The following is a 56758-nucleotide window of genomic DNA, read 5'->3' as shown; positions in this document are numbered from 1 at the left end:
GGTGTAAGTGATGGGGGCTTACTTGTCCTTGAACGCCGGCGCACGCTTGGCCACGAACGCCGCCATGCCTTCCTTCTGATCCAGGGTCGCGAACGCGGCATGGAACACCCGGCGCTCAAAGCGCACGCCTTCGGACAGGCTCACTTCAAACGCGCGGTTCACGCTTTCCTTGACCATCATGCTGATCGGAACCGATTTTCCGGCGATCAATGTGGCGACCTTCAAGGCCTCTTCCAACAATTCATCCGCTGGCACTATGCGCGCGACAATCCCGCAGCGCTCGGCTTCCACTGCATCGATAAAGCGCCCGGTCAGGCACATTTCCATGGCCTTGGCCTTGCCCACCGCGCGGGTCAGGCGCTGGGTGCCGCCCATGCCCGGCAACACGCCGAGGTTGATTTCCGGCTGGCCGAACTTGGCGCCGTCACCGGCGAGGATGAAGTCGCACATCAACGCCAATTCACAGCCCCCGCCGAGGGCGAAGCCGTTGACCGCGGCAATGATCGGCTTGCGGCGGTTGGCCACGCGGTCGCTGTCGCTGAACAGGTCGTCCAGGTAGATCTGCGGGTAGGTCAGCTCGGCCATTTCCTTAATGTCGGCGCCGGCGGCAAAGGCTTTCTTCGAGCCGGTCAGCACGATGCAGCCGATCTGTGGATCGGCTTCCAGGCCGTCCAGCGCCTGGTTCAGCTCGCTGACCAACTGCGCATTCAAGGCGTTCAGGGCTTGCGGGCGATTGAGGGTAATCAGCCCGACGCGGCCCTGGACTTCGAGCAAAATGGTTTCGTAACTCATGTATCGGCTCCTTAGAGATTGCGTGAGATGACCATGCGTTGAATATCGCTGGTGCCTTCGTAGATCTGGCAGACCCGCACATCGCGGTAGATCCGCTCCAGGGGGAAGTCGCTCAGGTAACCGTAACCGCCCAGGGTTTGCAAGGCGGCCGAACAGACTTTTTCAGCCATTTCCGAGGCGAACAGCTTGGCCATGGACGCTTCCACCAGCGCCGGCTTGCCGCTATCACGCAGTGCCGCCGCGTACTGCACCATCTGCCGGGCGACGGCGATTTGCGTGGCCATGTCGGCCAGGCGAAACGCCACGGCCTGGTGCTCGATGAGTGGCTTGCCGAAGCTTTCGCGTTCTCTGGCATAGTCGCGGGCGGCTTCAAAGGCGGCGCGCGCCATGCCCACCGACTGCGAGGCGATACCCACGCGACCGCCTTCGAGGTTAGCCAGGGCGATTCGATAGCCTTCGCCCTCCGCGCCCAGGCGATTGGCCACCGGCACTTTCACGTCCTCGAACAGGATCTGGCAGGTGTCCGAGGCGTGCTGGCCGAGCTTGTCTTCGACCCGCGCCACACTGTAGCCCGGCGAATCGGTGGGCACGATGAACGCGCTGATGCCGCGCTTGCCGGCGGCCGGGTCGGTCACCGCAAACACAATCACCACCCCGGCATTTTGCCCGGAGGTGATGAACTGCTTGCAGCCATTGAGCACGTAGTGATCACCGTCCAGGCGCGCCCGGGTCTTCAGGCTGCTGGCATCCGAACCGGCCTGGGGCTCGGTCAACGCAAACGCGCCGAGCATGGCGCCACTGGCGAGCGGCTTGAGGAATTGCTCTTTCTGCTGATCGTTGCCGAACGTGAGGATGGGCACGCAGCCTACCGAGTTGTGCACGCTCATGATGGTCGAGCAGGCCCCGTCGCCGGCGGCGATTTCTTCCAGGGCCATGGCGTAGGCCAGGTAGCCGGTGTCGCAGCCGCCCCACTGTTCCGGCACGAGCATGCCGAAAAAGCCCAGTTCGGCCATTTCGCCGATCGCTTCCTTGGGAAAACGGTGCTCGCGGTCCCAGTCGGCTGCGAACGGTTTCAGCCGCTCCTGGGCAAATTGCCGGGCCGCGTCGCTGATCTGCAGTTGTTCGTCATTGGGCAGCATAGGGTTTCCTTAATACAGGCATTCAACGGCCATGGCCGTGGCTTCACCGCCGCCGATACAGATCGCGGCCACGCCACGCTTGAGGCCTTTCTGGCGCAGGGCCGCGAGCAGGGTCACCAGGATTCGCGCGCCGGAGGCACCGATCGGGTGGCCCAGGGCACAGGCGCCGCCGTGAACGTTGACCTTGGCGTGCGGGATTTCCAGCTTGCTCATCGTCACCAGGGTGACCACCGCGAAGGCTTCGTTGATCTCGAACAGGTCAACCTCATCGAGGTTCCAGCCGGTCTTGCTCATCAGCTTGCGGATTGCGCCCACCGGCGCCACCGGAAACAGCCCGGGCTCATCGGCAAAGGCCGCGTGACCATGGATCACCGCCAGCGGCTTGAGCCCGCGCTTGAGCGCCTCGGACTGGCGCATCAGCAACAAGGCCGCCGCACCGTCGGAGATCGAGCTGGAGTTGGCCGCCGTCACGGTACCGCCTTCGCGGAACGCCGGTTTCAGGCTGGCGATCTTGTCCAGCTTGGCCTTGGGCGGCTGTTCGTCATGCTGGACGGTCTTCTGCTCCTTGCCGACCGTGACCTGCACCGGGACGATCTCGGCGGCGAAGCTGCCATGGGTGATCGCTTCTTGCGCACGGGTCAGCGAGGCGATGGCAAAGGCGTCCTGGGCTTCACGGGTAAAGCCGTTGTGCGCGGCGCAGTCTTCGGCAAAGGTGCCCATCAGGCGGCCCTTGTCGTAGGCGTCTTCGAGGCCGTCGAGGAACATATGGTCGAGCACGCGGCCGTGGCCCATGCGGTAGCCGCTGCGGGCGCGGTCGAGCAGATAAGGGGCGTTGGACATGCTTTCCATGCCGCCGGCAATCACCACGTCGACGCTGCCGGCCAGCAGCGAATCATGTGCCAGGATCGCCGCCTCCATGCCCGAACCGCACATCTTGTTGAGGGTGGTGCAGCGCGTCGACTTGTCCAGTCCGGCGCCGAGGGCCGCCTGGCGCGCCGGGGCCTGGCCGAGGCCGGCAGGCAGCACACAGCCGAACAGCACTTCATCGACAGCATCGGTGGCGATACCGGCACGCTCGACCGCGGCACGGATCGCGGCAGAGCCCAGCTGCGGCGCGGTCAGACCCTTGAGGTCGCCCTGGAAGCCGCCCATGGGGGTGCGCACGGCACTGACAATTACGATGGGATCAGTCATGGAAGTTCTCCTTACTTGGCGGCCATGCGCAAGGCGCCGTCGAGACGGATCACCTCACCATTGAGCATGCTGTTTTCGATGATGTGGCGGACCAGGGCCGCGTATTCCGCAGGTTTGCCCAGGCGCGGCGGGAATGGCACGCCTGCGGCCAGCGAGTCGCGCACTTCGGCGGTCATGCCGGCCATCATCGGCGTTTCGAAAATGCCCGGGGCGATGGTCATCACGCGGATACCAAAGCGCGCCAGCTCGCGAGCGGCCGGCAACGTGAGGCTGGCGATCGCGCCTTTGGAGGCGGAATAGGCAGCCTGGCCGATCTGCCCATCAAACGCGGCAACCGAGGCGGTGTTGATGATCACGCCGCGCTCGCCATCGGCATTCGCTTCGGTTTCAGCGATGGCCGCTGCCGCCAGGCGCAGCAGGTTGAAGCTGCCGATCAGGTTGACGTTGATCACCTGGGCAAAGCTGGCCAGCCCGTGGGGGCCGTTCTTGCCGAGGATTTTCTCGCCACGCACCACACCGGCGCAGTTGACCAGCCCATGCAGGCCGCCAAAGGCGGCAACGGTCGCTTGCACGGCGGCTTCGGCCGCCGCTTCCTGGCTGATATCGGCCACGGCGCTGCGTGCGTTCTCGCCCAACTGCTTGGCCTTGGCGGTCACCGCGTCGGCGTTCAAATCCACCAGCATCACCTTGGCACCGGCGGCAATCAGCATTTCTGCGGTGGCCGCGCCCAGGCCTGACGCGCCGCCGCTGACCAGGAAGATCTTGTTTTCAATCTGCATTATTGTTTCCTTGAACCAGAAGGACCGAATCGTGGAAATAGTCGCTCCCGCGCGCTGGCGCAGCAATGGTCAAAGCTTTCAACCTGCTTGACTGGTTTGGCCAGTCATCAATCCTGCTTATCGGCCAGTCAGTCCAAGCGATTGGACGCCTGTCGCGCTTGCTTCTAATCTGAGGGGCTACACCCACCTGAAGCCGCGTCCCCGAAGAAGCCCTGTCCCGTCGATGATTGTGCGTCCCAAACCCAACCTCCTGGGTATCCTGTTCTCCCTCAAAGGCTCGATAGCCAAGCGCATAGCCCTGCGCAGCCTGCTGGTCACGTTGCTGGCCTCGGTGATCGTGCTGGTGGAAACTCTGCACCCGGCGTATTTCTCCAAGGTCAACGCCACGCCTTTCACGCTGCTGGGGCTGTCGCTGTCGATCTTCATGAGCTTTCGCAATAACGCCTGCTATGACCGCTGGTGGGAAGGCCGCAAGCAACTGGGACAGATGATCATCGATGTGCGCTCGCTGATCCGCGAGACCCAGGTGCTCAGTGACCCGGCCGAGCGCGCCGGCCTGCTGCGCGCGCTGGGTGGTTTTGCGCACGGCCTGGTCGCCCGCCTGCGGCATGAAGATGAAGCGCTGGCAATCAAGCCGTGGAGCGACGTCGACACCCGCCACCCCAACCTCCCCGACAAGCTGCTGCAGCAGGTCGGCGCGCGGTTTTCCGTGTTGACCGAACAGGGCGTGCTCAGCGAATGGCGCTACACCCAACTGGAGACCCGGCTGGTCAGCCTCAGCCAGGTGCAGGCCTCGTGCGAGCGGATCAAGGCCACGCCGCTGCCCTTCCCCTACACCTTGCTGCTGCACCGCACCATCTACCTGTTCTGCATTCTGTTGCCGTTCGCCATGGCCGAGCCCCTGGGCTGGCTCACGCCGGTATTCACCGCCATTGTCAGCTACACCTTCTTTGGCCTGGACGAGATCGGCGATGATCTCGAAGACCCTTTCGGCTTCGACGAAAACGACCTGCCCTGCAACGCGATTCTGCGCACCCTGGAGCGCGAGATTCTCGCGGCCCTCGGCGAAACCGACTTGCCGCCGCCGCTCGAGCCGGTGGAATACGTGCTGACCTGATGCGGGTTTGACACCTGCCCTGGTCTGGCCGAAGCTGATGGCTTTGCTCTAGCTGCCCAAGCTTTCGGACGCCTGCATGTCAAAGTCACGCCGTTACTCCATCGTCGGCCTGTGCGCCCTGTTGTTGATTGTACTGATCACCTGGTATTTCTCCCGCGCCACACCGGTGGCCGTGCCACCCGCCATTGCCCATGGTTACGCCAAAGCGCTGAAACAGGCGCATAACGGCGAGCCGGGCGCGGCGCGCGTGCTTTATCAGCAATTGGGCCGGCCGGACCTGTCGCCCGAGCGCCGCGCCGCATTGCATGCCGAACTGCCCAACTACCCCAGCCCCCAGGCCTTGAAGCTGGCGGATAAAGACCTCGCCAGCGACTCGCCGCTGGTACGCGAAGCCGCTATCCATAGCATTGTCGGCCTGGTGCCCACGGGCCAGCGCACGCTGTTGCTCGGCCCTGCCCTGGATGACCCCGAACAAGGCGTGCGCTTTGCCGCCGCCAATGCCTTGCTCGGCCTCTCGCCCGACACCTTGGGCTTGTATTTCGGGCCCTTGCAGCAGGTGCTGGATGAATTCGTGAAGAAGCTCAAGGCCCAGCCGGAAACGGCTGAGGGCTGGATTCAACTGGCGCGCCTGTACATCCACAGCGCCCTGCTGCCCGATGCACAAAATGCGCTGGAACAGGCCATGCGCCTGCAGCCGGACAACTTGCAGGCGGTGGTCGCGCAGATCGAGCTGCTGGACAAGCAAGGCAAGACCGACGAGTCCCGTCAACTGCTCGCGCGGCAACTGGCGGCGCACCCTGAATCGGCTTACCTGCAACATGCGCTGGGCATGTGGCTGCTGCACCACGGCGAGCGCCCCTATGCGCTGCTGGGGCTGTCCAAGGCCGTGGAGCTGGAGCCGGACAATCAGGATTACCGCTACGACCTGGCCACCACCCTGCACGCCCAGCAGGAACAGGAAGCGGCCCAGCGCCAGTTGGAAGAAATCATCCAGCGCCACCCGGCCAATCGCAAGGCGCGGGTGCTGCTCGTCACCTACTGGAAAGAAAGCGGCCAATTGCAGAACGTGCAGGTGCTGCTGGCCCAGCTCGAACAGCAAAACCCCGACGATCCGGCCCTGCAACAGGGTCTGTAGACACCACAGGCCGTATTTTCCTGGAACAGGTTGAACCGCCGCAAAGCGCTACGGTCAAGAGAACATGGCGCGTCCACCAGGGCGCGCATCCTCTACTCGTATGTGACCTGAGGGCACTTCTTGTCTACATCCAAAGCGTTGTTATCCGAAAAAGCAGCCACCGGCATCGAAGGTCTTGATGACATTCTTTCCGGCGGGCTATCGCGCAGCCATCTGTTTCTCCTGGAAGGCGAACCTGGCACCGGTAAAACCACGGTCGCCCTGCACTTTCTGCAGGCCGGCGCGAAAGAAGGTGAGCGAACGCTGTACATCACGCTGTCCGAAACCGAGCGCGAATTGCGCCAAGGCGCCAAGTCCCACGGGTGGGACCTGGACGAGAATATCCATATCTTCGAACTGACCCCGCCGGAGAGCCTGCTGGATGCCGAGCACCAGCAGAGCCTGTTGTACTCCTCCGACCTGGAACTGGGCGAAGCCACCCGGCAGATCTTCGAAGTGGTGGAACGGGTCAAGCCGACCCGCGTGGTGATCGACAGCCTTTCGGAAATCCGCCTGCTCGCACAAAGCTCGCTGCGCTATCGCCGGCAGATCCTGGCGATCAAGCACTACTTCGTGCGCTATGACGCCACCGTACTGCTGCTGGATGACCTGACCACCGAATCCCTCGACAAAACCGTGCACAGCGTGGCGCACGGCGTCATCCGCCTGGAAGAACTGACACCCAATTACGGCGCCGAACGCCGACGCGTGCGCGTGGTGAAGTACCGCGGCCAGAAATACCGTGGCGGCTTTCACGACTTCACCATCATGCAGGATGGCATTCACGTGTTCCCGCGCCTGGTGGCCGCCGAGCATCGCGGTGGCTACGTGCGCCAGACCTTGAGCAGCGGCATCCAAGAACTCGACGCGTTGATGGGCGGCGGCGTGGAGACCGGCTCCAGCAGCCTGATCCTCGGCCCGGCCGGTACCGGCAAATCGCTGATCTCGATGATCTTTGCCGCCTCTGCCGTGGCCCGTGGCGAAAAAGCCGCGCTGTTCATTTTCGATGAAGAACTGGGCCTGCTGTTCGAGCGCATGAAAAACATGGGCATCGACCTCGACGCCCTGCAAGCCACCGGCAACCTGCTGATTGAGCAAGTAGACGCCGCCGAGCTGTCCCCCGGCGAGTTCTCGCACCGGGTACGCCGCTGTGTCGACGAGCGCGGGATCAAGACCGTGGTCATCGACAGCATCAACGGTTACCAGGCGGCCATGCCGGAAGAGAACGCGCTGATCCTGCATATGCACGAGTTGCTGCTGTACCTCAACCGCCGGGGCGCGGCGACGTTCATGACCGTTGCGCAGCACGGGCTGGTCGGCGACATGCAGGCACCGGTCGACATCACTTACCTGGCGGACACCGTGATTCTGCTGCGTTACTTCGAGGCGCTGGGCAAGGTGCGCCGTGCCATCTCGATCATCAAGAAACGCACCGGCTCCCACGAGTCGACCATCCGCGAGTACCGTATCAGCAGCCGTGGCATGACCGTCGGCGAACCGCTGGATAATTTCCAGGGCGTGTTGCGTGGCATTCCAACCTACATGGGCGCGGGCTCGCCTCTGCTCAAGGATGAGGGCGTGTGACGGCTATTTCACCCGTATCCGAGCGCGCCATCGTCCTGGCGCCTATGGGCCGTGACGGTACTTTGGCGCTGATGATGCTCAACGAGGCCGGCTACAGCGGCATCGTTGCCAGCAGCCTGCCGATGCTGTGCGAGGCCCTGGAGCAAGGTGCCGGCCTGCTGATCATTGCGGCCGAAGCGCTGCGGGGCGCGGACCTGGAGCCGTTGCTGGAGCATTTGCATCAGCAGCCAGCCTGGTCGGACCTGCCCATCGTGCTGATGACCCACCACGGCGGCAGCGAACAGAATGGTTCTTCGCACCTGAGTGGCCTGCTCGGCAATGTCACGTTCCTTGAGCGGCCGTTCCACCCCATCACCCTGATCAGCCTGGTGAGCGCGGCCCTGCGCGGTCGCCGCCGGCAATACGACGCGCGTGACCGCTTGATTGACCTCAGCGAGAGCGAACTGCACCTGCAGCGCACCCTGGAAACCCTCGAGCAGCAAGTCGAGGAGCGCACGGCGCAGTTGCGCAGCAACGAAGAAGCGTTGCGCCAATCGCAGAAAATGGAAGCGGTCGGGCAGTTGACGGGCGGTATCGCCCACGACTTCAACAATATGCTCACCGGCATTATCGGCAGCCTGGAGCTGTTGCGGCGGCGTGTGTCGCGCGGCAAGTTGGACGACCTCGACAGCCTGATTGACCTGGGCGTGACCTCGGCCAACCGCGCTGCCGGCCTGACTCACCGCCTGCTGGCATTTTCACGGCGCCAGTCGCTGGATTCCAAGCCGGTGCAGATCAATGAGCTGGTCACTTCGATGGGCGAACTGCTGCAACGCAGCATCAACGAGAGCATTGCCCTGGACATGCGCCTGGAGGACCGGCTGTGGACCGCCGAAGCCGACCCCAATCAGCTGGAAAGCGCCCTGCTCAACCTGGTCTTGAATGCCCGCGACGCCATGCCCGACGGCGGCCGCCTGATCGTCGAAACCAGCAACCGCCACCTCGACAGCGTGTTCACCGCCGCGTATGGCACCTTGAACCCCGGCGACTACGTGGAACTGAGCGTCAGCGACACCGGCTGCGGGATTCCGGAAAGCCTCATGGGGCGGGTATTCGACCCGTTCTTCACGACCAAACCCATCGGCCAGGGCACCGGCCTGGGCTTGTCGATGATCTACGGTTTTGCACGCCAATCTCATGGCCATGTGACCATCCACAGTGAGGTCGGCAAAGGCACCACCGTGAGCCTGTTTCTCCCGCGTTTTGTCGGTGAAGTCACGGCTGATACGCCGTTGGACTCTGCTCTATTGCCGTTCGCGAATGCCGGCGAGTGCGTGCTGATCGTCGAGGACGACCCCGCTGTGCGCGTGCTGGTGAGCCAGGTGCTGAGCGAGTTGGGCTACGCCTTCGTCGAAGCCGGCGATGCCGACAATGCGCTGCCGATCATCGAATCCAGCCAGCGCATCGACCTGATGATCAGCGATGTGGGGCTGCCAGGCATGAATGGCCGCCAGCTGGCCGAAATCGGCCGGCAAATTCGCCCGGAATTGAAGGTTTTGTTTATTACCGGATATGCCGAGCATGCGGCGGTACGGGGAGGCTTCCTGGACCCGGGCATGCAGTTGATCACCAAGCCATTTACCTTTGATTTGTTGACGGCGAAGGTGCGGGAGATGATTCACATAAAGGCCAGTGAATGAGGCGCAGGTCAGGCGAAACGCTGGAGCTCGACCGGGTGCGCCGACAGGCTATTTACGTTGAAGGCGACGAATTTGGCTGATTGACCTGCAATGTCTGAAGTTTTCCTTGTAGTAATAAAGTGCCGTCGGGTGAATCACCTTTGTATCGGCGCCCAGCGCATTTAGAAACTTTCGGCAAAGGGTAGAGTTGGAACGCTAGAGGCTGATGGCAATACCAAGTGTTATACCGCGGGCGCAGTGACGACACCCGGGGTATGTTCATTTGCCTCTCAGAGAATGCCCTCCATGATTTCACCCGATAGCGTTACTCTTCCCCGCCAGCATCTTCAGAACGCCGCGCAAACATCAACGCCCCCCTCGCCCCATGCACCTCTTGCAGAGGCTTCTGCGGAGCGGGACATCGATCCGAAACGTAATCAAAGAGCTATTCGGAGCATCGGGCAAAGATCGCTTCTCGCCCAACAAAGTGTCCAGAATCAGCTGCCACCACCGCCGCCAAAAACGTCGATGACGGCGGCCGATGCCATTGCCCAGCAAGCCCTTATCGAGGGTCTGACTAAAACAGGTGAATTGCAGAAACATCAATACTACGGCACTGAACGGCGGCTTAGATCGCTGCAGATAACCCTGCCACCAGACTCTTATATTGCGCGCAAGAACAACCTTGTCGAAGGGCAAAGCATGAGCGCCGAACGGTACATCCAGGTGCTGGGCCTGCCGTTACCCACCAATTGGCAAGAGACCCTGCGCTTGGCCCATAAAATTGCCATGCCATTGCCCGCTCCGCCTGCCCAGGGTGATTTCGGGGGGCTGCTGGGTCGAGCGGTACCCTTGACTCAACCCCAGCAAGACCGCGTGCGCGCTATCGTCAACGACTCCGCTAATACCCACATTCAGTCCTTGATCACACACGCCGTCGCCAACACGCAAGCCCCTGCAACCCCTCGCAAGGTACTCGAACAGTTGATCGCAAACCCACAGGCGCAGGCACTGGGTCAGAAACTGGAAGCCGAACTGCAGGGCATTTCAACCCCAACCAGTGTCAATGAATGGTTGATGACAGCGGTGGCACTGCAACTGGGCATCACGCCCGAAACACAACGCAACCGTATCGCAGGCTATGACCTGAACCATCCCGACAATTGGGGCAAACCCGCCTCGGCGATCATTGCGGCGGTCAACGACCATCTGGAACGTGAAAACGCCAATGTCCCTGACGTGAGGGGGTATTTGCTGCTCTTGCGGGTCGCGCCGCAGTTTCTGGTCAAACAGTTGCCGGAGAACCTGGTGTACGGTTCCAACGAGTGGGCTGTGTTCAGTGCTGCCGTTTCGCGCATTGAGCAACAGGCGCCCGGTACTGCGGCGACCATGACATTTGACCAGGTGATCGAGTTCGGCAACACCTCTGCGGCCAGCGAGCCCCAAGCGGTGCACGCCGCCCTCGCGCAGCGCAACGCCATGGTTGATTGGGGTATCGTCAATGGTTTTCTAGTCAAGAATGACGATGACATCTACGACCCCGCAGCAATTGAACACACGCAGGGAAAATTCAACCAACAGATAAAGGAACTGAGTACACGCCTCGCGGTGTTCTCCTCACCGCTGCCGACCCGAAAAGCCTTGGCAGAAGTCGAACTCAAAAAAGTACTCGGCGCTGACGTTCCCCTGGAGAAAGAATTCATCAAGCTGGGCCGCCAAAACAGAGGTGGCAAAGCGTATTCGATTATTGATCTGTACATGTCGGGTCGGCTCAAGACCAACACGCTCAGGTCTGATTCGGACAAGGCGCTTCTAAAAAAAATCGAGCCTAAATTCGATGCGCTTCCTGATATCAAGGAAGTATTCAAAGAAACGTTCACCCCTTATTTCGACGGGGTAAAAAATGCCTTTACCTCGCGTATAAAAAGTCAGATTTCCCGACTTCCTCTAGAAGACCGAAAAAACTTTCAATTCGGTGGAATAACGGCTTACTCCGTGCGTCGGCCACTGCATGAGGATAGCGACGATGATATCAGTCAAAAACAATACAAAAATATTGGCCGCGGTGGCCTATTGTTTAAAACGGTGCGTGACGAGAAAGTCACCTACTATGAGTTCTCTGTAAGTGACCAGACTATTCGCAAAAAAACCGACCTGCCTGATGAACTGCCTATCGGTGCACCCAGTATCGCCCGTGGTGTAGATGGGGATAAATATATCGAAGGATTTACACGGCTGCCGTTCGATCTGGATAAATATGGGATCGGGCACGGTGGATTACCACCGTCAAAAGTCCCTGTCATTATTGATCCTGTCAGGATCCAGCTCACGTCAGGTTCCTCCGGTGCCGACGAACCGAACTCGACAACTGCCCCCCTCAAGACATTCTTCACCACTAAGACCGACGTCATCGCCAAGACCGTCAGCGAGCATTTCTTTAGCGACAAGGTCAGTTTCCAGGCGGATGCTTTCGGTGAAACAAATTTTGAGAAGCTATACCGGGAAAACAATCAACTCAACAACAGCATTCTGAATGTCATTATTCCGTTCAAGTCCGCTATCGAAAACGCGATTGAGGGTAAATGGGACGACGCCATCGGCGATGCAATGCTGGATCTGATAGCGCTTTATAATCCTGGCGCCAAAGGCAGCGGCATTGCTAACAGAACCAGTAGAAAAACGGCTATGGGGCTACTGACAGGCGTCAAGAAATTCGGTGGCGCCGTGCTTAAAGACGCCAATCTTTTCGCGGATGTGGCGGACCTGACGCGCTTGTTGACGAAAGGTGCGAAATCCGCAGCATCGTCACTCTCTGACGGTATTCATTCCCTACAGATTTCTGGCCGCGGTTTGCTCACTGCGCCCAACGGCCTGGACAGCGTGTCGATGGGTACCTTCAAGTATCAAGGCGACGTTATGGAGGGTGCGGCAGCGTTCAAAGATAACAAGTGGCACGCACTTGATCCCTTGTCACTAAAACCTTATGGCCCACCGCTGGAGGACTTTTTGCCCTCGCTGCAGGCCCAAACGGCAGAACTCGGGAAATGGGCGACTGCGGACCGCCCCCGAAAGACACTCGATGAGGCCGTTGTCAAAAGCTGGAAAAAGACCGTTAACGACCATCGCACCGGACCGCAAAAAGCTCAGTTTGAAAGCGGATACCAATCAGGCAACCCCCACACTATCAAAGGGTTCTCCAATTCCATGGAGCCCGCAGATATCATCACCTTGGCTGGCAATAAAAACCTTACCGCCAAAGAGGTCGGGATGCTGCTCAAGCGGTTCGACGATCTCTCTTACCAAATGGGTCGAGTTGGCTCAGCGCGTTTTATCGACGCCATAGAACCAGGGCTTGGCAGCGTAATACCCATGCCTCAAGTCATCTACCTTTCCAAGACCGGACAATTGTCCGATGGCCAATGTGCCGCGCTATCACGCGTCATGGCGGACGCCATGGCAGAAGGCAAAGAACAGTTATTGATCAAAAACATGCTCAGTGCAGCGGCCTACCCGGCCGATCCGGCCTCCAGAGAATTTGCTGCCAAACTCAGCAAGATCCAAACCCAAGTCGGCGCACGAAGTGCTTTTCATGCTCAACAGACGGTGCGTCAGGAGACGGTTCAAGGCATCGTGAATGAGCTGGCCGACGCCAGCGTATCCAAGTCAATCATGATCGACTCTCCTGGTCACGCCATGGCGGCTGGCGTCAGGGTTGATGACACCGCAAAGAGCTTCTACTTCTATGACCCTAATCATGGGCTTGCGAAATTTTCCAATGCACAGGACATGGAAAAGGCCCTGGAGAAACTGACTCACGACAAGAAACTGAAGCCAGGCTACGTGACTCATAGCACTGACCCCACGAAGTTGGAGTTCAAGGTCTTCGACCATACTGACGCGTGGCAGCGAATAAACAGTGTGCCGAGTACGGATGTTAAAAAGCTGTATGACGCACCACTCGCCATCCGCCCCGACAGCGAAATAAGTGCTGAAAAGTTCATGGTTCGTTTACTCAATGAACGCCTTGCCACGCCCGGGACCAAGGCGAGTGTCCGAACCCTTGAGGCATTGAAGAAATTTGACTTTGCCGTCCCAACCCAAATATATCGGGGGCATACAGCGACCGGGGATACTCTCGCGACCGGCCTCAGGCGTGCAGCGGGAACGGACTCTTCAGGCGACGACTATCTGGCTGCGATTATCCAACATACGGCGAGAACATCAGGCAGTGGCGGTGAAGTCATGTCATTCAGCGCGAGCAAGGCCAAAGCCAATAGTTTCGCTACTCAATACTCAACACCCACTAAGAAGGTGCCCGTCTTTACGGTCGACACCACCCAAGACCCGGACGCATTCAGGACGGTGGTCGATATCGTTCTTAAAGATGGGGAAAGATTGGTCAGGGATAAAAAAATCACTAAAGCAACCCTTCTGCAAGCCGTTGAAAAATTGAACGGGCAGGAGTTAGAGGTATTTTATGTCAAAGGGGATATACCGCCGGCATTTATGGTGAGCTAAGGCACCTCACATCCAGCGCACGCTCAATGCCAATGTGAAACAACTGATACCTTGAACCTATGAAAAGCAGCGGCGTCGGACGTTCGACGCCGCCCCGCCATCAGGCCAGCAAGCGCTGGATATGCTCCTGCAACGTATCCAGATCGAACGGCTTGGCCAGGATCGGTGCATTGCGCGTGATCGGGCTGTTGCAGTCGAGGATTTCCTGCGGGTAGCCGCTGATAAAGATGACTTTCAATTCTGGGCGCAGCTTGACCGCTGGTTCAGCGATCTGCACGCCGGAAATCCCGCCCGGCAGGCGGTAGTCGGTGACCATCAGGTCCAGGTGCGGCTTGGTCGCCAGGATCTGGAACGCCTGCTCCCCATCAATTGCCTTCAACACCCGATAGCCCAGGCCTGCCAGGTACTCACCCAGCACAAACATAATGGATTCGTCGTCCTCGACGATCAGTACGACATCTTGTGCATCTTCACTCATGGGAAGCCTTTGTCCGGTCAATTGCTGCAATTACGACCATGGGGTCACGCAGAGGTTGCGTCGGGGTGACGATTGATTTCATACCGACGTTTCAAGGGGCAGGCACACCCGAAACAAGGCGCCCTCGCCTATCTGGCTCTCGACCTCGATGGTGCCACCATGGGCTGCAACGATCTGCTCTGAAATAAACAACCCGAGGCCCAGGCCCGCCGCCACCTGGCTGGCAGAAACCCGCTCGAACTGCTGGAAAATGCGCTTCTGGTTCTCTTGGCTGATACCGATGCCACGGTCGCGCACCTCTACCCGCGCTTCGCCGTGCTCGCGGTATACGCGCACATCCACCGGGCTCTTGGCCCCGTAGCGCAAGGCGTTGGTCAGCAGGTTGGTGACCACCTGCTCGATCCGGAACTCGTCCCAGTTGCCTTCCACCGGTTCTTCTGCCACCAGGTGCATGGACGAATCCGCTGCCGCCACTTGCGGCGCGAAGTTCTCGACCAGGTTGCGCACCAGTTGCGCGAGGTCAAAACGCCCCGGGCGAATCGACAATTTACCGGTGCGGATGCGCGACACGTCGAGCATGTCTTCAATCAGGCGGATCAGGCTCTGGATCTGCCGTTCGTCGCGGTCAACCATGGCGTGCATCTTGTCCAGGGTAAACGCGGCCGCATTGTCCCGCGCCAGGTGCATCTTGCGCAGTTGGGTTTCAAGGATCAGGCCGTTGAGCGGCGTACGCACTTCATGGGCGACGATCGACATGAAGTCATCGCGCATGCGCACCGCCTGCTCCAGTTCGGCCTGGGTGGCCTGCAGGCGCGTGAGCAACAGTTCCTGCTCACGACGGGCGCGCTCCAGGGCTTCGAGTTGCTGCTTGACTGCCTTGGTCTGGCGATACAGGTCGACGAACACATTGACCTTGCTCTTCACCGCATGGATATCCAGCGGCTTGTGCAGGAAGTCCACGGCGCCGCTTTCGTAGCCTTTGAAGGCGTAATTGAGTTCGCGGCCGGCGGCACTGACGAACACAATCGGGATGTTCTTGGTTTTTTCGGTACCGCGCATCAGCTCGGCCAGCTCGAAACCATTCATGCCGGGCATCTGCACGTCGAGAATCGCCATGGCGAATTCGTGCTCCAGCAACAGGGACAAGGCTTCATCGGCGCTCAATGCCTTGAAGACCTGGCGATCCTCGCGCTTGATCAGCGCTTCGAGGGCCAGCAGGTTCTCCGGCAGATCGTCAACGATCAGCAGTTTGGCCTGGACAGTACTTAACATGGGGAATATTCCAGGGAAGCCAACAGTGAGCCAATGTGGCTCAACGTAAGAATGTGGTCAGGTGTATGCAGCGCCAGGGCTGCACGGGGCATGATGGCAACACGTGCCTCAGTGGGTTCTTGCACCACGGTAGTTCCACGCTGTTGCTTGACGTGGGCCAGGCCACGGGCGCCGTCCTGGTTGGCGCCGGTCAACAGAATGGCGAGCAGGCCCGGGCCGTAGGTATCGGCGGCGGACTCGAACAGGAAATCGATCGCGGGCCGCGAATGGTGTACGCGCTCTTCCTGGCTCAACGACAGGCTGCGATCGTGCTCCACCGACAGGTGATAACCAGGGCCGGCAAAATACAGGGTGCCAGGCTGAATCACTTCCTTGTCGCGCGCTTCCACCACCGGCATGGCCAGGCGGCGGGCAAACACTTCGGCCAGCTGGCTGCGGCGCTCATCGGGCAGGTGCAACACCGTGATGATCGGCAACCCGAACCCTCTGGGCAGTTCGGCAAAAACCTTCAGCAACGCCTCGACACCACCGGCGGATGCACCGATGACGATAGCCTCTATACCCGCGACCAATGGCGGGTTGGCAGTCGCTTGAGTCATAGTTTTCGGTAGATCCGTTCCTGTTTGACCAAGGGTTCGAATTGTTTGCCGAAGGCGGAGAAATCCAGGGTCTCCTTGCTGCCCAGCACCAGGAAGCCGCGATGGCACAGCGACTCATGAAACAATCCGAATGCTCGATCCTGCAATTTTTTATTGAAGTAAATCAATACGTTACGACATGAAATTAATTGTGTTTCTGAAAACACGCTGTCGGTCGCCAGGCTGTGATCGGCGAATGTCACGTTCTCACGCAGCGACTTGTCGAAGATCGCGTAATCGTAAGCCGCGGTGTAGTAGTCGGCAAATGAACGTTGCCCACCAGCCTGCTGATAGTTGGCGGTGTAGGCCCGCACATTCTCCAGGGAAAAGATGCCCTGCTTGGCCTTGTCCAGGGACGCCGGGTTGATGTCCGTCGCGTAGATGATCGTGCGTTCCAGCAAGCCCTCCTCGCGCAACAGGATGGCCATGGAGTACACCTCCTCTCCCGTGCTGCAGCCGGCGATCCAGATCTTGATCGACGGGTAGGTCTTGAGCAGCGGCACCACTTCCTGGCGGATTGCCAGGAAGTGCGAGGGATCGCGAAACATCTCGCTCACCGGAATCGTCAGGAACTGCAGCAGTTGCATGAACGCCGCCGGGTCGTGCAGCACCCGCTCCTGCAGCGCCGAAATCGTCGCACAATCAAACTGGCGCAAGGCGTGCGCCACGCGGCGTTTGACTGACGCACCGGAGTAGTCGCGAAAGTCGTAGCTGTACTTGAGGTAGATCGCCTCGATCAACAGGCGCAGCTCAATATCGCTGCTCTTCTCCAAAAAACTTCGCTCCACTTAAATGCGTTCCATCTTCGGTAGCCATACGCGAATCAGCGAGAACAGGCGGTCCAGATCAATCGGCTTGGCCAGGTAATCGTTGGAACCCGCCGCCAGGCAGCGTTCCTGATCGTCCTTCATGGCCTTGGCCGTCACGGCAATGATCGGCAGCTTCTTCCAGCGCGGGTCCTGGCGGATCAGGGCAGTGGCCTCGTAACCGTCCATTTCCGGCATCATCACGTCCATCAGCACCAGGTCGATGTCCTCGACTTCGTTGAGTTTGTCGATGGCCTCACGGCCGTTACGCCCGATCACCACCACGGCGCCTTTGTGCTCCAGGGCGCTGGTCAGGGCGAAGATGTTGCGCACATCGTCGTCCACCAGCAGGATCTTGCGCCCCTCGAAGACCTTGTCGCGGCTGCGGGCGGTCTTGAGCATCTTCTGGCGATCATGGGACAGCTGGGATTCGACTTTGTGCAGAAAGAGTGTGACTTCATCCAGCAGGCGCTCTGGCGAGCGCGCGCCTTTGATGATGATCGAGCGCGAATACTTGCGCAGTTCGGCTTCTTCATCGCGGGTCAGGTTGCGCCCGGTGTAGACAATCACCGGCGGGAACGAGCAGATATCCTCGGTGGCCATGCGCTTGAGCAATTCGTTGCCGAGCATGTCCGGCAGCTTCAGGTCGATGATCATGCAGTCATAGATATTGGTGCGCAGCAGGTCGAGGGCGGCCTGGGCATAGCCAACATCGGTGATTTCGATGTCATCGTCGCCGATCAGGCGGGCAATGCTGTCGCGTTGCAGGTCATCATCTTCCACCAGCAGCACGCGCTTGACCTTCTGGGTCAGCTTGGCTTCCAGGCGCGCGAACACGTCCTTGAGCTCCTCGCGGGTGGTGGGCTTCACCGCATAACCGATTGCGCCCATGTGCATGGCGGCTTCGACGCGGTCTTCCACGGAAATCACATGCACCGGGATGTGGCGGGTACTGGCGTGCTCCTTGAGGCGTTGCAACACGGTCAGCCCGGAGTGATCCGGCAGGCGCATGTCCAACAGGATCGCGTCCGGAGTGTATTCCTCGGCCAGGCTGTAGCCCTCGTCCGCGCCGTGGGCCACCAGACAGTGGTAACCCAGTTCATGGGCCAGGTCGAAGAGAATACGGGCGAAATTCGGCTCGTCCTCCACCACCAGGATGCAGCGCGTGGTGAACGGTGCCTTGTCGCGGTCATCGGCAAACCGCGGGATCAGGTGCGCATCGGCCACCGGCAGCGGCGACACCGCGATGGGCTTGGGCGCAGGGGCGGCCACCACCTGGCGCGGCTGCTCGATAGGCGGGGTGTCTTCCTGGCGTTCGACGTACTGCTCAGGCAAGACCAGGGTAAACACGCTGCCTTTGCCAGGCTCGCTGGTCACGCTGATGTAGCCGCCGAGCAAGCTGGCCAGGTCGCGCGAGATCGACAGGCCCAGGCCGGTGCCGCCATAACGGCGGTTGGTGGTGCCGTCGGCCTGGCGGAAGGCCTCGAAGATGCTTTCCTGCTGGTCCGGGGCAATGCCGATGCCGGAGTCGCGCACGCTGAACGCAATGCCTTCGTCCGCCGCACGGTACACCGACAGGCTCACTTGGCCCTGCTCGGTAAACTTGACCGCGTTGGACAGCAGGTTCTTGAGGATCTGCTCCAGACGCTGGCGGTCGGTGAACAGCATCGCCGGTGTGCCTTCCTGGACCTCCACCTGGAAACCCAGCTTGCGGTCGGCAGCCAGCGGTTCGAACATGCCGCGCAGGCCGTCGACCAGGCGCGCCACGCTGGAGTTTTCCGGGCGCATTTCGAGCTTGCCGGCTTCGACCTTGGAAATATCGAGGATGTCGTTGATCAGGTTGAGCAGGTCATTGCCGGCCGAATAGATCGACTCGGCGAACTTGACCTGTTCGGCGCTGAGGTTTTCCTGCGGGTTCTCCGCCAGCAACTTGGCCAGGATCAGCGAGCTGTTCAGCGGCGTGCGCAGCTCGTGGGACATATTGGCGAGGAATTCGGACTTGTACTTGCTCGAGCGCTGCAGTTCTTCGGCGCGGTCTTCCAGCTCGAGCTGGGCCTGGTTGAGCTCGACGTTCTTGCGGTCCATGGCGTCGCGCTGCTCGGCCAGGGTCTGGGTTTGTTCGGCCAACTGCTCGTTGGTCTGCTCCAGCTCCGCCTGCTGGGTTTCAAGGTGGGCCTGGGACTCCTTGAGGATGCGCGACTGTTCTTCCAGTTCCTCGTTGGCGGTCTTGAGCTCTTCCTGCTGCACTTGCAGTTCTTCGTTGAGCTGCTGGGTTTCGGCGAGGACTTCCTGCAGACGCTGGCGATAACGCGCGGCTTCGATGGATGTGCCGATGTTCCCGGCTATCAGCTCCAGCAGCTCTACATCACGCTCTTCCAGCGGGCGCAGGAACCCCAGCTCGATCACCCCATTGACGCGGTCGTCGTCGCTGGTCGGCACCACCAGCACACTGCGGGTCGGGCCATCGCCGAGGCCGGAGCTGACCTTGAAGTAATCCACTGGTACGTCGTCGAGGCGAATCAGGCGGTCCAGCTGGGCAGCCTGGCCGACGATGCCCTCGTCGCTGTAGATCGACTGTTCCAACTGTTCCTGCTCGCGGGAGAAGCCATAAGTGGCCACGCGCTTGAGGCCGCCGTGCTCCTCACGCACATACAGCGCGGCAACGGCCGAGCCCATGTACTGGGCGAAGAATTGCAGGATGTTGCGCCCGAGCATGTTCAGGGTCAGTTGGCCCAGCACCTGCTCGGCCAGTTCGGTCTGGCCGTTACGCAGCCAGGCCTGTTGCTCGAGGCGCCGAGCGATCTTCTGTTGCGACGCGAGGTTTGCGCTGTAACTATCTGAAAGTGCTAGTAAATTCTTACGACCGATATAAGCAAGAAAACCACTCAGGCCCAGCACGAAGGCCAGGTATGCGGTCACGCTGATCACGGTGGTGCGGGTGACATCTTGATTGCGCGTGACACGGAACTGCTGCTCCATCTCCACGGCGTCTGCATATTCCTGGCGAATCGCGTCGGTCAGGCTCTTGCCGCGACCGGACTTCACCGCTCCGCGGTAATCGCCGCTCTGGCGCTGCAGGTCAATCATCGATTGGGCGTACTTGTTCCACTCGGCCTGCATCGCCTCCAGGCGCTTGAGCCGATCCACTTGCTGAGGGTTATCCGCCACCAGCTCCTGCAAATTATGCAAATCACCAATGATGCGCGGCTTGGCCACTTCGTACGGGTCGAGGAAATGCTCGTCACCGGTGATCAGGAAGCCGCGCAAGCCGGTTTCCAGGTCCACCGTCAGCTTGGACGACTCGTTGAGGTTGTTGATGACCCGGTCGGTGTGCTCCACCCACTGGATAACCGAGAGCAAATAGGTGATCAGACAGACGAAAAACACCGCACTGAGCACGCCCACACCCAGGGGCAACGCTACGTTTCGGCTGAGCAGTGTACGAAAGCTCTTTTCATCGACGGACGACGCAGGAGTCATGGGCATGCCTTGGCCAAGTATGGAAAAACCGGGAGTTTGCCCCAAAGTGGCGGTACAGGGCTACGTTTCTAATGTGTATTGAGGATTAAGCGTACAGATTCCTCTGCCACAACCGTGCCGCCCTCCACGTCCGTTACACCCGCCTATGCATAACATTTATGACATTTGTGCAGGCGGTCCCACTGGAACTGCTCGGTTCGACTTGTCACTCATTTGCAGTAGGCCTCACGCGCAAGGAGGCTTTTTCGTAGGCGACCATCCTATTCTGCCAAGGTGATAACGATGATTTCTTCGTCCGTTCCGCAACTACAGCCCAGGTTCACAGGCCACACCCACCCAGTAACGTCAGCTCAATCCACCCGCGCTGCTGCCGACGTGACTGAAAGCCCCCCGGCCAGCACGCCGGATGCACCCCAAACGGATGTCTCCCAGGCCCATGCGCAGGCAAACGCGCAAAACTGGAAGAACCTGGCACAACAGTTGACCCGTGCAGCGAAAACCCTCGCCGAGGATGCCGCGCCTTCTGCCGTGCTGGCCCATTTGAAAAACACTCAAGTCGCCATTGATTCGCGCTCTGACGATCACCGTTTCAACGCCTTGGGCGGCACGCCCTCTGTCAGCCTCGAAACGTTTATCAACCATCATGATTTGCCCGTCCCTCAAACCCGATCCGACCTGGCTCACCTGGCCGAGGCTGCTCACGCTCACGCGCTGCAACAGCCGCAGGGCAACCTCGGCGGGGCACTTTCCTGGCCTTATCCCCTGACGCAAGAGGAGCAGCGCAAGGTCCGGGTCATTGTCGACGCCAGCATCCTGCGCAGTCAAAACCAGGCCCCCTCCTCCGACGCCCAGGCGGAGTTGGCCAAAGGCGCATTAGGTGCGCTGATAAAAGCCAGTGCGTTGTCGGATGCCCAATTGCAGGAACCGGCCCAGGCCCTGCAAACCCTGCTCAAGTCACCCAAGGCTCAGGCCATGGGCCAAGCCTTGCAGGACGGTTTGAATGGCATTGCCACGCCCACCAGCCCCGGCGATTACGTGATGGCCGCCATCAACATTGGCCTGGATCGCGAGTCCGTCGAACAACCCCGCCGGCAGTCAGTCGCCGGCTTTGATCTGGGCCAGGAAGCGTATTGGGGCATGCCCGCGTCCGCGCTCGTCGAGGGGCTGAGTCGCCATCTGGTGACTGCCGGCCGGGTCACGTCAGCTGCAGCCAAACTCGCCACCCACGTGTTGCTCGCACGCGTGGCGCCGCAACTGCTGGTCAAGGATATTCCCGGCAGCGTGGTCAACGGCAGCCAGGCCTGGGTCAATTTCTGTCGGGCAGTGGCCAAGATCGAGGCGATTGCGCCGGGAACGGCGTCACAGATGAGCTACGGCCATGTGATGAGCGCGGCCCAAGCGCTGAATGATCCCCCGGACTCCACCACCCAGGCCTTGCTGCTGGATTGGGGCGTGATCAATGGCCTTGTCGCCAAAAAAGCGGACGCGCTCTACACCCCGCAGGAAGTGGAAACCGTCAGGACGGCGTTCAATCAGCAAATCAACGAAAGAATTACGGCCTCTGAATTACTCGGGGCCAGCATTCCAAGTCGCAAAGCGATTGCCCTGGAAAAGCTCAAGCAACAGTTTGGCGAAGGCCTACCGTTCGAGGAGAAATGCCTCTCGACCGTTTCGGATGACAAATCCAGGCAGTTGGATGGCAAGCATTCGATGCTCGACATGGCGATGATGGGGATCAATGTCCGCTGGAAAACCGACGATAGTCGAATCCCCATCGATGCGATCAACCAGCAGCCCAGGCTGAATGTCAACGGCGAGTTTCTCGGCCAGTACGAAACGGCTGTCGATTCCCTGGAAAAAGGCGTCAACACCCAGATAAGGCACTTGATTTCTGAACTGCCCCTGGAGGATCGAAAAAACCTCGAGTTCGGTAAAATTGACCTTTACCAAAAAAACCAATACGTGATTGATAAAGGCTTTATAAACCCGCCCGTCTTCAGCTCCAGGCGCAATGAATTGCTGATAAGAACACAGCGCCTGGTGGAAGGAAAACCGCAGGTGTGCGTGTATGAAGTGGACCTCTTGAACAGCCGTATCGTCAAACGCTCGGAGGTGGCCATTACCCAAGGCGATCATCGCAACAGCAATATCCAGACCAGAATAGAAAAATTCAGCCCGGATGACCCTGACCGCCAAGGGCTTGAAAAAACACCGGTCGATTCGGCAACAGCCCCGTCGAGCTTTACATCGGCACGCACCAACTATCTCGCCGACGCCTTTCTTAAATACCTGGATATCGGTGGCCAGGACCAATGGCAGCACGCCGCTGGAACCACGACGCTGGATCAGCAAAAGGCAGGTGACGAGCGCGTCAGGGAGTTTTTTCTCAACTTGATTCCCTTGAGGTCGGCCATTGTCAATTTCCGCCAGGGTGACTATGAGTCAGGCATTATCGACCTTGGCCTGGATGCGCTGGGGCTTTTGAGCGCGGGCTATGGAGCCGGCGCAAAGGTTGCCAGGGTGGCCTCGACTACGACCTCAACTGCGGTCAAGGCGGCGCAGACCGGACGTATCATCGGCAGCGCCCTGATCGGCGCGCTCAACCCTCTGAGCGGCGCCAGGGGCTTGGCCACCGGCACGGCCTCGTTGGCGACTCACGGTGCGCGAATGCTCGGCCACTCGGGTCAAAGACTGATCAACAAGGTCCGGGGCGCATCGGGAAGCTATGACCTGTTGAAAGCAGCCAACAAGGAATACGGGGCGGCAGCCCTGGGGTCGTTTAAAGTCGCCGACCGTTCTGTCGACGGGGTCGCTGTCCATCGCAATGGCAACTGGTACGCCTATAACCCGCTCAAGCAGGAGGCATTTGGCGCGCCCCTGCAGAATTTCACGCCTCTGAACAGCAGTTTGAACCGTATCGGCGATGCTGAAACGGCGCTCGGGCCTCATCACGAAGGGTTCAAGGCCAACCTTGAACGTGCGCAATGGCCGCATAATCGCGCTGATTTCAATCGCGGCTTTGAAAGTGGCGATGTGACCCGTCTGCGCGACTATTATCCAGGGATCAGCAATGAAGGGCTGATTGAACTGATTTCCAGGCCCGGTCGGACAGCAGAAGAAATTGGCGTGCTTGCCCGGGAAATCAAGTTGAAGTCGATAGAGAGTGCCCAACAGGCATCGCACCTGCTCAATTGTGACGTCAAGGCCCCCGGCGTTCAGTTAATCCCTGCTTCGCAGGTCCACTACCTTGCACATGTCGATCCCGCCTCACGCGGAGAGTGTGCGGCGATGGCAAATACAATGGCGCTGGCGGTCGAGCACGGCAAGGAAGACGTGTTCCTGACCAACCTCTACCGTGCCGCCGGTGCGCCCCTGACGCCAGAATCGCAACGCTTCATCCAGACCTTGAGAACCCTTCAAGACGTCGTTGGCAACAAGCGAAGCTATCACCTGGAACAAACCATCACAAAATGTACGGTCGCACAAATCATCGAAGACCTGACCAACTCCCCCACGTCGAAGACCCTGAGGATTGGCGAAAAAGACCATGCCTTGTTAGCCGGGATAACGGTCAAGGATGGAATCACGCAATGGTTTTTTTATGACCCGAACGCGGGGCTGGTGAAATTTAGGACACTGCAGTCAATGCAGGAAGGCCTGGACAACGCTTTAAGCAGCGGGCTGACCGCAGCTACACGCAAGCCTTATGGAAAAAAACACGGCACGCTGACCTACAACGTCAGCGAATTCCAAGCACGCGATTTGTCTGCCGACAAGGTTGACGGTGCGGCCGTAGCGCAGTTGATGACGCCGTTATAATGCCTGGCACGTGAATGCCCCTCGCCTCACTCGACCACGTGAGGCGCAGGTGCGTCTCCCGAGCGGGACATTCTTGTCCATTGCCTTCACAATGAAGACCTGCTGCGGGAACTTGCCAGGATCGAAGCCACTCATTAGAAGATGGTCTTTGCACTGAGCACGACCTGCACCTCACTTTTCGGGAACCCTCATTATGTCCGCCACCGCCCCCACCATCCTTGTCGTCGAAGACGATGCCATCGTGCGCATGTTGATCGTCGATGTGCTTGAAGAGTTGGAGTTCCAGGTGCTTGAGGCTGCCGACGCCGAAGAGGCCCTGAAAGTGGTGGAAGACTCCAGCAAGGTCATCGACCTGATGATGACCGATGTCGGCCTGCCGGACATGGATGGCAAGCAACTGGCGACCAAAGTGCGCGAACTGCGTCCTGACCTGCCTATCCTGTTTGCCAGCGGCTATGCCGAAAGCATCGATGTGCCCGAGGGCATGCAAGTGATTGGCAAGCCGTTTTCCATCGATCAACTGCGCGACAAAGTCAAAACCATACTGGCAGTCTGACACTTCCCCGTTGTTGCCTATCGCTCTTTGGAGCGGTAGGCCCACTGTTCTTCCCCTTCCTAAACAACTAATTCATTCGGGTTGCTAGCGCGTCTGGATATAGCTGCTAATTTCAATCGACAGGTCCTACAGCGTTTATGACGCGGGGCAGCCCGAGCACGTAGATGGTGTCGGGCAAGTCGCCATGGAATTGGGGAATTGTCATGTCCAGATCACCGCTTGTTCCGGCATTGATGCTGGCCGCGTTCACCATGCCGACGTTTTCTGCACACGCCGATAACGCCGATACCGCCAACAAGAGTAACAACCCGCTCAACCTGGCACCGGGCGCCAACTTGCAGGACTACTACACGCCCAGGTTGTATGACAGCAACGCGCACACCAATGACCTGTTGCTGCGCGGTACATTGCCGATTGCACCGTCGGACTTCATCGGCGTGCCGCAGCTGTTGCGTGCCACGCTGCCGATCAGCACCCGCCCGGATCCGCACAGTGGCTACAGCACCGACATCGGCGACCTCAACCTGTTCGATATTTTCCTGCTCAAGACCGACGGCGTGCAGCTGGGCATCGGCCCGCAGATCACCGCACCCACCGCCGAGCATGATGAGCTGGGCACCGGCAAGTGGCAGGCGGGCCTGGCGGCCATCGCCATCGACTCTTCGCCACGCGGCCTGCTCGGTGCGCTGGTGCAGTACCAGAGTTCATTCGCCGGCGACCATGATCGCCCCCACGTGGAAAGCGCCACGTTCCAGCCCTTCATCATCCATAACCTCCCCAAGGGCTGGTACCTGCGCTCCACCGGCACCTGGACCTTCGACCTGAAAAACGACACTCACTACATCCCCATCGGCCTGGGCGCGGGCAAGGCCTGGAAAGCCGGCAGCAACATCTTCAACGCTTTTATCGAGCCGCAGTGGACCGTAGCCCGCAAAGGCGATGGCTTGCCGCAGTTCACCCTGTTTGCCGGGATCAACGTGACGTTTGGAAAGTAAGGACACGCCATGAACGCTCTGCTTCGCAATGCCGGTTTCAGCCTGCTGGCCCTGTCGGCCGGTTGCAGTGCCGGCACCCAGCCACGCGGCATGGTGTCCAAGACCCCGGGCCTGGGCCAGACCTACCTCGGCGCCTACACCGATAAAGACGGCCAATGGCTCGACGGCGGCAAACACTACACGCTGCATGTGGGCGCCAATCCACCCGCCAGGCAATTCTGGTCACTGACGGTCTACGACATCGACAGCCGCTGCCTGATCGACAACCCACAACGCAAGGCCGACCTGTCTTCACGCCAGGATTTAAAGAAAAACCCCGATGGATCGATCGATCTTTACTTCGGACCGCACGCGCCAAAAGACTTCGAGAGCAACTGGGTGCAAACTCTCCCCGGCAAACATTGGTTCAGCTATTTCCGACTGTACGCGCCGACCGAGGCCTACTTCGATAAAAGCTGGAAACTCGACGACATCACCCCAGTTCCCTAAGAGACGCAACAACATGATCAGAAAACCGACGCGCCTGCTGTTGGCGAGCCTCTCGATACTCATGAGTACCGGCGCCTGGGCCGATTTCACCGCGACGCCCAGCGAAGCCCGGGCCATTGCCAAGGAAGCCTACTTGTATGGCTACCCGGTGGTGGAAATGTACAAGACGCTCTACACCCAAGCCGTCGACAAGGGCGGTGCCAACTTCAAGGCACCGTTCAACCACATCGGCAACACCGCCCAGGTCTTCACGCCCAAGGACAGCGCTTTCGTCACCCCGAACTCGGACACGCCCTACTCCTTTGTCTGGCTGGACCTGCGCAGCGAGCCGCAAGTGCTGACCCTGCCCAAGATCGAAGACAACCGTTATTACTCGGTGCAGTTGATCGACCTCTACACGCAGAACTTCGCCTACCTGGGCACGCGCAGCACCGGCAATAACGGCGGCCACTACATGATCGCCGGCCCCGACTGGAAAGGTCAGCAGCCGGTCGACATCGACCGCGTGGTCTACAGCGAAAGCAACATCGCCTACGCCCTGTATCGCACGCAACTGTTTGACGAGAAGGACCTGAACAAGGTCAAGCAGATCCAGAATGGCTACAAGGTGCAGCCGCTGAGCAGCTACGTGAAGCAAGCGGCGCCGGCCAAGGCACCGAAGATCGAATGGCCCAAGCCCATGGCGACCATGACCGAAGGCCCGCAGCTGTTTCGCTACCTGAACTTCATGCTGGCCTTCGCCGCCCCCCAGGACAGTGAAAAAGACCTGCTGGCGCGCTTTGCCAAGATCGGTATCGCCCCCGGCGCGCCGTTCAAGGTCAAGGACCTGACGGCTGAACAGCGCAAGTCCCTGGAAGAAGGGATTGCCGACGCCCGCGCCGAATTCGCCGCCTTCAAGAAAGACAAAATCGACACCCACCAGGTCAGCAGCGGTGAGCTGTTCGGCAGCCGCGATCACCTGCAGAACAACTACCTGTACCGCTACGCCGGTGCGGACATGGGGATTTTCGGCAATTCCACCGATGAGGCCGCCTACCTGGGTTACTTCGTCGACAGCGAGGGCAAGCCGGCCAACGGCGCACGCCACAGCTACACTGTGCATTTCTCCAAGGACCAGCTGCCACCGGCCGACGCGTTCTGGTCGCTGACCATGTACGACGGCAAGACCAAGCTGCTGGTGCCCAACCACAAGAAACGCTACCTGATCAATTCGCGCATGCTGCCCAACCTCAAGCTGGACGCCGATGGCGGCCTGACCCTGGCGTTGCAGCATCACGAACCACCGAAGGCCGAGCAGAGCAACTGGCTGCCGGCCCCACCCGGTCCGTTTTACGCGGTACTGCGGATTTACCTGCCCAAGCCTGAGGTGGGTAATGGTCAATGGAAACTGCCGCCCTTGACCCCGTTGAAGTAACACTGCCTGCCCGGTCGCAATAGGGGTAGACCGGGCATGTAGCCCCAGATATCAGGCCGACAAGGAGTAGCGCCATGATTTCACGTGCCCGACTGAGTGTGTTCTGTGCATCGACATTGGCCCTGGTGCCAGGCATGGGATTTGCCGACAACGCCAGGGACTGGCAGAACACGCCCACCGACTTGAACATGGTGTTCGGCTATTACAACCGAGTCGACACCAACACCCCCATCGACACCACGCTGCCGATCACCGGCCTGTCGTTGAATGCCGACCTCTACTTGTTCCGCTACGCGCGCTCGTTCGGCATTGACGGGCGCAACAGCGCCATTCAGTTCATCCAGCCGTATGCGGATGTCTCGGCGTCGTTCGACAATGCGCGCTTCTTCGACGGCACCAAGCACAACGGCGGCATGGGCGACGCCCAGATCGTGTTTGCGCACAACATCTTCGGTGGCCCGGCGCTGACCGCCGAAGAGTTTGCCAGCTGGAAACCCGAGACCTTCCTGACCGGCGCGCTGTGGATCACCGCGCCCACCGGCGACTACGACAAAGACCGCATCATCAACATCGGTTCCAACCGCTGGGTATTCAAGCCGGAACTCGGCTTCGGCACCCCCATCGGCCCGACCTGGCTGGAAATCAACACCTGGGTCTCGCTGTTTGGCGATAACAAGGATTACCACGGCGACAGCAAGCTCGAGCAAAAGCCGCTGTACGCCATCGAAGGCCATTACAGCTACACCTTCAACCGTGCGTTATGGGCCTCGCTGGACGCCACCTACAGCCGGGGTGGCGAAAGCCGCATCGACGGCGACTGGCAGGACAACAAACAGGAAAACGCCCTGCTCGGTGCCAGCCTGGGCTTCATGCTCTCGCCACAGTTCGGCGGCTTGCTGGCCTACTCCGACACCGTGTCCGAGCGCCGTGGCTCGCCGGACGTGAACACCTGGACCTTCCGCCTGCAGTACGTCTGGTGAGAACGTTACGCGACGCCTCACTGTGGTTCGGCCTGCTCGGCAGTTTCAACCTGTCGGCCGCCAACCTGCCCGACCTCGGCAGCAGCACGCCTGCGCCCAAGGCCGACGCCGAGACGTGCCATCGCCTGCAGCAGGATTTCGATATCGACCTCAAGCAGGTGGTCAAGGCCGGCTGCGAGCCGTCCTCGGAACAGATTGCCAAGCTGATGGACAACCCGGTGGGCAACCTGGTGCTGCTCTTCAACCAGTACGACTACAGCGCGCTCAAGGGCCCGCGTAGCAACGGCACGCGTTACTTGGGCAAATACAGTTTCATGCCGACCTTTCCGATTTCGCTGGGTGACGACTGGAACCTGATCAACCGCCTGCCGGTGAGCTACGTCAGCGCCCCGGTGAACTCAAAGGCGGGCGACCTGATCGGCATGAGCCCCTATGGCGTGCTGACTGACCGCGACTTTCCGGCGGTGGTCAACGATCCGTTCGACCGCACCTCGGGCTTTGGCGACCTGGCCTACGTCGGCGTGTTCTCGCCCAAGCAGCCGGTGCGCTTTGCCAATGGCGGCAAGATGGTCTGGGGGTTCGGCCCCACGGCGATGTTCCCTACCGCCGAAAAGGACGTGCTGGGCACCGGCAAGTACTCCCTCGGCCCGGCGTTCGTGGCGGCTTATCTGGGCGAAGACTGGACCCTCGGCGTCTTCCCCCAGCACTGGTGGTCGGTGGGCGGCGACGCGCGGCGCAAGGATGTCAGCCTGACCAATATCCAGTACTTCATTCAGCGCGCCATCCCGGGTCCCGGCCAGTGGCGCGTGGGCATGACGCCGAACATCACCGTCAACTGGAAGGCCGAGGGTGGCAACAAGGTCAACTTCCCGATCGGCATCGGTGCCGGGCGCATCGTCAATTTCGGCAAGTTGCCGGTACGCATCTCCGGCGAAGTGCAGTACTCGGTGATTCACGCCGACGACCTGATCAGCAGTCGCTGGAATTTCCGCGTGTCGTTCATCCCGGTAATTCCCACTTTCATGCTTTGAACGAGGTGCGCCATGTCCCGTTTTCATCGCACACGCGTGGTCTTGATCTGCTTGCTGCTGGCCGCCAACGGCGCCTCGGCCGACGAGCTGGAGCCCAAGGCCCTCAGCGCCCTGGAGCAGATGGGCGGCTACTTGCGCAGCCTGCAGCAATTTCGCATCGAGGCTGACAGCCGTACCGACCAGGTGCTGGAAAATGGCCAGGTCATCGAGTTTCGCCATCACACCCGCCTGCTCGCCAAGCGGCCGGACAAGCTGCAGGTGACCGTCGAGAGCGACGGCAAGCGCCGCAGCCTGTTCTACAACGGCCGGCGTTTTACCCTGTTCGATAGCCGCAGCGGTTACTTCGCCAGCCAGGACGCCCCGGCAGACATCAGCGGTTTGCTCGACCAGTTGAGCGAGCGCTATGGCATCGAGTTGCCGCTGGCCGACCTGTTTCGCTGGAACCCCGGCACCGCCAAGGCCGTGGGCCTGCGCAGCGCACTGTTAATCGGGCAGGACAGCCTGGACGGCAAGGCCTGTGACCACTATGCCTTTCGCCAACCGGATATCGACTGGCAACTGTGGGTGCGCCAGGGGCCGCAACCGCTGCCGTGTCGCCTGGTGATCAGCCGCCGCGACAGCGCCGAACAGCCGCGCCACAGCGTCGACTATCAATGGCAGCTCAGCCCTGCGCTGGCGGCCAGGGATTTTGAATTCATCGCGCCGGCGGGTGCGCGTGCAGTCCCGCTGCAACAGTTGGAGCCGCAGGGAGAACAGCCATGAAGACCACGGCGGCGGTACTCACGGCCAGCCTGGTGTTGACGCTGTTCGACCCGCTGGTGGCCCAGGCCTGGCAATTGCGCGGTGGCGGTGGCGCTCGCACATTTGTGGTGCCGCATCCCGGCGGCGGTGGCTACCGGCCGCCGCCACCGCATCCGATGCCAACGCCACGGCCGATGCCGCAGCATCCGCAACCCCATCCGAATCCAGGGCCGCAACCTCATCCGGGGCCTGGGCCTGGGCCGCATCCCTATCCGATGCCGCCCCCGCCCCCTCCGCCACCACCGCCGCACCCGGATGACTGGTATCACCCCTGGGCGGCTGCAGCCGTGGTCGGCGCCACCACCGCGACCATCCTGGCGATCGGCACCCAGGTCAGCAGCGTGCCGCCGGATTGTGTCTCGGTGGTCGCCAACGGCGTGGCCTACCAGCATTGCGGGCCAACCTGGTACCAGCCGCGATACGTCGGCAGTTCCGTGCAATACATCGTGGTCGCCGCTCCCTGGTGACCCACCGTTTCAAGGATGATTGGCATGACAGCGCTCGATGATGTGAAAGCCTTGCAAGCCAGCATGGCGCAAAGTGTGCTTGGCCAGGACCAGGTGATCCGCCAGATCCTGCTGGGCCTGTTGGCCAACGGGCACCTGTTGCTCGAAAGCCTGCCGGGACTGGCCAAGACCCGCACGGTCAAGGCGCTGGCGCGGCACCTGGACGCGAAAATGAGCCGTATCCAGTTCACCCCTGACCTGCTGCCCTCGGACATCACCGGCGCCGAGGTGCTGCACCAGGTCGACGGCCAGAACCAGATCCGCTTCCAGCCCGGCCCCTTGTTCGGCAATTTGATCCTTGCCGACGAGATCAACCGCGCCCCGGCCAAGGTCCAGGCGGCGCTGCTGGAGGCCATGGAAGAACGGCAAATCACCGTGGCCGGCGCCAGTCATGGGTTGCCGCAGCTGTTTATCGTGATCGCCACGCAAAACCCTATCGAGCAGGAAGGCACCTACCCGTTGCCGGAGGCGCAGATGGACCGTTTTGTGATGAAGGTGCTGCTGGACTACCCCAGTGCCGAGAATGAAACCCAGGTTTTGCGCCTGCTGCGTGAGGAAGAACAGGCGGCCAACACCCAGGCCGTGCAGGGCTTTACCTTGGCCCAGGAGGTGATCTTCGCCGCCCGCCACGCCGTCAGCGCGGTGCAGGTGTCCCCCGCTATCGATCGCTACCTGATCGACCTGATCAACGCCACCCGCCATCCCGCCGACTACGATGCCGACCTGGCACGCTGGATCAGCCTCGGCGCCAGCCCGCGCGGTGGCATCGGCCTGGACCGCTGCGCACGGGCCGACGCCTGGTTGCAGGGCCAGGCCTTTGTCACCCCGGCGAATGTGCAGGCGGTGGCGCACCCGGTGCTGCGGCATCGCCTGCAACTGAGCTACGACGCCGTGGCCGATGGCGTCAGCGCCGATCAGGTACTCGACCGCCTGCTGAGCAAAGTGGCGATTCCGGCATGAACGCCGACGGTTTCGTCTACGTCAGCCTGGCGCAACTGATGGCCTTGCAATTCCAGGCGCGCGACCTGAGTTTCGTTGCGCGCCAGCCCCAGGGCAGTATTCTGGCCGGCAACCATGCCTCACGCCTGCGCGGGCGCGGCTTGAATTTCGACGAGTTGCGCCGCTACCAGCCGGGTGACGATTTGCGCCACCTGGACTGGCGCGCGTCCCTGCGCACCGGCAAACCGGTGGTGCGCACCTTCACCGAAGAGCGCGACCGCCCGGCGCTGATCGTGGTGGACCAGCGCATGTCGATGTTTTTCGGTTCGGTGCGCAGCTTCAAGTCGGCGGTCGCCGCCGAGCTGGGCGCGCTGGCGGCGTGGACGGTGTTCAACGCCGGGGACCGGGTCGGCGGCCTGGTGTTCAACGATGCACGCATCGACAGTGTCGCGCCGTTGCGCAGCCGCAAGCGTGTGGAGGCGCTGTGCAGCCGTATCGCCGAGCAGAATCGCGAGTTGAAGGCGAGCAACGTCGATGGCGACGGCGACAGCCAGTTGGACAAGGTCCTGCAACACTGCCTGGCGGTGGCCGGCCACGACCACTTGATCTGCCTGGTCAGTGATTTCGCCGGTGCCGGACCGCGCACTTTGCAACTGCTGCAGCAACTGTCGGCGCATAACGATGTGGTGGCGCTGCAGGTCTACGACCCGCTGGCGCTCAACGTGCCCAGCCGGGGGCAATTGCTCGTGACCCAGGGCCAGTTGCAGGTGACGCTGGAGGTGAGCAAGCGCCAGGTGCGCCAACCCTTGGGCGATTTTCTCGGCGGGCGTTTGCAGGCGGTCGCGAGTCTGTTGCGCCGCAGCCAGGTGCCCTTGCTGATGATCAGCACGGCCCTGCCCGCCGTCGACCAATTGCGCAGCGAACTGGGGAGACGCCGGTGAGCACGCCGGTGCCGAGCATCGAGCAACTCCAGGAGTTGGGCTTGCCCGCGCCGGTCAGCTATTGGCCGCAGACCTGGGGCTGGGGCGTGCTGCTGGGCGTGGCCGTGCTGGGCGTGCTGATACTGGCCGCGCGCAGGTGGCTGCGTTGGCGGCGTGATGCGTACCGGCGCGAAGCTCTGGCACGCTTGAATGCCCTGCAGGATATGCGCGAGCTGCCCGAACTGCTCAAGCGTGTCGCGCTGTCGATGCCCCTGGCCGCCGAGGAGCGCCAGCGCGTGCCGACCTTGAGCGGCGCCGACTGGCAAGCCTTCCTGCAGCGCCACGCCGGCGCGCCCGTGCCCGCTGACCTAAGCCAGCGCCTGGGTGCACTGGCCTACGGCACGGCGTCGGCGGACGCGCACTTGCTGGCCCAGTGCAAAGCCTGGGTGGAGCATCACCATGTGGCAGCTTGATTACCCCTGGCTGTTGCTGTTGCTGCCATTGCCATGGCTGGCCTACCGCTATTTGCCGCACTACCGTGAAGCCCGCAGCGCCGTGCGCGTGCCGTTTTTCAGTGGCATGACCGAGGCCGTCGGCGCCGTACCGTCAAAAAGCGGCGCGCGGCACAATCGCGCCCAACTGCTGCTGAACCTGCTGGTCTGGGCCTTGCTGATCGTGGCTATCGCCCGCCCGGTGTGGGTGGAAAAACCCATCGAACGCCAGCAACCGGTGCGCGACCTGATGCTCGCCATCGATATTTCCCAGTCCATGGAAACCCAGGATTTCAACGACGCCAACGGGCACAAGATCGACCGCCTGGCCGCCGTCAAACAGGTGGTGCATGGCTTTATCCAGCAACGCAAGGATGACCGAATCGGCCTGATCCTGTTCGGCAGCGGCGCGTATCCCCAGGCGCCATTGACCCTCGATCACACCAGCTTGTCGCTGCTGCTGGACGACAGCGGCATCGGCATGGCCGGGCCCAATACCGCCATCGGCGATGCCATCGGGCTGGGCCTGAAGCTGCTGGACCAGGCCCATGAGCCGCAGAAAGTGCTGATCCTGCTCACCGACGGCAACGACACCAGCAGCGCAATCCCACCCGACCACGCCGCCGAGATGGCCGCCGCCAAGGGCGTGATCATCCATACCATTGCGATTGGCGACCCGCAGGCCAGCGGCGAGGCCAAGGTCGACCTGAGCACACTGCAAGCGATTGCCTCGGCCACCGGCGGCCGCTATTTCCGCGCCGAGGACCGTGACAGCCTGGCCCAGGTCTACGCCACCCTGGATACGATCACCCCGCATCAGGTCAAGACGCTGAGCCACCAGCCCAAGCGCGATCTGTTCTGGTGGCCGTTGGCGGCGGCGCTGGCGATGTTGGCGGTGTATCACCTGATCGCCGCCGGCTGGCCGCACCGGAGGGCCGCAGATGAATCTCGCTGACTTCCATTTCCTGCGCCCCGCCTGGCTGCTGCTGGCGCTTGTCGGCGTGTTGCTGCCGTTGATCTGGCGGCGCAGCCGCGACTTGCAGCGGCGCCTGCGCGCAAATATCGCGCCCCATCTGTTGCCGCACTTACTGCTGACGCCTACCGATCGCCATCGCCTGCGCCCGGTGCACGTGCTCAGCGCCCTGCTGATGCTCGGCGCGATCGCCGCTGCCGGGCCGACCTGGGAACAGGATCGCCCGGACTTCCTGGAAAACCGCGCACCGCTGATTATCGCCGTCGACCTGTCGTCCTCGATGGACACCGCCGATGTGCCGCCTACACGTCTGCGCGCCGCCCAGCACACGCTGCACGACCTGGTGCAGCGGCGCAAAGGCGCACGCACTGCGCTGCTGGTGTACGCCGGCAGCGCCCACCTGGTACTGCCACCCACCGATGACCCGGCATTGCTCGACACGTTCATCCAGGCGTTGGCCACCGACTTGATCAGCCAGCCCGGCAAGAATGTGGCCGCCGTGATCGACCAGGCCAAGCGCTTGCTCGACAACGCCCCCGGCACCCTGCTGCTGGTCACCGACGGCGCCGACACCGCGCAATTGCCGAGCCTCAAGCAGCATCTGGCCGACAGCCCGCTGCAAGTGCTGGTGCTGGCCCTGGGTAGCAGCCCCACGCTCAAGGCATTGGCCTCGGCCACCGACGCGCCGCTGGGCAGCCTTACGCTGAATGACGATGACCTCGACTGGATCGAACTGCACGCCCAGGCGCACTTCCAGAGCGCCGACGAGCAGCAGCGCCTGCTGCAATGGAAAGACGCCGGCTACTGGCTGTGCTGGCCGCTGTTGCTGTTGGCGCTGTTCAGCGTGCGGCGGGGCTGGAGCCTGAACTGGACAGCCGTGTTGCTGTTGGGCGTGTTGCTGCAGCCGACCCAGGCCGAGGCCAATCCGTTCCTCACGCCGGACCAGCAAGGCCGCTGGGCCTTCGAGCACCACCACTACCCCGAGGCGGCGGCGCTGTTTGTCGACCCGTACTGGAAAGGTATCGCCGCCTACAACGCCGCCGACTACGACTTGGCCCAGGCCACCTTCGCGACCCTCGACACCGCGCCGGCCGCCTTCTATCTGGGCAATATCCACGTGCGCCGCTTCAAGTTCGATGACGCCATCGTCGCCTATCAACACGCGTTGCAGTTGCAGCCGGTGTTTCCCGAGGCCAGCGCCAACCTCGCGCTGGCCATCGCGCTGAAAAAAGACACCGAGAGCGCTGCGAATAATGCGCCCGAGGTCAAGCCCGACGAGGTCAAGTTCGACAAGGCACCCGGCAAAGGCCAGAGCAAGACGATCCAGACCGAGCAAGCCCGTGACGATGCGTTGTGGCTGCAGAACCTGACCACCTCGCCGGCCACCTTCTTGCGGCGCAAATTCAGCCTGCAGGATCAGGAGACGCAGCCATGAAGGGTTATTGCGCCGTGCTGCTGTTGCTTGCGGGACCGTTATGGGCGGCCGAGCCGCAACTGCGGGTGCAAGCCCAGTTGATACCGGGCGCGTCCGTAGTGGTGGGCGAGCAATTGCAAGTCCAGGTCGACGTGCTGACCGACACCTGGTTCACTGCCGCCGCGACGTTGCCACCGCTCAAACTCGACGGCGCACGCGTGCAAGCGCCCGGCGGCGAGGCCGAGCACACCACTCAGGTGATCGACGGCAAGACTTTCTACGGCATGCGCTACGCCTACCGCATCACCCCGAGCGTGGCGCAACGTTTCACGGTGCCCGCGTTGACCGTCAGCGCCCAACCCGGCCAGGCCAGCGCGCCCCTGAGTGCGCAGAGTGCACCGCTGACGTTCGAGGCCACCCAGCCTCCAGGCTTTGCCCCCGGCGAACCCGTGCTGGTCGCCAGCGGCCTGCGCCTGAGCCAGACCCTGGCGGCCACCGACCTGCGCGTCGGCGACAGCCTCACGCGTACCCTGACCCTGCAAGCCGACGACACCCCCGCGCTGTCGCTCCCACCCCCCAGTGCCGCGGATGTCAGTGGCCTGCGTCTGTACCCGCAAGCGCCGATCATCAGCAATCTGGATGACGGTCGGGGTGCTATTACCGGCGGCCAGCGTATCGACCGGCTGGTGTACCGCGTGCAACAGGGCGGTCATTTCAGCCTGCCAGCGATCAGCGTGAAATGGTGGGACAGCCGTCACCATCGTCTGCAACTCGCGCAGCTTCCGGCGCTGACCTTCGACGCCCAGGCGGCGAGCGCCTACACGCCGACGTTTTCCGTCGCCGAGGACCTCAAGGCCCTCGGGCAGCACAGCCGCTGGCAGCTGTCGCGGCAGTGGATGGTGTGGATCGCCGCCGGTGTGCTGTTGGTGCTGGCCGGCTACCTGCTACATGGCCTCTGGCCACGTGTTCCACCGCTGTGGCGAACGCTGTGCGCGACATTGCGTTGGGTGTGTCGTCGACTACGCTTGCTTGCACTGAACCCTCGTCACGAAAAGGACTTCCCATGACGTCGCTGCGTTCTGCCCTGCCCCTGCTGCTCCTGCTGAGCCTGCCCGCCCTCGCTGCCGACCCGTTGCCCTCCTGGAACGAAGGCCCGAGCAAGCAACAGATCATCGAGTTCGTCCAGGCCGTGACGGTCGAAGGCTCCAAGGACTATGTGAAACCCGCCGAACGCATCGCCGTGTTCGACAACGACGGCACCCTGTGGACCGAACAGCCGGCGTACTTCGAAGTGCTGTTTGCCTTCGATGAAGTCAAGCGCCTGGCGCCGCAGCATCCGGATTGGAAAACCACCCAGCCGTTCAAGGCCGTGCTTGAGAACGATCACCAGGCCCTGGCCCAGAGCGGCATGGACGGCCTGCTGAAAATCATCGGTGCCACCCACACCGGGGTCAGCACCGAGGCCTTTATCGCCAATGCCCGGAATTGGTTGAAGCAGGCCCGTCACCCCAAGACCGGCAAGCCGTTCGACCAGATGATCTACCAGCCGATGCTGGAAATGCTCGACTACCTGCGCAGCCAGCAGTTCAAGACCTACATCGTCTCCGGCGGTGACACCGCGTTCATGCGCGCCTTCGCCGAAGAGGTGTATGGCGTGCCGCCGGAACAGGTGATCGGCTCGAATTTTGTCACCCAGTTCCAGCTCAAGAACGGCCAGCCACAGGTCTTGCGCACGGCCAAGCTGGCGCATAACGACGACGGCCCGGGCAAGCCGGAAAGCATCGACTCGATCATCGGCCGCCGGCCGATCCTGGCCTTCGGCAACTCCGACGGCGACCTGCAAATGCTGCAGTGGACCGCCGCAGGTTCGGGCAAGCGCTTTATGGGCCTGGTCCACCACACCGACGCCAAGCGCGAGTGGGCCTATGACCGCAATTCTCAGGTGGGTCGCCTCGACAAGGCCCTGGACCTGGCCAGGACACAGCACTGGACCGTGGTGGACATGGCGAGCGAATGGCGCCGCATCTACCCCTTCGAACCGGCTGTGCAAGTGAAGGTGCAATAAGCAAGACGTAGCGATGGACTGTAAAAAACGTTGGTCGCAGGCAATGCGACTCAAGCCCTAGAAGGAGCAAGTCTTATGACTCGCATACGTAAGTGGCTGCCGAAGCTCGCCCTGGTGGCGGCTTCGGTGCTGGGGGCCTCGGCATCCGCCTGGGCCGCCGACAAGCCGAATATCCTGGTGATATTCGGCGATGATATCGGGCAGACCAATATCAGCGCCTATTCCATGGGCGTGGTGGGCTACAAGACCCCGAATATCGACCGGATCGCCAAAGAAGGCATGCTGTTCACCGACTACTACGCGGAGAACAGCTGCACGGCCGGGCGCTCGTCCTTTATCACTGGCCAGACGCCGTTGCGCACCGGCCTGTCGAAGGTGGGCATCCCGGGCGCGCCAATCGGCCTGCAAAAGCGTGATATCACCATCGCCCAGGCGCTCAAGTCGCTGGGCTACTCCACCGGGCAGTTCGGCAAGAACCACCTCGGTGACCGCGACGAATACCTGCCGACCAACCACGGTTTCGATGAGTTCTTCGGCAACCTGTACCACCTCAATGCCGAAGAAGAACCCGAGCGCCCCTACTGGCCCAAGGACGACGCGGAGTTCGTCAAGGCCAACACCCCGCGCGGGGTGATCCACAGCTTCGCCGACGGCAAGATCGAAGACACCGGCGCCTTGACCACCAAGCGCATGGAAACCATCGACGATGAAACCACCGCGGCGGCCCAGGCATTCATCAAGAAACAGGCCGAAGCCAACAAACCCTTCTTCGTGTGGATGAATACCACGCGCATGCACGTATTCACGCACGTGCGTGACTCGATAAAGGGCCAGAGCGGCATGCCCGGCAACGAGTACGCCGATGGCATGCTCGAACACGATGGCGATGTGGGCAAGCTCCTGCAAACCCTCGACGAGCTGAAAATCGCCGATAACACCATCGTCGTCTACACCACCGACAACGGCCCGAACCAGTTCTCCTGGCCGGACGCGGCGACCACGCCGTTCCGCAACGAGAAAGACTCCAACTGGGAAGGCGCCTACCGGGTGCCGGCGATCATCCGTTGGCCGGGCAAGGTCAAGGCGGGTGAAGTGTCCAACGAAATGGTCTCGGGACTGGACTGGTTCCCGACCCTGCTGGCCGCCGCCGGTGATGGCGACGTCAAGGACAAACTGCTCAAGGGCTGGGCGCCGACGGCCGGCGGCACCAACTTCAAGGTGCACCTGGACGGCTACAACCAACTGCCGTACATCACCGGCCAGCAACCCAAGGGCGCGCGTAACGAGTTCTTCTACTTCAACGATGATGGGGCACTGGTGGCGGTCCGCTTCGACAACTGGAAAGTAGTGTTCGCCGAACAGCGCCAGCCGGGTGGCTTCCGCGTCTGGAGCGAGCCCTTCGTGCAATTGCGGGTGCCGAAGATCTTCAACCTGAGGATGGACCCGTATGAACGCGCGGACGTGGTCTCCGACCAGTACTACGACTGGAGCACCAAGAACGTCTACCTCGGTGCGGTGGCGGTGACCAAATCGGCGAAGTTCCTCGAGACGTTCATCGAGTACCCGCCCAGCCAGAAACCGGCCAGCTTCAGCATCGACCAGATACGTGAAGCGGTGGACAAGAAAATCGAGGCGAAGATGAAGGCCGCGCCTGCGGGCTAGCGGTAACACTGTGCTCACCGCATGGGGTGGGCACATTCTGTGAATCACTGGAGATCACTGTGGGCGCCGGCTTGCGTGCGCCCACAGGTTCCTGCGCTTACCTTGGAATTCGGCAATGACCTCACGCACCGCCAGCAAGCCCATTGATGTGACCTCGTCCGCCGCAATCCTCGTTCCCGCCCTCCTCCTGTTTATCTCCGGCAGCGCCGCCCTGGTGTACCAGGTGTTGTGGATCAAGCAGCTGTCGCTGGTGGTCGGCGTGGAGGTGTATGCGATCACCACCGGGATCAGTGCGTTTTTCGCCGGGCTGGCCTTGGGCGGGCTGCTGTTCGGGCGCTTGGCGGACCGCTTTGCGCGGCCGCTGTTGTTGTATGCCGGGATTGAATTACTGGTCGCGGTCTTCGGCGTTGGTGCGACGCTGGCCCTGGGCATGGCGGCTGAACCGTTCGCCTGGCTGGAGCAGCGCATCGGCCTGCTCGCCTGGGCGCTGCCGTTCCTGGTGGTCGGTTTGCCGGCCCTGCTGATGGGCGGCACGCTGCCGGTACTGGTGCGTTCGCTGAACATCGACGCCAAGGGCCTGGGCCAGGCCGGTGGGCGCCTGTACGCGGCGAATACCGCGGGCGCGATTGCCGGGACCTTGCTGACCGCGTTTGTGCTGATCGCGCAATTCGGTGTGCGCGGCAGTGCACTGGCGGCGGCGCTGCTCAACCTGGTGGCGGCGCTGGGTGCGCTGCTGTCGGTGCGTCATCCGGTGGCGGTGCGGGTGCCGCCGGCCCATCGCGTGCAGCCGGCGCGGCTGGCACTGGTGTTGTACGCCATCGCCGGGGGCGTGGCGTTGGGGTATGAGGTGGTGTGGTCGCAGTCCATCGTGCAGTTCATGAGCACCCGTACCTACGCGTTTGCCGTGGTGCTGGCCACCTACCTTGGCGGGCTGTTTATCGGCAGCCAGTTGATGGCCCATCGGGTGCAGCGCCTGCGCGATCCCTGGGGTGTTTTTGGCCTGCTGATTGCCGGCGCGGGGCTGGTGGCGCTGCTGGAAATCGCCTTGCTCGGGCGTTGGCTGGTGCTGCTGCAAACCCAGGCCGAGGCGTTGGTGTTGAGCCTGGGCGGCAGTGAGTTGCCCGGGATGAGCGCGCGTTTTGCCGTGGCGGCGTTGTGCATCGTGTTTGTGCCGACACTGTTGCTCGGTGCGGCGTTCCCCGTGGCCTTGCGCCTGAGTGTCGGCAACCAGCAGGTCGGGCGCGATGTCGGTGCGGTGGTGGCCTTCAACACCCTCGGTGGGATTGTCGGGGTGATGCTGTGCGGCTTTGTGCTGATTCCCTGGCTGGGGCTGGTGCGCACCCTGGGCCTGTTGGCCGTGGTCGCCGGCATCGTGGGTTATTTGGCCGTACGTCGTGGCCATGGCGTGAAAAAAGGCCGGCGCCAGGCCGTGGTCGCAGTGGCGCTGGCGTCGCTGACGGTGGCGCTGCTGACGCCGGTGGACCGGCTCGCCAAGCTGCTGCCCGGCGCGCGCAATGCCAGCGTGGCGTTTTACCAGGAAGGACGTGGCGCGACGGTCGCGGTGGTCACCCAGGGCCAGGGCGCGCGGAGCTTCCAGCGCCTGTATATCCAGGGCGTGTCGAATACCGGTGACGCCATGCCGTCGCTGCGCTACATGCGCATCCAGGCATTGTTGCCGTTGTTGATTCATAACGCCGAGCCCAAGTCGGCGCTGGTAATCGGCTTCGGTACCGGCATCACCGCCGGTGCGCTGTTGCGCTATCCGGGCCTGGAGCAGCGTGTGGTTGCCGAGTTGTTGCCGGGCGTGGTGCAAGCCGCGCCGCTGTTCAAGGGCAACTACAACGCCGCGAGTGACCCGGGCGTGGAGGTACGCCTGCGCGACGGTCGCCAGGAACTGCTGCGCAACCCGCAAACCTATGACCTGATCACCCTGGAACCGCCGCCGCCCTCCGCTGCCGGCGTGGTCAACCTGTATTCCCAGGACTTCTACCAACTGGCGGCCTCGCGCCTGGGCAAACAGGGCCTGCTGGCGCAATGGCTGCCGTTGCCGACGCAGAATATCGACGATTCCCGTGCCTTGGTGCGCAGTTTCCTCAACGTATTCCCGTACGCCTCGCTGTGGACCAGTGAATTCCACGAGATGCTGCTGGTGGGCTCCCGCGCCCCCATCGAACTGGATGCCGAACGCATTCGCCAACGGTTCGCGCAACCCGGCGTCAGCAGCGCGCTGGCGGACGTCGGTATCGATTCGGCGGCCACGCTGCTGGCCACCTGGGTCACCGACCGCCAGGGTCTTGAGCGCTTTGCCGCCGATGCATTGCCGGTCACCGACGACCAGCCGCGCATCGAATACGCGCCATGGGTGCGCAGCAAGGAGATCACGCGGGTGCTGCCGGCGTTGCTCGACCTGCGCGTGCCGGCGCCGCTGGTCAATGCCGATGCAGCCTTCACCCGTACCGTGGCCGCCGAGCAGCAACGCCTGCTGCAGTTCTACCGCGCGAGCCTGCATGCCTACGACGGCGACCGCGATGCCTGGGGCCGGGATATTCGCGATGTATTGCAGCAAGACAGCGCCAACCCCTACTACCGCTGGTTTATCACCCCGTAAAACAGGTAATGTGCGCGCGATTGTTTAGGGAGTTGCACCGCACATGACTTGCTGGAATGTCCTTGGCCTGCCGCCGGATGCCGATAGCCGCACGATCAAGCGCACTTACGCGGCGCTGCTGAAGAAGACCCGGCCGGACGACGACCCCGAGGGTTTCCAGCGCCTGCGCGAAGCCTATGAGGCCGCGCTGACGTGGAGCGGGGACCCGCAGGAAGCCGACGAAGTCGTTATCGAGACCCAGGGCGAGACCCTGGCCGAGCGTTACCAGGCGGCGCTCGGTCATGGCGGCGCGCTGCACTTCGAAATCCACCTGCTGCTGCGCGACATCGAAGGCGACCTCAACCCCGAAGACACGCGCTGGGCCTTTGAAACGTTCAACTGGCTGACCGCCTGGCAGCGCCTGGAGTTGCCCGCCGAGCTGGTCGAAAAACTCGAGCGCAAGCACCGCGCGGCCTTGCAGCAACCGCTGCGCGAGGCTCTGCAGCACAAGGATGAGGCGGCGTTCCTGGCCGCTTATGCAGCGCGCGACGCGCACCCTTGGGTGAACAATCACCCACATGCCGAGTGGTTCAACCAGTGGCTGGCGCGGCTGCTGGCGCAGAGTCACTACTGGTCGAGCGCCGTATTCGAGGCAGTTTGCGCCGGCCAGCACTGGCACGGCGGCGCGGGTCATGACTGCCCGGCAGACGAGTGGACGCTGCTGTTGCGGCGCCAGCAAGCGCCGATCTTCATGGCGCGCCAGCGTGCCCTGGCGGCCGAAGCCCCCGACACCCCGCAACAACGGGCCGCGCGGTTGCTGCTGGCACCGCTGAGCCTGGGCCAGCGGCGTGCCTTCGCCCAGCGCCTCAACGAACACGACTGGAAAGCCTGCCAGGCGCTCAGCGCCGACATCTACGCCGACCACGTGGCCGAAGCCGAGGCGATGCCCGGCGGCACTGTGTATTTCTGGCAAGGCTGGGACACGGCGATGGACACCTGGCCGTGGATCGTCGCGCTGGTGCTGAGTTGCCTGGTCGGCGCGCTGGCAAAGGCCGAAACCCTGGCCGGCAACGTGGTACCGACGCTGGGCTACGGCGTGTTGTGGGCATTCGCCGCAGTGATCGGCGCCGGCGTGGCCTGGCAGGCCTGGCGCCCGCTGGCCCATCAGTACCGCGTGCTGGATGAGCAGCTCAGTCAACGCCTGCCCCGCTGGCTCAGCCCTACGCACTTGCCATTGCTACCGATACGGGACCTGGTGCCTGGACTGATCCTCGCGGCCACGCTGGGGTATGTCTTCAGCCCGCTTGCCAGCCTGACACTGGTGGCGGTGCTGGCGCTTATCGGCGTGATCAAGCGACCCTTGATGAACAGCCACACCCCGTGGACCGCGCGCAATCCGCGCTGGGCCGCACTGGGCATGGCACTGTTGGTGATCCTGGGGATTGTGCTGTACGCGGGCCTGGCCCTGCTCGACAGCCAGCACCGCGTCAGCCGCAACCAGGGCCTGCAACCCTGGACCGAACGCCTGTGCAGTCGCATGCCGCGCACCGACGCCGCGTGCCAGGCCCCCGCCACCGAGGCGCAGTGGTATGGACAGGAGGCTACGCAATGAATCCGAAATGGCTGGTGCCTATCGGCCTGGTGCTCGGCCTGGGCTTGCTCGGCGTGGCCGGCGCCACCAAACCGCTGCAATACGCCCAGTTGTGGCTCGACCAGCGCGACAGCCCCTACACCGCGGCGGCCAGCGCCATTGCGCCGATCATTGATTGCGTAAACCGCGTCGATCGCGAAACACGCCTGGCCTACTACTTCATGAGTACCGGGCAGGAGGAAGTGCGCAGCTACGATAAATTCGGTGACCGCAACGAGCCCGATGCCCGCTACATCCGCGCGTCGGTCTGCTCTGAGCTGTACACCCTGAAACTGCGGCGCCAGCAACCCGACAGCCCCCTGCTCGGGCCCGCCGCGACCTACGCGGCCAACCTGAACAGCTTCACCTCGCTGGCTGATCGGGTCACGCTGCCGGAGTGGACGTCTGCCGCGCAGCAAATCCTCGTCGAAGCCGTGAGAAAACAGTATGCGTTGCAACTGGCGCAGAAAGGCCAGGACTACCTGGCGGCCTCGACCGCGCTGCGCACGCCGCTGGAGCAGGCCGACATGGCGATGCGCCCGGCGCAGCTGGCGTTGATCGAGGCACGCTTCGGCCGGGACATGCACTGGCAGGTGCTCAATTACATGATCGCCGCGCGCCAGGCCGTGAACCAGATCGAGCAAGGCATGCGCGACGCCAGCCTGACGCCGCCTGCCGTGGCAGCCTTGGCCGACACCGTGCAACAGGCGGCAGACAGCGCCCGGGCCTATGTGCGTACCCATCCGGGCGACAAGCTCGACGAAGAAGCCCATTTTCTCTGGTACACCCTGAACGAGCCGGCCGACGCGTACCTGTCAGCCTTGCGCACGCTCACCCAACACTGGGACGAACACGCCCCACCGCAGCAACTGAGTGACGACTATTACCTCGTCACCCGCCGCTACGATGCCCTGCTCAGCTATTACAACAAACCGGCCAGGAATGCGTTTTAAGCGTCAGTGCTTTTTCAGCTTCAGGTAAGACTGATGCAGGTCCGATGCCCAGCCATCAATGACGCTTTTGACATCGTCGGCCTTCATCACCTGCGAGTCGTTCGCCAGTGGCTTGCCGGTGCCTTTGCGCACGACTTGGGCGAGCACCTTGCCACTGGCGCCGTCGAGGAACTGCGCCTCGGTGCCGAGGGTGGTTTCCTGGTCGCGGATGCCGGTGCCAGTACTCACCGCCGCCGCCACCAGGGCAACCGGAATGTACTCATACGGCTTGAGGGACTCGGTCTTGCTGCTTACCGCCGTAATCGCCGCACGCACCACAATCACGCCAGGGCCGGGGGCATTCGCCAGCGGCAATGACTTCGCCAGCTCACGCTTGAGCGCCTGGTTGTAGTAGGTGTTGATGCCATTGAGGGTGCTGTCCGGGATTTTCGCAGTGGCCTGGGGCTTGGGGTAGAACTGGGTCGGTTCGATGTACACCGCGTTGTAGCGACTCAGGTCCAGTTTGGGATCGACCCAGCGCATCACTTCGGCCCCCGAAGGCGACTGGGCCTCCTTGAGCTGGCTGTAGTCGGAGAGAAAGCCCGAGTACTCATCCGGTTGTGTGACCTTGCTGGCGCAACCGCTCATGGCGAGGGTTGCGATGCACACGGTGCTGATCATTAGCCTTAGTTTCATCATTGAACTCCCTGGCGGTCTTCGTCAAAACACTGAGCTGTAGGTATAGCCAATCCTGGCGAAATAGTGCTTTTTTCACCTGCCCGTTTGACAGGACTGTGGCTAGCGTCAAAGCTGCACGGAGCTTAAGCACGCCGTAGAGCGTCCATGCATCAAGACAGCGGAAGTCGGAATGCCCAAGCCCAAACAAGCACCTGTCGTACCCCACCGTGATTCGCCCCGTCGTTACCTGTACCCCGTGCTGATTGTGCTGCTGTTGGCGGCAATGGCCGGGATCTGGTTTTTCCTGCAGGCCAGCACGCCTCGGTTACCGGCTCCGGCGCCCGTGGCGGCAGCCAAACCGGTGGTCATCGCGCGCCCTGCGCAACTGGTCGACGAGCAGCAGTGCCAGGGCTGCCACCAGGCCCAGGCCAAGGACTGGCAAGGCTCGCACCACCAACTGGCGATGCAGCCCGCCACGCCGCAGACGGTCCCGGCGGATTTCAACAACGCCTCGTTCAGCGCCGAAGGTGAAACCACGCGGTTCTATCAACGCGGCGATGAGTTCTGGGTCAACACCCCGGGCAGCGATGGCAAGGCGGCCGACTTCAAGGTGGCCTACACCTTTGGCATCGCGCCGTTGCAGCAATATCTGCTCGAAGTCGGCGACGGGCGCTTGCAGGCCCTGGGCGTGGCCTGGGATACACAGAATGGCCGCTGGTTTCATCTCTATCCAGGCCAAGGCGTCAACTTCAAGAACCCGTTGCACTGGAGCAAACCCAACCAGAACGCCAACTTCATGTGCGTGGAATGTCACACCACCGGCTACAAACGCAACTTCGATGCGCTCAACAACCGCTTTAACAGTCAATGGAACAGCCTCGGCGTGGGCTGCCAGGCCTGTCATGGCCCTGCCTCCAACCACCTGCAGTGGACCGCCAAAAACACTGATGCGGTGCACGCCGGGTTTGCCGTGGATTTGAAAGACAAGGACGCCACCGTCGAACTCGAAACCTGCGCCCGCTGCCATGCACGCCGTGCGCCGCTGGGCGATGGTTTCACCGTGGGCAAGCGCCTGATGGACGACTACCTGCCCAGCGTGTTGACCCGCGAGCTGTATGCCCTGAACGGCAAGATCAAGGACGAAGTGTTTGAACACGGCTCGTTCGCCCAAAGCAAAATGGCCGAAAAAGGCGTGCGCTGCAGCAATTGCCACAACCCCCACAGCGCCGAGCTCAAGGCCCCAGGCAATGGCGTATGCCTGCAGTGCCATAACCCGGCAGGCAAAACCCCGATCGCTACGGTGGACGGGCGTGGCTTGCAGGCAAAAAACTACGAGTCCAGCGAACACACGCGGCTGCCACCAGGGCAACCCGGTTCGTTCTGCGTCGATTGCCATATGCCCGGCAAGTTCTACATGGGCAACGATTTGCGGCACGACCACAGCTTCAGCATCCCCGCCGGCGCGCGTGACGTACTGCGCGCTCCCAGCTACGCGGACAGCATGGCGCTGATTCGCGGGGGCCAGCCCGGTGCGGCCCAGGCGCTGTATGACCAACTGGCGCGCAGCAACCTGCCGGCGATCCAGCGCGCGACGATGTTGATGGAGTTGCCCAACTACCCGAGCGAACAAGCGCTGAAGCTGGCAACCAGGGACCTGGCCAACGCCGCCCCGCAGGTGCGCGAAAGTGCCGTGCGTGCGGTCAGCGCGTTGTTGCCGCCACCGGAGCGTGTCGCGCTGTATGGGCCATTGCTCAAGGATCCGGTGCGCGCCGTGCGCATCCTCGCCGCGCGCGATCTGCTGAGTGTGCCGGGACAGGGCCCGGCCTGGGACAAGGCCATCGCCGAATACGAACAGGTGCAGTTGAGCCTGCAGGAACGCGCCGAAGCCAACCTCAACCTGGCGATGCTCTACCAGGCCAGCGGCCGTGGCGACCGGGTCGAGGCGCAGCTGCGCGCCGCGTTATTGCGCGATCCGGACTTTTTCCCGGCATTGGTGACCCTCGCCCAGTGGCTTGAAGCCAATGGTCGCGCGGACGAAGCACGCGCGTTGATCGCCGAGCAGCTGGCACTGCACCCCGACGCGCCGCTGTTGCAGCACACCCAGGGCTTGATGCGGATTCGCGCTGGCGACACCGCCAAGGCCATGCCCTACCTGCGCCAAGCGGCACGACTGGACCCGGCCAACGCCCAGTTTGCGTACGTACTGGCCGTGGCCCTGCATGACAGCGGTCAGGTCGAGCCAGCCTGCGAGCAGTTGGAAGACCTGCTCAAGCGTCAGCCCTATCACCGCACTGCGCGGCTGTCGCTGATCCAGTACTACCTGGAAAATGGCCAGGAACCCAAGGCGCAGGCCGTGCTGCAAAGCTGGAAGGCGCTCAACCCCGGCGACCCGGCGCTGAAATAGACACGTCCTCAGTCGGCACCGACGTGCCGGCGAACGGCGTGTGCCTCAGCCGCGTTCGCGCGGAATCAGGCTCTGCAATTGCGAGGCGAGGAAGTTGGCGTCGAAGGCAAAAGTGTCCGGGTCTTTCAGGCCGTTGGTTTTCTTCCAGATCCAGTCATTTTTATCCGCCGCCAGCACCAGCGACACACTGCCGTGGCGCGCAGCGGTCAGGCCCATCACGGCCACGGAAATCAAGCCGCCCACGCCCATCACGTCCGGCACGAACTCCACCGGTTTGCCGGTGATCTGCACGGTCAGCTTCTCGGTCTTGAAGGTCGAGGCCTCGACCGGCACGCTCGGCCCGCTGGCCACATAGGGCTCACGGTGGACCTCGAGCAACCCCACCTGCTTGACCGGTTCGAGCCACTGCTCGATCTGCCCGAACAACTCGCTGAGCTTGTGCGTCCAGCGCGCCGACTGCAGGTCAAATTGTTGTTTTTTGTGCGCTTCGCTATCAGCGTAATGACGAAGCATCTCGCCCAGTTGCTGTACATCGTCCATTGCGGATTTCCTTGGGTGAGCCAGATTGCGAAGCCTGATCATGGCAGATGCGGCCACTCACCGTACGATTAACACCGCTAAACCCGTGGGCGCGCTGGGGCGGCGGTAACTATGCACCTGCGGCGCAGGTCGTAGAAGATCCAGGCCCGGCGATAAAAACCGGATCAGATCGCGCGCGAGCCGTGTTTTCAGCCCAAATCAACTGATCCGCTGTAATCAGGTTTTTCTGAGCCTGTTTTGTTTTTCCGCTGTTTCCTACAGTGCCCGCCACTTGGAACCGTGGGAGGACTGAGCATGAGTACAGCAACAACCGGGCAGGCCTATAACTATAAAGTCGTCCGCCAATTCGTGATCGCCACCCTTGTGTGGGGCGTGGTGGGCATGGCCATGGGCGTGTGGATCGCCTCGCAACTGGTCTGGCCCGAGATGAACCTGGACCTGCCGTGGACCACCTTCGGCCGGTTGCGACCGTTGCACACCAGCCTGGTGATCTTCGGCTTTGCCGGCAGCGCACAATTTGCCGCCAGCTACTACGCGGTGCAGCGCACCTGCCAGGTCCGGCTATTTTCCGACAGCCTCGCCGCGTTTACCTTCTGGGGCTGGCAGTCGGTGATTGTGATCATGCTGGTCAGCCTGCCGCTGGGCTACACCACCACCAAGGAATACGCCGAGATCGAGTTTACCGGCGCAGTGTGGATGACGGTGGTGTGGGTCGCCTATGCGGTGGTGTTTTTTACCACCGTGGTCCAGCGCAAAACTCGGCATATCTACGTCGGCAACTGGTTCTTTGGCGCGTTTATCCTGGTGATCGCCATGTTGCATGTGGCCAATCACCTGGCGATCCCGGTGGACTGGTTCAAGTCCTATCCGCTGTATTCGGGGGCTACCGACGCCATGGTGCAGTGGTGGTACGGGCATAACGCCGTGGGATTTTTCCTGACTACCGGCTTTCTTGGGATGATGTACTACTTCGTACCGAAACAGGTCGGACGTCCGGTGTATTCCTATCGCCTGTCCATCGTGCACTTCTGGGCGCTGATCACCCTGTACATCTGGGCCGGCCCTCACCACCTGCACTACACCGCCCTGCCGGACTGGGCGCAATCGCTCGGCATGGCAATGTCGCTGATCCTGCTCGCGCCCAGCTGGGGCGGGATGATCAACGGCATGATGACCCTGTCCGGCGCCTGGCATAAATTGCGCACCGACCCGATCCTGCGCTTTCTGGTGCTGTCCCTGGCGTTCTACGGCATGTCGACCTTTGAAGGGCCGATGATGGCGATCAAGACCGTCAACGCCCTCTCCCACTACACCGACTGGACCATCGGCCACGTGCATGCCGGCGCCCTGGGCTGGGTCGCGATGATCACGTTCGGCTCGCTGTACCACATGATCCCCAAGGTGTTTGGCCGCGAGCAGATGCACAGCGTGGCGTTGATCAACCTGCACTTCTGGCTGGCGACCATCGGCACAGTGCTGTACATCGCCTCGATGTGGGTCAACGGCATTACGCAGGGCCTGATGTGGCGGGCAGTCAACGACGACGGCACCCTCACCTACTCGTTTGTCGAAGCCTTGCAGGCCAGCCACCCGGGATTTGTAGTGCGCTTTGCGGGTGGGGTGTTTTTTCTGACGGGTATGTTGCTGATGGCCTACAACACTTGGCGCACCGTGCGGGTCGCCGACCTGCGCTTGGCCCAGCTTGATGCGCGGATTGCTTGAGATGTGGGGTTTTCTGATGGTCCTGTGCCTGTATGCGTCGGTGGAGTACTGCCTGCGTGGGCAATCCGAGAGCAGCCTGGATGATGCCAGTCTGCTGCCGTTCGCCGACGACCCGGAAGTCGCGCAGCGGGTGGAGTTGGCCACCGGCAAACGCATCCAGGCGGTGGCCCCGGAAGAACCCAGGCCGGGGTGGGTCAACCAGGACATGTAAAACTGCACCGGTCATTTGGCTGACAACTGCGTATGACTATTCGGCAGCCGCTGGGTAAGGTGAAGCGACTTTCCTTGTCAGGAGCATCGCATGCGCACCATCGGCCTTATCGGCGGCATGAGCTGGGAGTCCAGCGCCGAGTACTACCGCATCATCAACCAGCGCGTGCGCGACCAGCTCGGCCCGCTGCGCTCGGCGCAACTGTTGATGTACAGCGTGGATTTCGGCCCGATGGAACAAGCCCAGCATGCCGGGCGCTGGGATGACGCCGCGCTGATCCTCGAAGATGCCGCGCTTCGCCTGCAGGCCGGGGGCGCCGAGTGTGTGGTGTTGTGTACCAACACCATGCATTTGGTCGCGCCGCGCATCGAGGCGGCAGTGTCGATTCCCTTCCTGCATATCGCCGACGCGGCCGGCGCCGCTGCCGTGGCCGCCGGCACGCTGACCGTCGGCTTGCTTGGCACGGCATTCACCATGGAGCGGGACTTTCTCAAGGCGCGCCTCGCCGCCCAGGGCCTGACCGTGCTGGTGCCCGACGCCGACGAGCGCCAGGCCGTGCACCGGATCATCTATGACGAGTTGTGTGTCGGCGTGATCAGCGATGCGTCACGCGCGGTCTACCTGCGGGTGATCGAAGGCCTGGCCGCACGGGGCGCCCAGGCGATCATCCTCGGTTGCACGGAAATCAGCCTGCTGGTCAAGCCCGAGCACAGCACGCTGCCGCTGCTGGACACCACCGAGCTGCATGCACAGGCTGCGGTGGCGTTTGCACTGCAGGATTAAGCCGATTGGCGCAGGCGCGCCATGCTCAAGGTGTCGACAAAAACACCGTCACGCAGGGCGTAGTCGCGCATGTGCCCTTCGACTTCGAAGCCAAACTTGCGATACAGGTGATGCGCGGCTTCGTTGTCGGCGTACACCGTCAGTTCCACGCGGCGCAGGTTCATCCAGTTGTCGGCCACGTCCAGCGCGGCGGCCAACAAGCGCGAACCGACGCCCTTGCCCTGCCAGGCCGGAGCCACGCCCATGCCGAACGAGCCGACATGCGCCCGGCGCACGCGCGGGTACTGTTCCAGGCCCAGCTGGCCAATGACCTCGCCGCCCTGCACGGCGACCAGTTGTAGCCGGCGCTCATTGTCGGTGACCAGCTTGTTGCGCCAGGCCTCTACCGACTGAAACGGCATCTGCAGCACCTGTCGGCACACGGCCGGATCGTTATAGAGCGCAGCCACGCCTTCGAGGTGGGTTTCGCCAAAGCGCTGGATCACGATATGCGGTTCAGGGGCGTGCATGGTGTTTCATCCTTTGAAAGACACGTGGCCGACCAGTGTAGAGGCCATACGCGCTGCCTGGCTAGGGCGCCGGCAGGGTTGTCCACAACGCCGGCCAATCCCCGTAGGGGGTCCCGGTGCAGCGCGGCATCATCTTAAACTCACGCAACTGGAACGCCTTGCCGTCAAAGACCCAGACCCCGCCCGCACCGCAATCACCGATCCCGCGCAGCTTGTAGAAATAACTCAAGGTGCCGGTGGTTTCGTCATACCCCACGGAGCCTTCGAACGCGGCGCCGTCCAACGGCAAAGGCTGAATGCTCAGCAACGTTTCGGTGTAAGGCGACTTGCGCTCACGGCTGCTGATTTCGTACTCGCAGTTGTAGGCCGCGCAGTCAGTGCGCACCACCATCATGGCCTGGTCGGCACTCAAGGCCCCGGCCTCGGCGTCGGGTTTCATTTCAGTGTCGGTGTTGGTCAGCGCCTTGATCGCCGCTGCAGCCAGGCCGGCCTGTTCTTGCGCGGTCAGTGCGGGGGCGGTCGGGAACTTGCGCAGCACCGGGGTCGGCTGGCGAGCCGGCACCTCGCTGGCAGCGGCCTTGCCCGGCCGGGCCAGCGCGGTGACGTTGTCTACCCGCCCCTGCACCGCGTCCATCAACAACAGCGAAGCACTCAGCCCGCTCAGCGACACCTTCGCGTTGTCATCGCCGAGCAATTGCAGGCGCTGGCCATTGCGCAACCGCTGCAACCAGCGCCGCGCCGGCGCGTCCTCGATGACGCTGTAGAAGTGCATCTCGGGATCGCCGCCTTCATCGTCCAGCTCCACATGCAAGTCGCGCGTCAATGCCTGCCCCAAGGGTTGGCCATCCAGCAGCAAGGTGGAAAGGTCGAGGTCTTCGCCGCGGTGATCAAAGCGCAGGCGCAAGTACCCTTCGGGGCCTGCCTGGTGAAAGATATGCAGGGTCAGCGAACTGTAGTCTTCTTCATCGACGCCGCTGGGTGAACTGAGCGCGTGGCAATTGCGCAAGTTGTCGCAACCGGTGACCCAGTTTTTGATTTCCCGCAGCAGCGGTACGGTTTCAGTCGCGGGTTGGGCGAGGACGTGAGGGCTGATACCAGCCAGCAGCATGGCCAGGAATGCGGGGCGCAGCATGGGGACTCTCCGTGTCAAAAAGGCGCGGATTGTCCCATGTTCAAGGGTTCAAGTCAGCGCCCGGCAGCCGTGCGCCATACCCGCGCAATATCCGCCGCGCGCTCGGCCAACAATCGCGGGGCTTCACTGCAGGCCTGCTCCAGGCTCATCGGGCCCGATGGCAAGGCAAACGCGGCATTCACACCGTGGGCGTACATCTGTTCGTAGCCATCGCCCAGGGTGCCAGCGATGACAATCACCGGCACCCCATGTTGGCGGGCAATGCGCGCGACCCCGAACGGGGTTTTGCCGCGCAGGGTCTGGGCGTCGAAGCGGCCTTCACCAGTGATCACCAGGTCGGCGCCCCGTACAGCGTCGTCCAGGCCGACCAGCTCGGCGACCACGTCCACCCCGGCCCGGAACTGCGCCCCGAGAAACGCCTTGGCGGCAAAACCCAGGCCGCCGGCGGCGCCGCTGCCGGGCTCATCGCGTACATCCTTGGGCAACACCTGGGCGCATTGGTCGGCGAAGTGCCCGAGGGCGGCGTCCAGCTGCTGCACCTGCTCGGGATTGGCGCCTTTTTGCGGACCGAAAATCGCCGACGCGCCATGGGGGCCGCACAGTGGATTATTCACATCGGCGGCGATTTCAAAGCGTACCTGCGCCAGCCGTGGGTCAAGGTTCTCCAGGCTGATCCGCGCCAGTCCAGCCAAGGCCAAGCCACCGGGCGCCAGGGCCTGGTGATCGGCGTCGAACAATTGCACGCCGAGCGCCTGCATCGCGCCGGCCCCGCCATCGTTGGTGGCGCTGCCGCCAATCGCCAGGATGATGCGCTGGGCACCCAGGTCGAGGGCGGCGCGGATCAGCTCACCGGTGCCGAACGTACTGCTGCTGCAGGCGTCCCGCTGGCCCGGCGGCACCAGTTGCAGGCCGCTGGCTTCGGCCATTTCGATAATCGCGGTGTGGCTGTCAGCCAACCACCCCCAACGCGCTTGCACCGTGGCCCCCAACGGGCCCCGCACCGCCTGGCGCCGCAACTCGCCGTTGCAGGCCGCGAGCACCGCATCCACCGTCCCTTCACCACCGTCCGCCATGGGGCACAAGACGCTCTGCGCATCCGGCCAGACCTGCGCCAGCCCGGCGGCAATGGCCTGGGCGACGCCCTCGGCACTCAGGCTGTCCTTGAACGAGTCGGGGGCGATGATGATTTTCATGGGCTTTCTCCGGTTTTTATGACGCCCATGCTGCCAGTTGGCTTCGGGAATGACGCCGGTCTGATGCACAAGTCTGGCTCAGGTTTGTTGTTCATTCCGACAAAGCCTGGGGCAGCAGCTGTACGCCGAGGTACAGCGCCAGCATGCCGTCCAGGGTCAGCGGATCAACGCCGCTCAGCTCAGCGATGCGCTCCATGCGATAACGCAGGCTATTGCGATGAATGCCGAGGGCGTCGGCGCACGCCTGGCTTTGCCCGTCGTGGTCGCACCAACTGCGCAAGGTCGCGAGCAACTGGCCGTTGGTGTCTTTCGCCAGCACCTTGTGCAGAGGCTTGAGCAATTCGTCCAGGGCATCATCGTTGCGATGGCGCCAGAGCATGACGGGCAGGCGATAACGGTTGAGGGTCAGCAGCCGCGATTGCGGCAGGATATCGCGCCCATACGCGAGCAGATCACCGACACGCCGGTAACAGCGGCGCAGCCCCGCCAAGCCATCGGCTTGCCCGCCCACGGCCACGCGCAGAATGTGCCAACCAAGGCCTTCGAGCTTTTCCAACAAGCGCGGATTGTCGACCTGCAGCGCGGCGGGCCGGCACCACAGCAGCGAAAACTGCGCCGAGCTGACACACCAGCTGTCCGGATAGCGCGAGGTCAGCCAGGCACTCAACGCCTCCGCCGATTGCCCCACACCCAGCTCGAACAAGTACGGGGTGCGCGGCAGCTGCGGCTTGAGGCCCAGTTGTTGCGCCTCGTCCACCAGGCGCGGCGAGTCGCCAGTGTCGGCGAGCAGCAAGGCCAGCAAGTCATCGCAGCGCTGGCGTCGCCATTGCTGTTCGACCTGCTGGTGCCGATGGCTGACGAGCATCTCGGCGGTCATGCGCACCAGCTCGGCGTAAGTGCGCAGCCCTTCCGGCTCACCGGTGATGCCCAGCACGCCGATCAGACGCTGGTCGTGCATCAGCGGCAGGTTGATGCCCGGCTGCACGCCCTTGAGGTGCTTGGCGGTCTGCCCGTCGATCTCGACCACGCGCCCATTGGCCAGGACCAGTTGCGCGCCCTCGTGGCGGGTATTGATGCGCTCCGGTTCACCGCTGCCAAGGATCAGGCCCTGGCTGTCCATGACATTGACGTTGTGCGGCAGGATCGCCATGGTGCGATCGACGATATCCTGAGCCAGGTCATGATCCAGCTCGAACATGGGGCCATCTCCTTGAAAGAAGTGCTTGAAAACGCAGGTTGTTCATCAGCACAGCGCAATTGATGCTTCACTGTGCGCAAGCACAAAGACAGCACCCTGCCACGTGGCTGAGACTCTTTGGGCGATCAACGTTACCTGCGCATCGCGAAAAATCATAATAAAGAGAGACTCCCCATGTCACAGAGCGCCGCTGCCACACTGGCCACCGATGACGATAAAAACGCCATCTACAAGCGCATTACCCTGCGCCTGATCCCCTTCATTTTCATCTGCTATCTGTTCAACTACCTCGACCGGGTAAACGTTGGCTTCGCCAAGTTGCAGATGCTCGATGCATTGAAATTCAGCGAAACCGTGTACGGCCTGGGTGCCGGGATCTTCTTTATCGGCTACGTGCTGTGCGGCGTGCCGAGCAACCTGGCGCTGACCAAATTCGGTCCGAGGCGCTGGATCGCGCTGATGATGATCGTCTGGGGCACCTTGTCCACCTGTCTGCTGTTCGTCACCACGCCGACGCATTTCTACACCCTGCGCCTGTTTACCGGTGCCGCCGAAGCCGGCTTCTTCCCGGGTGTGGTGCTGTACCTCTCGCAGTGGTTCCCGACCTTCCGCCGTGGGCGGATCATGGCGCTGTTCATGTCGGCGATCCCGGTGTCCGGCTTGCTCGGCAGCCCGTTTTCCGGCTGGATCCTCAACCACTTCGCCGCCGGCCAAGGCGGCCTGGCGGGCTGGCAGTGGATGTTCCTGCTGCAGGGCATCCCGACCGTGATCCTCGGCGCCCTCGCCTACTTCCTGCTCAGCGACAGCTTCGCCAACGCCAAGTGGCTCACGCCGCACGAACGCGCGGTGCTGGAAGCCGACCAGGCGACGGACCTGGCGAACAAGCCGAAAACCACCACCGACTCGTTGGCGGAAGTGTTCAAGAATCCGGCGATCTGGGCGTTCGGCCTGATTTACTTCTGCATCCAGAGCGGCGTGTACGCGATCAACTTCTGGCTGCCGTCGATCATCAAGAACCTGGGGTTCAGCGATAACCTGGTGATTGGCTGGCTCAGCGCGATCCCTTACCTGCTGGCCGCAGTCTTCATGTTGCTGGTCGGTCGTTCGGCGGACTTGCGCAAAGAGCGCCGCTGGCACTTGGTGGTGCCGATGTTGATGGGCGCGATTGGCCTGGTGATCGCGGTGAATTTCGCCACCACCCCGGCCATTGCCATCCTCGGCCTGACCATCGCAACGATGGGCGCCCTCACCGGCCTGCCGATGTTCTGGCCAGTGCCGACCGCCATGCTCAGTGCAGGTGCGGCGGCGGGTGGTTTGGCGTTGATCAACTCCATGGGGCAGATGGCCGGCTTCCTCAGCCCGTATATCGTCGGCTTTGTGAAAGATGCCACCGGCTCCACGGATGTGGCGCTGTACCTGCTGGCGGCGGTGATTGTTGCCGGTAGTGTGCTCGCGCTGCGCATGACCCGTACCTTGAAGGCGTAACACGATCAATGTGGGAGCCGGGGTGGGGGGGGGGGGGGGGGGGGGTTTGCCCCCGCCGGGGGGCGCCGCG

Annotated in this window: 44 protein-coding genes and 1 pseudogene; 30 read left to right on the top strand and 15 right to left on the bottom strand. The window is 62.2% G+C overall.

The features are described 5' to 3' along the window. Window positions 1-18 precede the first annotated feature (18 nt). The 4 genes from NTD80_RS24195 to NTD80_RS24180 are packed head-to-tail and all read right to left on the bottom strand — an operon-like array spanning window position 19 to window position 3904. Window positions 19-792 carry an enoyl-CoA hydratase gene (locus NTD80_RS24195; RefSeq protein ID WP_065905355.1) on the bottom strand — a complete coding sequence of 258 codons (774 nt, stop codon included), beginning with the start codon at window positions 790-792 and terminating at the stop codon, window positions 19-21. Window positions 793-803: 11 nt separating this feature from the next. Continuing rightward, window positions 804-1931 (bottom strand): acyl-CoA dehydrogenase, encoded by a 1128-nt coding sequence (locus tag NTD80_RS24190; protein ID WP_065905356.1) that lies wholly within the window; start codon window positions 1929-1931, stop codon window positions 804-806. Between the two features lie 9 nt (window positions 1932-1940). Next, window positions 1941-3125 carry an acetyl-CoA C-acyltransferase gene (locus tag NTD80_RS24185; protein WP_262135284.1) on the bottom strand — a complete coding sequence of 395 codons (1185 nt, stop codon included), beginning with the start codon at window positions 3123-3125 and terminating at the stop codon, window positions 1941-1943. An 11-nt stretch (window positions 3126-3136) separates the two neighbouring features. Then, the gene (locus tag NTD80_RS24180; RefSeq protein WP_120448635.1) at window positions 3137-3904 is read right to left on the bottom strand and encodes an SDR family NAD(P)-dependent oxidoreductase; all 768 of its coding nucleotides are present in this window, start codon (window positions 3902-3904) and stop codon (window positions 3137-3139) included. 223 nt (window positions 3905-4127) lie between these two features. Here NTD80_RS24180 and NTD80_RS24175 point away from each other — a divergent pair, with 223 nt between their 5' ends. The 5 genes from NTD80_RS24175 (at window position 4128) to NTD80_RS24155 (ending at window position 13955) form a co-directional block, all read left to right on the top strand. Continuing rightward, on the top strand, window positions 4128-5021 hold the full coding sequence (locus NTD80_RS24175; RefSeq protein WP_065905359.1) for a bestrophin family protein: 894 nt from the start codon (window positions 4128-4130) through the stop codon (window positions 5019-5021). A gap of 76 nt (window positions 5022-5097) precedes the next feature. Continuing rightward, window positions 5098-6156, top strand: coding sequence for a tetratricopeptide repeat protein (locus NTD80_RS24170; RefSeq protein WP_262135283.1), 1059 nt, complete (start codon window positions 5098-5100; stop codon window positions 6154-6156). A gap of 120 nt (window positions 6157-6276) precedes the next feature. Then, window positions 6277-7779, top strand: a complete 1503-nt coding sequence (locus NTD80_RS24165) for an ATPase domain-containing protein (RefSeq protein WP_065905363.1) — start codon at window positions 6277-6279, stop codon at window positions 7777-7779. Continuing rightward, complete coding sequence (locus tag NTD80_RS24160; RefSeq protein WP_262135282.1) at window positions 7776-9458, top strand: ATP-binding protein; 1683 nt, start codon at window positions 7776-7778, stop codon at window positions 9456-9458. The genes NTD80_RS24165 and NTD80_RS24160 overlap by 4 nt, the downstream gene beginning before the upstream one ends. Before the next feature lie 285 nt (window positions 9459-9743). Then, window positions 9744-13955 carry a YopT-type cysteine protease domain-containing protein gene (locus NTD80_RS24155; protein ID WP_262135281.1) on the top strand — a complete coding sequence of 1404 codons (4212 nt, stop codon included), beginning with the start codon at window positions 9744-9746 and terminating at the stop codon, window positions 13953-13955. Window positions 13956-14055: 100 nt separating this feature from the next. On the opposite strand, the gene NTD80_RS24150 is transcribed toward NTD80_RS24155, so the two are convergent. The 5 genes from NTD80_RS24150 to NTD80_RS24130 form a co-directional block, all read right to left on the bottom strand. Then, entirely contained in the window at window positions 14056-14433 is a 378-nt protein-coding gene (locus NTD80_RS24150; RefSeq protein WP_065905380.1) for a response regulator, read from the bottom strand. Between the two features lie 78 nt (window positions 14434-14511). Continuing rightward, window positions 14512-15705: a hybrid sensor histidine kinase/response regulator gene (locus NTD80_RS24145; RefSeq protein ID WP_262135280.1), complete on the bottom strand. Its 1194-nt coding sequence runs from the start codon at window positions 15703-15705 to the stop codon at window positions 14512-14514. After that, window positions 15699-16304, bottom strand: coding sequence for a chemotaxis protein CheB (locus NTD80_RS24140; protein ID WP_213553189.1), 606 nt, complete (start codon window positions 16302-16304; stop codon window positions 15699-15701). The genes NTD80_RS24145 and NTD80_RS24140 overlap by 7 nt, the downstream gene beginning before the upstream one ends. Continuing rightward, entirely contained in the window at window positions 16301-17131 is an 831-nt protein-coding gene (locus NTD80_RS24135) for a CheR family methyltransferase (RefSeq protein ID WP_371920652.1), read from the bottom strand. The genes NTD80_RS24140 and NTD80_RS24135 overlap by 4 nt, the downstream gene beginning before the upstream one ends. Further along, window positions 17132-20629, bottom strand: coding sequence for a response regulator (locus NTD80_RS24130; RefSeq protein ID WP_262135279.1), 3498 nt, complete (start codon window positions 20627-20629; stop codon window positions 17132-17134). A 282-nt stretch (window positions 20630-20911) separates the two neighbouring features. On the opposite strand from NTD80_RS24130, the gene NTD80_RS24125 reads away from it, so the two are divergent. From NTD80_RS24125 to NTD80_RS24030, 20 genes and pseudogenes are all read left to right on the top strand, one after another. Beyond that, window positions 20912-24448, top strand: a complete 3537-nt coding sequence (locus NTD80_RS24125) for a hypothetical protein (RefSeq protein ID WP_262135278.1) — start codon at window positions 20912-20914, stop codon at window positions 24446-24448. A 193-nt stretch (window positions 24449-24641) separates the two neighbouring features. Then, the gene (locus tag NTD80_RS24120) at window positions 24642-25004 is read left to right on the top strand and encodes a response regulator (RefSeq protein WP_262135277.1); all 363 of its coding nucleotides are present in this window, start codon (window positions 24642-24644) and stop codon (window positions 25002-25004) included. Window positions 25005-25237: 233 nt separating this feature from the next. Continuing rightward, complete coding sequence (locus NTD80_RS24115; RefSeq protein ID WP_410017434.1) at window positions 25238-25999, top strand: hypothetical protein; 762 nt, start codon at window positions 25238-25240, stop codon at window positions 25997-25999. A gap of 69 nt (window positions 26000-26068) precedes the next feature. Then, window positions 26069-26488 (top strand): annotated as a pseudogene (locus NTD80_RS24110) (DUF1214 domain-containing protein); the annotation flags it as partial. A gap of 13 nt (window positions 26489-26501) precedes the next feature. Further along, a complete protein-coding gene (locus NTD80_RS24105; protein WP_262135274.1) occupies window positions 26502-27902 on the top strand; it encodes a DUF1254 domain-containing protein in 1401 nt (466 codons plus the stop codon). Between the two features lie 74 nt (window positions 27903-27976). Beyond that, a complete protein-coding gene (locus tag NTD80_RS24100; RefSeq protein WP_262135273.1) occupies window positions 27977-28882 on the top strand; it encodes a transporter in 906 nt (301 codons plus the stop codon). Next, complete coding sequence (locus NTD80_RS24095) at window positions 28879-29913, top strand: transporter (protein WP_262135272.1); 1035 nt, start codon at window positions 28879-28881, stop codon at window positions 29911-29913. Before NTD80_RS24100 ends, NTD80_RS24095 begins: the two co-directional genes overlap by 4 nt. A 12-nt stretch (window positions 29914-29925) precedes the next feature. Beyond that, window positions 29926-30675, top strand: a complete 750-nt coding sequence (locus tag NTD80_RS24090) for a DUF2092 domain-containing protein (RefSeq protein ID WP_262135271.1) — start codon at window positions 29926-29928, stop codon at window positions 30673-30675. After that, window positions 30672-31181, top strand: coding sequence for a hypothetical protein (locus NTD80_RS24085; protein ID WP_262135270.1), 510 nt, complete (start codon window positions 30672-30674; stop codon window positions 31179-31181). Before NTD80_RS24090 ends, NTD80_RS24085 begins: the two co-directional genes overlap by 4 nt. Before the next feature lie 24 nt (window positions 31182-31205). Then, window positions 31206-32180, top strand: a complete 975-nt coding sequence (locus NTD80_RS24080) for an AAA family ATPase (RefSeq protein ID WP_262135269.1) — start codon at window positions 31206-31208, stop codon at window positions 32178-32180. Then, on the top strand, window positions 32177-33100 hold the full coding sequence (locus tag NTD80_RS24075; protein WP_262135268.1) for a DUF58 domain-containing protein: 924 nt from the start codon (window positions 32177-32179) through the stop codon (window positions 33098-33100). Before NTD80_RS24080 ends, NTD80_RS24075 begins: the two co-directional genes overlap by 4 nt. Beyond that, window positions 33097-33552 carry a DUF4381 domain-containing protein gene (locus NTD80_RS24070; RefSeq protein ID WP_262135267.1) on the top strand — a complete coding sequence of 152 codons (456 nt, stop codon included), beginning with the start codon at window positions 33097-33099 and terminating at the stop codon, window positions 33550-33552. The genes NTD80_RS24075 and NTD80_RS24070 overlap by 4 nt, the downstream gene beginning before the upstream one ends. Beyond that, window positions 33539-34525 (top strand): vWA domain-containing protein, encoded by a 987-nt coding sequence (locus tag NTD80_RS24065; protein ID WP_262135266.1) that lies wholly within the window; start codon window positions 33539-33541, stop codon window positions 34523-34525. The genes NTD80_RS24070 and NTD80_RS24065 overlap by 14 nt, the downstream gene beginning before the upstream one ends. After that, window positions 34512-35978: a vWA domain-containing protein gene (locus NTD80_RS24060; protein ID WP_262135265.1), complete on the top strand. Its 1467-nt coding sequence runs from the start codon at window positions 34512-34514 to the stop codon at window positions 35976-35978. The genes NTD80_RS24065 and NTD80_RS24060 overlap by 14 nt, the downstream gene beginning before the upstream one ends. Continuing rightward, complete coding sequence (locus NTD80_RS24055; RefSeq protein ID WP_262135264.1) at window positions 35975-37024, top strand: hypothetical protein; 1050 nt, start codon at window positions 35975-35977, stop codon at window positions 37022-37024. The genes NTD80_RS24060 and NTD80_RS24055 overlap by 4 nt, the downstream gene beginning before the upstream one ends. Then, entirely contained in the window at window positions 37021-38022 is a 1002-nt protein-coding gene (locus tag NTD80_RS24050) for an HAD family hydrolase (protein WP_262135262.1), read from the top strand. The genes NTD80_RS24055 and NTD80_RS24050 overlap by 4 nt, the downstream gene beginning before the upstream one ends. Window positions 38023-38097: 75 nt before the next feature. Then, the gene (locus NTD80_RS24045) at window positions 38098-39684 is read left to right on the top strand and encodes an arylsulfatase (RefSeq protein ID WP_262135261.1); all 1587 of its coding nucleotides are present in this window, start codon (window positions 38098-38100) and stop codon (window positions 39682-39684) included. Between the two features lie 115 nt (window positions 39685-39799). Continuing rightward, window positions 39800-42292: a fused MFS/spermidine synthase gene (locus NTD80_RS24040; RefSeq protein ID WP_262135260.1), complete on the top strand. Its 2493-nt coding sequence runs from the start codon at window positions 39800-39802 to the stop codon at window positions 42290-42292. Between the two features lie 43 nt (window positions 42293-42335). Then, window positions 42336-43883 (top strand): J domain-containing protein, encoded by a 1548-nt coding sequence (locus tag NTD80_RS24035; RefSeq protein ID WP_262135259.1) that lies wholly within the window; start codon window positions 42336-42338, stop codon window positions 43881-43883. Next, on the top strand, window positions 43880-44854 hold the full coding sequence (locus NTD80_RS24030) for a YiiG family protein (protein WP_262135258.1): 975 nt from the start codon (window positions 43880-43882) through the stop codon (window positions 44852-44854). Before NTD80_RS24035 ends, NTD80_RS24030 begins: the two co-directional genes overlap by 4 nt. A gap of 3 nt (window positions 44855-44857) precedes the next feature. Here the strand turns inward: NTD80_RS24030 and NTD80_RS24025 are convergent, their stop codons facing one another. Next, a complete protein-coding gene (locus NTD80_RS24025) occupies window positions 44858-45529 on the bottom strand; it encodes a DUF3313 domain-containing protein (RefSeq protein WP_120448650.1) in 672 nt (223 codons plus the stop codon). 172 nt (window positions 45530-45701) lie between these two features. Here NTD80_RS24025 and NTD80_RS24020 point away from each other — a divergent pair, with 172 nt between their 5' ends. Then, a complete protein-coding gene (locus NTD80_RS24020) occupies window positions 45702-47915 on the top strand; it encodes a tetratricopeptide repeat protein (protein ID WP_262135257.1) in 2214 nt (737 codons plus the stop codon). A gap of 45 nt (window positions 47916-47960) precedes the next feature. Here NTD80_RS24020 and NTD80_RS24015 read toward each other — a convergent pair whose 3' ends face one another. After that, window positions 47961-48455 carry a hypothetical protein gene (locus tag NTD80_RS24015; RefSeq protein WP_065905406.1) on the bottom strand — a complete coding sequence of 165 codons (495 nt, stop codon included), beginning with the start codon at window positions 48453-48455 and terminating at the stop codon, window positions 47961-47963. 294 nt (window positions 48456-48749) lie between these two features. Here NTD80_RS24015 and ccoN point away from each other — a divergent pair, with 294 nt between their 5' ends. The 3 genes from ccoN (at window position 48750) to NTD80_RS24000 (ending at window position 51171) form a co-directional block, all read left to right on the top strand. Further along, window positions 48750-50177, top strand: a complete 1428-nt coding sequence (gene ccoN, locus NTD80_RS24010; RefSeq protein ID WP_262135256.1) for a cytochrome-c oxidase, cbb3-type subunit I — start codon at window positions 48750-48752, stop codon at window positions 50175-50177. A 1-nt stretch (window position 50178) separates the two neighbouring features. Continuing rightward, window positions 50179-50388: a cbb3-type cytochrome c oxidase subunit 3 gene (locus tag NTD80_RS24005; RefSeq protein ID WP_262135255.1), complete on the top strand. Its 210-nt coding sequence runs from the start codon at window positions 50179-50181 to the stop codon at window positions 50386-50388. Window positions 50389-50478: 90 nt separating this feature from the next. Next, window positions 50479-51171: an aspartate/glutamate racemase family protein gene (locus NTD80_RS24000; RefSeq protein ID WP_106803801.1), complete on the top strand. Its 693-nt coding sequence runs from the start codon at window positions 50479-50481 to the stop codon at window positions 51169-51171. Here the strand turns inward: NTD80_RS24000 and NTD80_RS23995 are convergent. From NTD80_RS23995 to NTD80_RS23980, 4 genes are all read right to left on the bottom strand, one after another. After that, complete coding sequence (locus NTD80_RS23995) at window positions 51168-51680, bottom strand: GNAT family N-acetyltransferase (RefSeq protein WP_262135253.1); 513 nt, start codon at window positions 51678-51680, stop codon at window positions 51168-51170. The two genes, NTD80_RS24000 and NTD80_RS23995, sit on opposite strands and share 4 nt — an antisense overlap. 61 nt (window positions 51681-51741) lie before the next feature. Further along, complete coding sequence (locus tag NTD80_RS23990; protein ID WP_262135252.1) at window positions 51742-52812, bottom strand: DUF1176 domain-containing protein; 1071 nt, start codon at window positions 52810-52812, stop codon at window positions 51742-51744. A 53-nt stretch (window positions 52813-52865) separates the two neighbouring features. Next, the gene (locus tag NTD80_RS23985; protein WP_106803798.1) at window positions 52866-54005 is read right to left on the bottom strand and encodes a glycerate kinase; all 1140 of its coding nucleotides are present in this window, start codon (window positions 54003-54005) and stop codon (window positions 52866-52868) included. 91 nt (window positions 54006-54096) lie between these two features. Then, window positions 54097-55203: a sugar diacid recognition domain-containing protein gene (locus NTD80_RS23980; protein WP_120448657.1), complete on the bottom strand. Its 1107-nt coding sequence runs from the start codon at window positions 55201-55203 to the stop codon at window positions 54097-54099. 174 nt (window positions 55204-55377) lie between these two features. Here NTD80_RS23980 and NTD80_RS23975 point away from each other — a divergent pair, with 174 nt between their 5' ends. Next, window positions 55378-56688: an MFS transporter gene (locus NTD80_RS23975; protein ID WP_106803796.1), complete on the top strand. Its 1311-nt coding sequence runs from the start codon at window positions 55378-55380 to the stop codon at window positions 56686-56688. The last annotated feature ends 70 nt before the right edge of the window (window positions 56689-56758 follow it).

This window comes from Pseudomonas sp. 13B_2.1_Bac1, assembly GCF_025466155.1.
GTDB lineage: Bacteria > Pseudomonadota > Gammaproteobacteria > Pseudomonadales > Pseudomonadaceae > Aquipseudomonas > Aquipseudomonas aylmerensis.
This window is presented reverse-complemented; position numbering and strand designations above follow the sequence as displayed.

Excerpts from the sequence above, each read along its gene's own strand:
- NTD80_RS24060 (WP_262135265.1), top strand. The coding sequence starts at position 34,512 with ATGAATCTCGCTGACTTCCATTTCCTGCGCCCCGCCTGGCTGCTGCTG.
- NTD80_RS23980 (WP_120448657.1), bottom strand. The coding sequence starts at position 55,203 with ATGTTCGAGCTGGATCATGACCTGGCTCAGGATATCGTCGATCGCACC.
- NTD80_RS24085 (WP_262135270.1), top strand. The coding sequence starts at position 30,672 with ATGAAGACCACGGCGGCGGTACTCACGGCCAGCCTGGTGTTGACGCTG.
- NTD80_RS23985 (WP_106803798.1), bottom strand. The coding sequence starts at position 54,005 with ATGAAAATCATCATCGCCCCCGACTCGTTCAAGGACAGCCTGAGTGCC.
- NTD80_RS24025 (WP_120448650.1), bottom strand. The coding sequence starts at position 45,529 with ATGAAACTAAGGCTAATGATCAGCACCGTGTGCATCGCAACCCTCGCC.
- NTD80_RS24030 (WP_262135258.1), top strand. The coding sequence starts at position 43,880 with ATGAATCCGAAATGGCTGGTGCCTATCGGCCTGGTGCTCGGCCTGGGC.
- NTD80_RS24130 (WP_262135279.1), bottom strand. The coding sequence starts at position 20,629 with ATGACTCCTGCGTCGTCCGTCGATGAAAAGAGCTTTCGTACACTGCTC.
- NTD80_RS24080 (WP_262135269.1), top strand. The coding sequence starts at position 31,206 with ATGACAGCGCTCGATGATGTGAAAGCCTTGCAAGCCAGCATGGCGCAA.
- NTD80_RS24015 (WP_065905406.1), bottom strand. The coding sequence starts at position 48,455 with ATGGACGATGTACAGCAACTGGGCGAGATGCTTCGTCATTACGCTGAT.
- NTD80_RS24040 (WP_262135260.1), top strand. The coding sequence starts at position 39,800 with ATGACCTCACGCACCGCCAGCAAGCCCATTGATGTGACCTCGTCCGCC.
- NTD80_RS24075 (WP_262135268.1), top strand. The coding sequence starts at position 32,177 with ATGAACGCCGACGGTTTCGTCTACGTCAGCCTGGCGCAACTGATGGCC.
- NTD80_RS23990 (WP_262135252.1), bottom strand. The coding sequence starts at position 52,812 with ATGCTGCGCCCCGCATTCCTGGCCATGCTGCTGGCTGGTATCAGCCCT.
- NTD80_RS24065 (WP_262135266.1), top strand. The coding sequence starts at position 33,539 with ATGTGGCAGCTTGATTACCCCTGGCTGTTGCTGTTGCTGCCATTGCCA.
- NTD80_RS24185 (WP_262135284.1), bottom strand. The coding sequence starts at position 3,125 with ATGACTGATCCCATCGTAATTGTCAGTGCCGTGCGCACCCCCATGGGC.
- NTD80_RS24125 (WP_262135278.1), top strand. The coding sequence starts at position 20,912 with ATGATTTCTTCGTCCGTTCCGCAACTACAGCCCAGGTTCACAGGCCAC.
- NTD80_RS24180 (WP_120448635.1), bottom strand. The coding sequence starts at position 3,904 with ATGCAGATTGAAAACAAGATCTTCCTGGTCAGCGGCGGCGCGTCAGGC.
- NTD80_RS24055 (WP_262135264.1), top strand. The coding sequence starts at position 35,975 with ATGAAGGGTTATTGCGCCGTGCTGCTGTTGCTTGCGGGACCGTTATGG.
- NTD80_RS24195 (WP_065905355.1), bottom strand. The coding sequence starts at position 792 with ATGAGTTACGAAACCATTTTGCTCGAAGTCCAGGGCCGCGTCGGGCTG.
- NTD80_RS23995 (WP_262135253.1), bottom strand. The coding sequence starts at position 51,680 with ATGCACGCCCCTGAACCGCATATCGTGATCCAGCGCTTTGGCGAAACC.
- NTD80_RS24045 (WP_262135261.1), top strand. The coding sequence starts at position 38,098 with ATGACTCGCATACGTAAGTGGCTGCCGAAGCTCGCCCTGGTGGCGGCT.
- NTD80_RS24105 (WP_262135274.1), top strand. The coding sequence starts at position 26,502 with ATGATCAGAAAACCGACGCGCCTGCTGTTGGCGAGCCTCTCGATACTC.
- NTD80_RS24090 (WP_262135271.1), top strand. The coding sequence starts at position 29,926 with ATGTCCCGTTTTCATCGCACACGCGTGGTCTTGATCTGCTTGCTGCTG.
- NTD80_RS24140 (WP_213553189.1), bottom strand. The coding sequence starts at position 16,304 with ATGACTCAAGCGACTGCCAACCCGCCATTGGTCGCGGGTATAGAGGCT.
- NTD80_RS24150 (WP_065905380.1), bottom strand. The coding sequence starts at position 14,433 with ATGAGTGAAGATGCACAAGATGTCGTACTGATCGTCGAGGACGACGAA.
- NTD80_RS23975 (WP_106803796.1), top strand. The coding sequence starts at position 55,378 with ATGTCACAGAGCGCCGCTGCCACACTGGCCACCGATGACGATAAAAAC.
- NTD80_RS24115 (WP_410017434.1), top strand. The coding sequence starts at position 25,238 with ATGCTGGCCGCGTTCACCATGCCGACGTTTTCTGCACACGCCGATAAC.
- NTD80_RS24035 (WP_262135259.1), top strand. The coding sequence starts at position 42,336 with ATGACTTGCTGGAATGTCCTTGGCCTGCCGCCGGATGCCGATAGCCGC.
- NTD80_RS24005 (WP_262135255.1), top strand. The coding sequence starts at position 50,179 with ATGTGGGGTTTTCTGATGGTCCTGTGCCTGTATGCGTCGGTGGAGTAC.
- NTD80_RS24050 (WP_262135262.1), top strand. The coding sequence starts at position 37,021 with ATGACGTCGCTGCGTTCTGCCCTGCCCCTGCTGCTCCTGCTGAGCCTG.
- NTD80_RS24170 (WP_262135283.1), top strand. The coding sequence starts at position 5,098 with ATGTCAAAGTCACGCCGTTACTCCATCGTCGGCCTGTGCGCCCTGTTG.
- NTD80_RS24000 (WP_106803801.1), top strand. The coding sequence starts at position 50,479 with ATGCGCACCATCGGCCTTATCGGCGGCATGAGCTGGGAGTCCAGCGCC.
- NTD80_RS24120 (WP_262135277.1), top strand. The coding sequence starts at position 24,642 with ATGTCCGCCACCGCCCCCACCATCCTTGTCGTCGAAGACGATGCCATC.
- NTD80_RS24100 (WP_262135273.1), top strand. The coding sequence starts at position 27,977 with ATGATTTCACGTGCCCGACTGAGTGTGTTCTGTGCATCGACATTGGCC.
- NTD80_RS24155 (WP_262135281.1), top strand. The coding sequence starts at position 9,744 with ATGATTTCACCCGATAGCGTTACTCTTCCCCGCCAGCATCTTCAGAAC.
- ccoN (WP_262135256.1), top strand. The coding sequence starts at position 48,750 with ATGAGTACAGCAACAACCGGGCAGGCCTATAACTATAAAGTCGTCCGC.
- NTD80_RS24020 (WP_262135257.1), top strand. The coding sequence starts at position 45,702 with ATGCCCAAGCCCAAACAAGCACCTGTCGTACCCCACCGTGATTCGCCC.
- NTD80_RS24145 (WP_262135280.1), bottom strand. The coding sequence starts at position 15,705 with ATGTTAAGTACTGTCCAGGCCAAACTGCTGATCGTTGACGATCTGCCG.
- NTD80_RS24190 (WP_065905356.1), bottom strand. The coding sequence starts at position 1,931 with ATGCTGCCCAATGACGAACAACTGCAGATCAGCGACGCGGCCCGGCAA.
- NTD80_RS24175 (WP_065905359.1), top strand. The coding sequence starts at position 4,128 with ATGATTGTGCGTCCCAAACCCAACCTCCTGGGTATCCTGTTCTCCCTC.